Source organism: Sporosarcina sp. P12(2017) (assembly GCF_002743035.1).
Taxonomy (GTDB): Bacteria; Bacillota; Bacilli; order Bacillales_A; family Planococcaceae; genus Sporosarcina; species Sporosarcina ureae.
This window is the reverse complement of sequence record NZ_PDYL01000004.1, coordinates 1-57,671: the sequence shown is the minus strand read 5'-3', so window position 1 is coordinate 57,671 and position 57,671 is coordinate 1. Positions and strand designations below refer to the sequence as shown.

At 41.6% G+C, this 57,671-nt stretch carries 64 protein-coding genes, 5 tRNA genes and 1 rRNA gene (1 of these 70 running past the window's edge); 55 read left to right on the top strand and 15 right to left on the bottom strand.

Going from position 1 to position 57,671, the window contains the following annotated elements; genetic code table 11:
- The 4 genes in view from CSV80_RS04210 to CSV80_RS04195 are tightly spaced (at most 51 nt apart) and all read left to right on the top strand, a layout consistent with a single transcriptional unit that may run on beyond the window.
- Positions 1-462, top strand: partial view of a uracil-DNA glycosylase gene (locus tag CSV80_RS04210; RefSeq protein WP_099669889.1) — the 3' portion only. The gene continues 201 nt to the left of window position 1, outside the view; the window shows 462 of its 663 coding nt (coding positions 202-663); its start codon lies off the left edge, out of view; the stop codon is at positions 460-462.
- Between the two features lie 20 nt (positions 463-482).
- Positions 483-2,219, top strand: a complete 1,737-nt coding sequence (locus CSV80_RS04205; RefSeq protein ID WP_099669888.1) for an ABC transporter ATP-binding protein — start codon at positions 483-485, stop codon at positions 2,217-2,219.
- Between the two features lie 21 nt (positions 2,220-2,240).
- Complete coding sequence (locus CSV80_RS04200) at positions 2,241-2,837, top strand: DNA-3-methyladenine glycosylase (protein WP_099669887.1); 597 nt, start codon at positions 2,241-2,243, stop codon at positions 2,835-2,837.
- Positions 2,838-2,888: 51 nt separating this feature from the next.
- A complete protein-coding gene (locus CSV80_RS04195) occupies positions 2,889-3,938 on the top strand; it encodes a YkvI family membrane protein (RefSeq protein WP_099669886.1) in 1,050 nt (349 codons plus the stop codon).
- 44 nt (positions 3,939-3,982) lie between these two features.
- Here CSV80_RS04195 and hmpA read toward each other — a convergent pair whose 3' ends face one another.
- Entirely contained in the window at positions 3,983-5,194 is a 1,212-nt protein-coding gene (gene hmpA, locus CSV80_RS04190) for an NO-inducible flavohemoprotein (protein WP_483315622.1), read from the bottom strand.
- A gap of 190 nt (positions 5,195-5,384) precedes the next feature.
- Here hmpA and CSV80_RS04185 point away from each other — a divergent pair, with 190 nt between their 5' ends.
- Both CSV80_RS04185 and CSV80_RS04180 read left to right on the top strand, forming a co-directional pair.
- Positions 5,385-5,831, top strand: a complete 447-nt coding sequence (locus tag CSV80_RS04185) for an RrF2 family transcriptional regulator (protein ID WP_029054765.1) — start codon at positions 5,385-5,387, stop codon at positions 5,829-5,831.
- Positions 5,832-5,884: 53 nt separating this feature from the next.
- Entirely contained in the window at positions 5,885-6,811 is a 927-nt protein-coding gene (locus CSV80_RS04180) for a manganese-dependent inorganic pyrophosphatase (protein WP_099669884.1), read from the top strand.
- Positions 6,812-6,861: 50 nt separating this feature from the next.
- Here CSV80_RS04180 and CSV80_RS04175 read toward each other — a convergent pair whose 3' ends face one another.
- Positions 6,862-8,241 carry an FAD-dependent oxidoreductase gene (locus CSV80_RS04175; protein WP_099669883.1) on the bottom strand — a complete coding sequence of 460 codons (1,380 nt, stop codon included), beginning with the start codon at positions 8,239-8,241 and terminating at the stop codon, positions 6,862-6,864.
- Between the two features lie 99 nt (positions 8,242-8,340).
- Here CSV80_RS04175 and CSV80_RS04170 point away from each other — a divergent pair, with 99 nt between their 5' ends.
- A complete protein-coding gene (locus tag CSV80_RS04170; protein WP_099669882.1) occupies positions 8,341-9,051 on the top strand; it encodes a DsbA family oxidoreductase in 711 nt (236 codons plus the stop codon).
- A 162-nt stretch (positions 9,052-9,213) separates the two neighbouring features.
- On the opposite strand, the gene CSV80_RS04165 is transcribed toward CSV80_RS04170, so the two are convergent.
- Positions 9,214-9,723 carry a YceI family protein gene (locus CSV80_RS04165; RefSeq protein WP_099669881.1) on the bottom strand — a complete coding sequence of 170 codons (510 nt, stop codon included), beginning with the start codon at positions 9,721-9,723 and terminating at the stop codon, positions 9,214-9,216.
- A 166-nt stretch (positions 9,724-9,889) separates the two neighbouring features.
- Between CSV80_RS04165 and murB the strand changes: the two genes are divergently transcribed.
- Positions 9,890-10,810: a UDP-N-acetylmuramate dehydrogenase gene (murB, locus tag CSV80_RS04160; protein WP_099669880.1), complete on the top strand. Its 921-nt coding sequence runs from the start codon at positions 9,890-9,892 to the stop codon at positions 10,808-10,810.
- A gap of 245 nt (positions 10,811-11,055) precedes the next feature.
- On the opposite strand, the gene CSV80_RS04155 is transcribed toward murB, so the two are convergent.
- Complete coding sequence (locus tag CSV80_RS04155; RefSeq protein WP_099669879.1) at positions 11,056-11,730, bottom strand: adenine nucleotide alpha hydrolase family protein; 675 nt, start codon at positions 11,728-11,730, stop codon at positions 11,056-11,058.
- A gap of 295 nt (positions 11,731-12,025) precedes the next feature.
- On the opposite strand from CSV80_RS04155, the gene CSV80_RS04150 reads away from it, so the two are divergent.
- From CSV80_RS04150 to CSV80_RS04110, 9 genes are all read left to right on the top strand, one after another.
- Positions 12,026-14,440, top strand: coding sequence for a Na+/H+ antiporter subunit A (locus tag CSV80_RS04150; protein WP_199083926.1), 2,415 nt, complete (start codon positions 12,026-12,028; stop codon positions 14,438-14,440).
- A complete protein-coding gene (locus CSV80_RS04145) occupies positions 14,427-14,852 on the top strand; it encodes a Na(+)/H(+) antiporter subunit B (protein WP_029054757.1) in 426 nt (141 codons plus the stop codon). The genes CSV80_RS04150 and CSV80_RS04145 overlap by 14 nt, the downstream gene beginning before the upstream one ends.
- Positions 14,852-15,184 (top strand): Na(+)/H(+) antiporter subunit C, encoded by a 333-nt coding sequence (locus tag CSV80_RS04140; RefSeq protein WP_099669878.1) that lies wholly within the window; start codon positions 14,852-14,854, stop codon positions 15,182-15,184. The genes CSV80_RS04145 and CSV80_RS04140 overlap by 1 nt, the downstream gene beginning before the upstream one ends.
- Entirely contained in the window at positions 15,177-16,661 is a 1,485-nt protein-coding gene (locus CSV80_RS04135; protein WP_099669877.1) for a Na+/H+ antiporter subunit D, read from the top strand. Before CSV80_RS04140 ends, CSV80_RS04135 begins: the two co-directional genes overlap by 8 nt.
- 15 nt (positions 16,662-16,676) lie before the next feature.
- A complete protein-coding gene (locus CSV80_RS04130; protein WP_029054754.1) occupies positions 16,677-17,159 on the top strand; it encodes a Na+/H+ antiporter subunit E in 483 nt (160 codons plus the stop codon).
- Entirely contained in the window at positions 17,156-17,440 is a 285-nt protein-coding gene (locus tag CSV80_RS04125) for a Na(+)/H(+) antiporter subunit F1 (protein WP_085427379.1), read from the top strand. Before CSV80_RS04130 ends, CSV80_RS04125 begins: the two co-directional genes overlap by 4 nt.
- Complete coding sequence (mnhG, locus tag CSV80_RS04120; protein WP_099669876.1) at positions 17,418-17,786, top strand: monovalent cation/H(+) antiporter subunit G; 369 nt, start codon at positions 17,418-17,420, stop codon at positions 17,784-17,786. Before CSV80_RS04125 ends, mnhG begins: the two co-directional genes overlap by 23 nt.
- A gap of 97 nt (positions 17,787-17,883) precedes the next feature.
- Positions 17,884-18,246: an ArsR/SmtB family transcription factor gene (locus tag CSV80_RS04115; protein ID WP_029054751.1), complete on the top strand. Its 363-nt coding sequence runs from the start codon at positions 17,884-17,886 to the stop codon at positions 18,244-18,246.
- A gap of 48 nt (positions 18,247-18,294) precedes the next feature.
- Positions 18,295-19,392 (top strand): GNAT family N-acetyltransferase, encoded by a 1,098-nt coding sequence (locus tag CSV80_RS04110; protein ID WP_029054750.1) that lies wholly within the window; start codon positions 18,295-18,297, stop codon positions 19,390-19,392.
- Positions 19,393-19,423: 31 nt separating this feature from the next.
- Here the strand turns inward: CSV80_RS04110 and CSV80_RS17290 are convergent, their stop codons facing one another.
- Positions 19,424-19,579: a lmo0937 family membrane protein gene (locus CSV80_RS17290; protein ID WP_143560424.1), complete on the bottom strand. Its 156-nt coding sequence runs from the start codon at positions 19,577-19,579 to the stop codon at positions 19,424-19,426.
- A gap of 119 nt (positions 19,580-19,698) precedes the next feature.
- On the opposite strand from CSV80_RS17290, the gene mntR reads away from it, so the two are divergent.
- From mntR to CSV80_RS04085, 5 genes are all read left to right on the top strand, one after another.
- Complete coding sequence (gene mntR / locus CSV80_RS04105) at positions 19,699-20,106, top strand: transcriptional regulator MntR (RefSeq protein ID WP_029054749.1); 408 nt, start codon at positions 19,699-19,701, stop codon at positions 20,104-20,106.
- A 15-nt stretch (positions 20,107-20,121) separates the two neighbouring features.
- Entirely contained in the window at positions 20,122-20,976 is an 855-nt protein-coding gene (locus CSV80_RS04100; RefSeq protein ID WP_099669875.1) for a CvfB family protein, read from the top strand.
- Positions 20,977-21,039: 63 nt separating this feature from the next.
- Positions 21,040-21,927 carry a DUF1002 domain-containing protein gene (locus tag CSV80_RS04095; RefSeq protein ID WP_099669874.1) on the top strand — a complete coding sequence of 296 codons (888 nt, stop codon included), beginning with the start codon at positions 21,040-21,042 and terminating at the stop codon, positions 21,925-21,927.
- Between the two features lie 91 nt (positions 21,928-22,018).
- Positions 22,019-22,300, top strand: a complete 282-nt coding sequence (locus CSV80_RS04090) for a GNAT family N-acetyltransferase (RefSeq protein ID WP_099669993.1) — start codon at positions 22,019-22,021, stop codon at positions 22,298-22,300.
- A 114-nt stretch (positions 22,301-22,414) separates the two neighbouring features.
- Positions 22,415-22,888, top strand: a complete 474-nt coding sequence (locus tag CSV80_RS04085; protein WP_099669873.1) for a DUF4064 domain-containing protein — start codon at positions 22,415-22,417, stop codon at positions 22,886-22,888.
- 128 nt (positions 22,889-23,016) lie between these two features.
- On the opposite strand, the gene CSV80_RS04080 is transcribed toward CSV80_RS04085, so the two are convergent.
- Positions 23,017-23,514 (bottom strand): GNAT family N-acetyltransferase, encoded by a 498-nt coding sequence (locus tag CSV80_RS04080; RefSeq protein ID WP_051210596.1) that lies wholly within the window; start codon positions 23,512-23,514, stop codon positions 23,017-23,019.
- A gap of 268 nt (positions 23,515-23,782) precedes the next feature.
- On the opposite strand from CSV80_RS04080, the gene CSV80_RS04075 reads away from it, so the two are divergent.
- The 4 genes from CSV80_RS04075 to CSV80_RS04060 all read left to right on the top strand — a co-directional run bounded on the left by CSV80_RS04075 (position 23,783) and on the right by CSV80_RS04060 (position 26,279).
- Positions 23,783-24,175 carry a hypothetical protein gene (locus tag CSV80_RS04075; protein WP_233190851.1) on the top strand — a complete coding sequence of 131 codons (393 nt, stop codon included), beginning with the start codon at positions 23,783-23,785 and terminating at the stop codon, positions 24,173-24,175.
- 169 nt (positions 24,176-24,344) lie between these two features.
- Positions 24,345-25,127, top strand: coding sequence for a helix-turn-helix domain-containing protein (locus tag CSV80_RS04070; protein WP_158231858.1), 783 nt, complete (start codon positions 24,345-24,347; stop codon positions 25,125-25,127).
- A gap of 57 nt (positions 25,128-25,184) precedes the next feature.
- Positions 25,185-25,967, top strand: a complete 783-nt coding sequence (yidC, locus tag CSV80_RS04065) for a membrane protein insertase YidC (protein ID WP_099669870.1) — start codon at positions 25,185-25,187, stop codon at positions 25,965-25,967.
- A 63-nt stretch (positions 25,968-26,030) separates the two neighbouring features.
- A complete protein-coding gene (locus tag CSV80_RS04060; RefSeq protein ID WP_099669869.1) occupies positions 26,031-26,279 on the top strand; it encodes a hypothetical protein in 249 nt (82 codons plus the stop codon).
- A 23-nt stretch (positions 26,280-26,302) separates the two neighbouring features.
- Here the strand turns inward: CSV80_RS04060 and CSV80_RS04055 are convergent, their stop codons facing one another.
- Positions 26,303-27,478, bottom strand: coding sequence for an MFS transporter (locus tag CSV80_RS04055; protein ID WP_099669868.1), 1,176 nt, complete (start codon positions 27,476-27,478; stop codon positions 26,303-26,305).
- 172 nt (positions 27,479-27,650) lie between these two features.
- Between CSV80_RS04055 and CSV80_RS04050 the strand changes: the two genes are divergently transcribed.
- Entirely contained in the window at positions 27,651-28,601 is a 951-nt protein-coding gene (locus tag CSV80_RS04050) for a M15 family metallopeptidase (protein WP_099669867.1), read from the top strand.
- A gap of 42 nt (positions 28,602-28,643) precedes the next feature.
- On the opposite strand, the gene cls is transcribed toward CSV80_RS04050, so the two are convergent.
- The 5 genes from cls to CSV80_RS04025 form a co-directional block, all read right to left on the bottom strand.
- Positions 28,644-30,095 (bottom strand): cardiolipin synthase, encoded by a 1,452-nt coding sequence (cls, locus tag CSV80_RS04045; RefSeq protein ID WP_099669866.1) that lies wholly within the window; start codon positions 30,093-30,095, stop codon positions 28,644-28,646.
- A 100-nt stretch (positions 30,096-30,195) separates the two neighbouring features.
- Positions 30,196-31,371, bottom strand: coding sequence for an MFS transporter (locus CSV80_RS04040; protein ID WP_099669865.1), 1,176 nt, complete (start codon positions 31,369-31,371; stop codon positions 30,196-30,198).
- 535 nt (positions 31,372-31,906) lie between these two features.
- Positions 31,907-34,312, bottom strand: a complete 2,406-nt coding sequence (locus tag CSV80_RS04035; RefSeq protein WP_099669864.1) for a heavy metal translocating P-type ATPase — start codon at positions 34,310-34,312, stop codon at positions 31,907-31,909.
- A gap of 20 nt (positions 34,313-34,332) precedes the next feature.
- Positions 34,333-34,542 carry a copper chaperone CopZ gene (gene copZ, locus CSV80_RS04030; protein WP_099669863.1) on the bottom strand — a complete coding sequence of 70 codons (210 nt, stop codon included), beginning with the start codon at positions 34,540-34,542 and terminating at the stop codon, positions 34,333-34,335.
- Positions 34,543-34,554: 12 nt separating this feature from the next.
- A complete protein-coding gene (locus CSV80_RS04025; RefSeq protein WP_099669862.1) occupies positions 34,555-34,884 on the bottom strand; it encodes a metal-sensitive transcriptional regulator in 330 nt (109 codons plus the stop codon).
- Between the two features lie 232 nt (positions 34,885-35,116).
- On the opposite strand from CSV80_RS04025, the gene CSV80_RS17455 reads away from it, so the two are divergent.
- A complete protein-coding gene (locus CSV80_RS17455; RefSeq protein WP_155979540.1) occupies positions 35,117-35,266 on the top strand; it encodes an Lmo0850 family protein in 150 nt (49 codons plus the stop codon).
- A gap of 69 nt (positions 35,267-35,335) precedes the next feature.
- Here the strand turns inward: CSV80_RS17455 and CSV80_RS04020 are convergent, their stop codons facing one another.
- Both CSV80_RS04020 and CSV80_RS04015 read right to left on the bottom strand, forming a co-directional pair.
- Complete coding sequence (locus tag CSV80_RS04020; protein ID WP_099669861.1) at positions 35,336-35,680, bottom strand: zinc ribbon domain-containing protein YjdM; 345 nt, start codon at positions 35,678-35,680, stop codon at positions 35,336-35,338.
- Between the two features lie 74 nt (positions 35,681-35,754).
- Complete coding sequence (locus CSV80_RS04015; protein WP_099669860.1) at positions 35,755-36,939, bottom strand: FtsW/RodA/SpoVE family cell cycle protein; 1,185 nt, start codon at positions 36,937-36,939, stop codon at positions 35,755-35,757.
- Positions 36,940-37,156: 217 nt separating this feature from the next.
- Here CSV80_RS04015 and CSV80_RS04010 point away from each other — a divergent pair, with 217 nt between their 5' ends.
- From CSV80_RS04010 to CSV80_RS03985, 6 genes are all read left to right on the top strand, one after another.
- Positions 37,157-38,218 carry a D-alanine--D-alanine ligase gene (locus CSV80_RS04010; protein ID WP_099669859.1) on the top strand — a complete coding sequence of 354 codons (1,062 nt, stop codon included), beginning with the start codon at positions 37,157-37,159 and terminating at the stop codon, positions 38,216-38,218.
- Positions 38,219-38,232: 14 nt separating this feature from the next.
- Positions 38,233-39,603: a UDP-N-acetylmuramoyl-tripeptide--D-alanyl-D-alanine ligase gene (locus CSV80_RS04005; RefSeq protein WP_199083925.1), complete on the top strand. Its 1,371-nt coding sequence runs from the start codon at positions 38,233-38,235 to the stop codon at positions 39,601-39,603.
- Positions 39,600-40,292 carry an alpha/beta hydrolase gene (locus CSV80_RS04000; protein ID WP_099669857.1) on the top strand — a complete coding sequence of 231 codons (693 nt, stop codon included), beginning with the start codon at positions 39,600-39,602 and terminating at the stop codon, positions 40,290-40,292. Before CSV80_RS04005 ends, CSV80_RS04000 begins: the two co-directional genes overlap by 4 nt.
- Before the next feature lie 429 nt (positions 40,293-40,721).
- Complete coding sequence (gene cshA / locus CSV80_RS03995) at positions 40,722-42,242, top strand: degradosome RNA helicase CshA (protein ID WP_099669856.1); 1,521 nt, start codon at positions 40,722-40,724, stop codon at positions 42,240-42,242.
- A gap of 138 nt (positions 42,243-42,380) precedes the next feature.
- Positions 42,381-42,860, top strand: a complete 480-nt coding sequence (locus tag CSV80_RS03990) for a PH domain-containing protein (protein WP_029054729.1) — start codon at positions 42,381-42,383, stop codon at positions 42,858-42,860.
- On the top strand, positions 42,853-44,388 hold the full coding sequence (locus CSV80_RS03985; RefSeq protein WP_099669855.1) for a PH domain-containing protein: 1,536 nt from the start codon (positions 42,853-42,855) through the stop codon (positions 44,386-44,388). Before CSV80_RS03990 ends, CSV80_RS03985 begins: the two co-directional genes overlap by 8 nt.
- 229 nt (positions 44,389-44,617) lie before the next feature.
- Here CSV80_RS03985 and CSV80_RS03980 read toward each other — a convergent pair whose 3' ends face one another.
- Positions 44,618-45,223 carry a rhomboid family intramembrane serine protease gene (locus tag CSV80_RS03980; RefSeq protein WP_099669854.1) on the bottom strand — a complete coding sequence of 202 codons (606 nt, stop codon included), beginning with the start codon at positions 45,221-45,223 and terminating at the stop codon, positions 44,618-44,620.
- A 68-nt stretch (positions 45,224-45,291) separates the two neighbouring features.
- On the opposite strand from CSV80_RS03980, the gene acpS reads away from it, so the two are divergent.
- From acpS to CSV80_RS03875, 21 genes are all read left to right on the top strand, one after another.
- Positions 45,292-45,648 carry a holo-ACP synthase gene (gene acpS / locus CSV80_RS03975; protein ID WP_029054726.1) on the top strand — a complete coding sequence of 119 codons (357 nt, stop codon included), beginning with the start codon at positions 45,292-45,294 and terminating at the stop codon, positions 45,646-45,648.
- 95 nt (positions 45,649-45,743) lie between these two features.
- Complete coding sequence (locus CSV80_RS03970) at positions 45,744-46,778, top strand: LolA family protein (RefSeq protein ID WP_099669853.1); 1,035 nt, start codon at positions 45,744-45,746, stop codon at positions 46,776-46,778.
- A gap of 87 nt (positions 46,779-46,865) precedes the next feature.
- Positions 46,866-47,978, top strand: coding sequence for an alanine racemase (gene alr / locus CSV80_RS03965; protein WP_099669852.1), 1,113 nt, complete (start codon positions 46,866-46,868; stop codon positions 47,976-47,978).
- A 154-nt stretch (positions 47,979-48,132) separates the two neighbouring features.
- Complete coding sequence (locus CSV80_RS18100; RefSeq protein WP_029054723.1) at positions 48,133-48,438, top strand: hypothetical protein; 306 nt, start codon at positions 48,133-48,135, stop codon at positions 48,436-48,438.
- A gap of 4 nt (positions 48,439-48,442) precedes the next feature.
- Complete coding sequence (locus CSV80_RS03955; RefSeq protein ID WP_029054722.1) at positions 48,443-48,793, top strand: type II toxin-antitoxin system PemK/MazF family toxin; 351 nt, start codon at positions 48,443-48,445, stop codon at positions 48,791-48,793.
- Positions 48,794-48,978: 185 nt separating this feature from the next.
- Positions 48,979-49,806, top strand: a complete 828-nt coding sequence (locus CSV80_RS03950; RefSeq protein ID WP_099669851.1) for an RsbT co-antagonist protein RsbRA — start codon at positions 48,979-48,981, stop codon at positions 49,804-49,806.
- 1 nt (position 49,807) lies between these two features.
- Positions 49,808-50,170 carry an STAS domain-containing protein gene (locus CSV80_RS03945; protein ID WP_083034138.1) on the top strand — a complete coding sequence of 121 codons (363 nt, stop codon included), beginning with the start codon at positions 49,808-49,810 and terminating at the stop codon, positions 50,168-50,170.
- A gap of 2 nt (positions 50,171-50,172) precedes the next feature.
- Positions 50,173-50,574, top strand: coding sequence for an anti-sigma regulatory factor (locus tag CSV80_RS03940; RefSeq protein WP_099669850.1), 402 nt, complete (start codon positions 50,173-50,175; stop codon positions 50,572-50,574).
- Between the two features lie 13 nt (positions 50,575-50,587).
- A complete protein-coding gene (locus CSV80_RS03935) occupies positions 50,588-51,592 on the top strand; it encodes a PP2C family protein-serine/threonine phosphatase (protein WP_199083924.1) in 1,005 nt (334 codons plus the stop codon).
- 102 nt (positions 51,593-51,694) lie between these two features.
- Positions 51,695-52,036: an STAS domain-containing protein gene (locus CSV80_RS03930; protein WP_029054717.1), complete on the top strand. Its 342-nt coding sequence runs from the start codon at positions 51,695-51,697 to the stop codon at positions 52,034-52,036.
- Positions 52,023-52,496 carry an anti-sigma B factor RsbW gene (rsbW, locus tag CSV80_RS03925; protein WP_029054716.1) on the top strand — a complete coding sequence of 158 codons (474 nt, stop codon included), beginning with the start codon at positions 52,023-52,025 and terminating at the stop codon, positions 52,494-52,496. Before CSV80_RS03930 ends, rsbW begins: the two co-directional genes overlap by 14 nt.
- Entirely contained in the window at positions 52,471-53,256 is a 786-nt protein-coding gene (sigB, locus tag CSV80_RS03920; RefSeq protein ID WP_029054715.1) for an RNA polymerase sigma factor SigB, read from the top strand. The genes rsbW and sigB overlap by 26 nt, the downstream gene beginning before the upstream one ends.
- A complete protein-coding gene (locus tag CSV80_RS03915; protein WP_099669849.1) occupies positions 53,256-53,852 on the top strand; it encodes a PP2C family serine/threonine-protein phosphatase in 597 nt (198 codons plus the stop codon). The genes sigB and CSV80_RS03915 overlap by 1 nt, the downstream gene beginning before the upstream one ends.
- Positions 53,853-53,964: 112 nt before the next feature.
- Positions 53,965-56,106: a Tex family protein gene (locus CSV80_RS03910; RefSeq protein ID WP_099669991.1), complete on the top strand. Its 2,142-nt coding sequence runs from the start codon at positions 53,965-53,967 to the stop codon at positions 56,104-56,106.
- Between the two features lie 14 nt (positions 56,107-56,120).
- Positions 56,121-56,573, top strand: coding sequence for a SprT family protein (locus CSV80_RS03905; RefSeq protein ID WP_099669848.1), 453 nt, complete (start codon positions 56,121-56,123; stop codon positions 56,571-56,573).
- Between the two features lie 257 nt (positions 56,574-56,830).
- Positions 56,831-56,902: transfer RNA gene (locus tag CSV80_RS03900), tRNA-Glu, on the top strand.
- Between the two features lie 52 nt (positions 56,903-56,954).
- A tRNA-Gln gene (locus CSV80_RS03895) sits at positions 56,955-57,029 on the top strand.
- Positions 57,030-57,101: 72 nt separating this feature from the next.
- Positions 57,102-57,177, top strand: a tRNA-Lys gene (locus tag CSV80_RS03890).
- Positions 57,178-57,255: 78 nt separating this feature from the next.
- Positions 57,256-57,342 (top strand) — tRNA-Leu (locus CSV80_RS03885).
- 38 nt (positions 57,343-57,380) lie between these two features.
- Positions 57,381-57,454: transfer RNA gene (locus tag CSV80_RS03880), tRNA-Gly, on the top strand.
- Between the two features lie 140 nt (positions 57,455-57,594).
- A 16S ribosomal RNA gene (locus CSV80_RS03875) occupies positions 57,595-57,671 on the top strand; the annotation flags it as partial.

Genomic DNA, 57,671 nt, shown 5'->3' with positions numbered 1-57,671 from the left:
ATCGGGCTAACACGTGAAGATGTCTATATGACGAGTTCGTTCCGCAGTAGACCATACAAATGGGGGACGAAGAAAGAACGGGATGGTAGTTTGACGGAGCGTAAGTATAATCGTCCACCCACACAAAAAGAACAATTGGCCCATGCGCCCATCCTCGATTTTGAAGTAGACAATCTTCAACCGAAGCTCATCGTAACACTGGGCAATATCGGCTTGCAGCGATTGCTAGGAAAACATGCGAAGGTTACAGCTCTTCATGGACAAATATTGACGCAACCTGTGCAATATTTAGCGGAATTAGAAGATAAACAATATAGTTTAACGGAAGAATCATACACTATAATACCGACATTCCATCCAGCTTCAGTGTTTTATCGTCCATCCCTTAGACCTGATTTGGAGGCCGATTGGCATCGCATTGGTGAATATCTTCAAAGGCAAATGCAACATCCGTTTGAATGAGATAGAAAAGAGGAAACACCATGAATGATCAAGTAAAACCTAAAGGATCCGTAAAAAACTTTATGAGTCTGGTCAAGACATTGCGCTGGCCAGTTGCTGTAACAATCTTTGCACTGGTGCTATCTTTCGTTGAAACAGCCGCAGGACTAGCTGTGCCGTTGATTACCAAAGATTTAGTGGACTCCTTCACAAGTGAATTATTGAACTGGAAAACGGGCGTTTTTCTGCTCGTTTTATTCGTAGTGCAAGCAATTGCTGGAGGTTTCTCCTATTACATGTTGGCCTTTATTGGTGAGACGGTAGTGGCGGATTTACGTAATCAATTATGGCGAAAAGTATTGCGTTTACCTGTGCCATATTTTGATCGAAATGAAACGGGCGAAACGATGAGTCGCATTACACAAGATACGACTGTATTAAAATCACTTGTTTCAGAGCAGCTAGTATCGTTCATCTCGGGTATGATCTCAATTATTGGAGCGGTCATTATTCTATTGGTGCTCGATTGGAAAATGACGATTATTATGTTGATTAGTGTGCCTGTTAGTATGGCGATCTTGTATCCGCTTGGACGTTTAATGCACAAGGTAGCGAAAGCGACACAGGCTGAAATGGCAAATTTTTCGGGACATCTCGGCCGTGTACTTGGAGATATCCGGTTAGTGAAAGCATATCGCGCAGAATCTACTGAAGGGGAGAAAGGCAAAGTAGCCATTCAATCGCTATTTCGATATGGCCTGAAAGAAGCAAAAATACAGGCTGTTATTTCACCTATCATGATGTTGACAATGATGGGTATCTTAGTTGTGATTCTCGGATATGGAGGAGCACAAGTTGCAAAAGGCGCATTATCAGCAGGAACGTTAGTTGCAATTATTTTCTTGCTATTTCAGATCATCGTACCGTTCGCGCAAATGGCTCAATTTTTCACTTCATTCCAAAAAGCAGTAGGGGCGACAGAAAGAATTCAAGGCATTCTGCGGATGGATTCAGAGTCCGCAGACGGTGAACGTACATCGAAAACAGAAGGCGCCATCGTATTTTCAAATGTTCATTTTTCATATGAAGAGGGGAAGAATGTAGTGAACGGAATTTCATTCACTGCAGAGCGAGGAACTGTAACGGCATTCGTCGGACCAAGCGGTGGAGGAAAGACCACAATCTTTTCATTGATGGAGAGATTTTATCAACCGACTTCTGGAGAAATACGGCTTGGAGCAGATCCGATTCAGATGATTCCGTTATCGGATTGGCGCCGGCGTATAGGCTACGTCTCGCAGGAAAGCCCATTATTGAGTGGAACAATCTTAGATAACATTGCGTACGGTCTTGAAAAGAGACCACCTCTTGAACAAGTTATTGAAGCGGCAAAAGCGGCCAATGCGTATACATTCATAAAAGATATGCCGGATCAATTCGATACGATGGTGGGAGAGCGCGGTATGAAGTTGTCAGGTGGTCAGCGTCAACGTATTGCAATCGCGCGTGCATTATTGCATAACCCAGAGATTTTATTATTGGATGAAGCGACGTCAAATTTAGATAGCGGATCGGAAAAGCATGTCCAGGAAGCATTACGCCACTTGATGCAAGGTAGAACTACGCTTATTATTGCACACCGATTGGCAACTGTACTGCATGCAGATCAAATACTCTTTTTGGAGAATGGTCAGATTACCGGTAGAGGAAATCACACCGAACTATTGAAAACACATAAACTCTATCGCGAGTTTGCAGAAGGTCAAGGATTGGCATGAGAACGGAAAGGAGAAGATTGTATGTATGAACCGATTGATTCATCTTTCTTCAATGTACCTGTACTAGAGCTTGCCCGTAATTTGGTCGGTCAATATATTGTCCATGAGGATCCCGAAGGACTATCAGTGGTTAGAATTGTGGAAACTGAAGCGTATCATGGAGCTGAGGACCGTGCTGCGCATAGTTATGGTAATCGTAGGACGAAGCGTACGGAAATTATGTTCGGTAAGCCGGGTTCCGTCTATACATATCAAATGCACACGCACACACTAATGAATGTGGTCTGTGCACAAGAGGGGACACCGCATGCTGTATTACTGCGGGCAGGTGAACCAATAGAAGGAGTACGTCATATGCAACAACGTCGTGGCATACACATTAAGAAAGAGACCGATCTTACAAATGGACCCGGGAAGCTCTCCAAAGCTCTTGGCGTGACGATGTCATACTACGGCCATCATTGGACACAGAAGCCTCTCTATATAGCAGAAGGCTTTCCTCAGGCTGAAATAGAAACGGGTCCTCGGGTCGGGATTGGCAACACTGGGGAAGCTGTGCATTATCCTTGGCGTTTCTATGAAAAAGACAACCCATTCGTCTCTAAATATAGAAAATAGATGAATGAACATCTCGAATTTGCTTGGTTACAGAGAAGAATAGGGGAAATTATGAAGAAAATATTGAAAATGGGCAGTGCATTTATTGGAATTATCGTAGGGGCAGGATTTGCTTCCGGTAATGAAATTATGACGTATTTTACGAGTTTCGGTTACTTAGGCATGATTGGCGCAGTGATTTGTACGGCGCTGTTCGCTTACTTAGGAATGACATTAACGCGTCTTGGAAGTCGAATGCAAACACCTTCACACAAAGACGTGATCTACAAAATTAGTGGGCGCTATTTAGGTGTAATAGTGGATGGTATTATCATCTTTACACTATTTGGCGTGGGTGTGGTGATGCTGGCGGGTGCCGGTGCTAACTTACATCAGCAATTTGGCTTACCGACATTTGTAGGCAGTTTGCTTATGATGATTTTAGTGTTCTTGACGATATTACTAAACGTAGATAAAGTAGTTGCTGTAATAGGGAGTGTAACACCCTTTTTAATTATTACAGTAGTTGTCGTATCTGTTTACAGTATCGTCACGATGGATACAACATTTGCGGTTCTAGACCCTGTCGCACAAGCATTGCCTACGACATTGCCTAACTGGTTCATATCTGCCATTAACTATGTGTCATTTAATATTGCGGTAGGTGCTTCGATGGCAATTGTTATAGGGGGTGCGGAAAAAGATGAAAAGATTGCAGCACGAGGTGGATTCGTAGGTGGTCTTGGATTAGGCATTTTAATACTGTTAAGTCACTTGGCGATTTTTTCACAGGTGGAAAACGTAGCAGGAGCAGATTTGCCGATGCTTGCGATTATCAATAATATTTCACCGATCTTTGCAATCTTCATGGCAGTTATTTTATACGGTATGATCTTCAATACAGCGGTCAGTATGTTCTATGCGTTTGGTGCTCGATTCATCCAAAGTGGAACGATGAAATTTAAGTTATTCATAGCATTTTCATTAGTAATTGGCTATGCATTGAGCTTTTTTGGATTCACGAAATTGGTCAATACACTATATCCGGTCGTCGGTTATTTAGGTCTATTTTTAGTAGCTGCACTCATTATGTCTTCAATCCGTATGCCGAATAAAGTATAAAAATACCCCCGCGAATTATTCACATTCGTGGGGGTTGTTTATGGTTAAATAGATTGTAATTGAAGTGCTACAGCTGGGCCGAAGAATTCGAAGTGAATTTTATCTTCTGAAATACCCATTGCGTAAAGTTGTTGAAGAACGAACTCCATGAAACCAGTTGGTCCACATACATAGACATCACTGTCTGCAATAACGTTTTCTTCTAAGAACTCACGTGTGAACATGCCGTCTCCCTCTTCTGAATATAGAGCTTTGTACGTAGAGTTTGGCAGTTTTGCATTTATATGCTCTAATTTATTCGCAAATGCTTGTTGACTACGTGTACGTGCAGAGTGCAAGAATGCTACTTCACGTTCTGGAGACAAGTCTGCAATAGTTGAATACATAGCTTTCATTGGTGTAATACCAACCCCACCGCTGATTAAAGTAACAGGTGCTGTGCCAGTAGGATCTAAGTAGAAGTCGCCTGCTGGTGCACTTACTTCGATGATGTCGCCTACACTTGCATTTTCATGCAAGTAGCAAGAAACTACGCCGTTTGGTGTTAATGTATCTTCACGTTTAACTGAGATACGGAAAGTCTCGTCATTTGATTTTTGAGACAAGCTGTACTGACGGTTGACAATATTTTTTGCGCCTGGGATTTCCAAACGAATCGTAATGTATTGTCCCGGTAAATAGTATGGCAATTTTTTGCCATCAACAGGTTTTAAGTAGAATGAAGTAATGACATCACTTTCTTCTACTTTGTCGACGATCTCGAAGTCTTTGAATAAGTGCCATCCGCCATCGGCTTTTTCTGTATTCTCATACATATCTTTTTCTACACCGATGAATGCGCCAGCGATTACACCGTAAGCGGCTTCCCATGCATCCATAATTTCAGGAGTCGCTGCATCACCAAGTACTTCTTTAATAGCTTTTAACAGATACTCTCCGACAATTGGATAATGTTCCGGCAAGATTCCAAGAGATACGTGCTTGTGCGCGATTTGTACAACAACCGGTAGAATGGCTTCTAGGTTATCAATATGTTGCGCTGCAGCGTAGACTGTGTTTGCAAGAGCTGTCTGCTGACGGCCTTGCGACTGATTAGCGTGGTTGAATATATCTAGTAATTCCGGATGAGCCACGAACATATTTTTGTAAAACGCTGTAGTAATAGCTGTTCCGTGTTCCTCTAGTACTGGTACTGTGGATTTGATAACGTCGATAGTTTTTTGATCTAACATTGTGAATACACAACCTCTCCGTATTTGATATCTCTATCATAAATCATTTGGAATCTAAAAGATATATTTAAAATACATGTTTAAAAATAAAATGTGAATGTTGTCACATTCTATTCAAAAAGTAGCTAAGCTTATAAGTGTAACGCTCAGTGTCAATTAATGATTTTTCGATTGAAAATGCTATAATAAGGTGAGAGTAGAAAGTGGTGATATTATGCGTTTAACGATGTATACAGATTATTCGCTGCGTGTTCTGATTTTTTTAGCTTCCAAGCAATCGGATGAACTATCTACAGTTCAAGAAATCTCGGATGCTTATCAAATCTCGAAAAATCACCTCACCAAAATAGTCCATGAGTTAGGAAAGCTGGAACTGATTGTAACCACTCGCGGTCGTGGTGGTGGAATCCGTCTCAGTGTAGATCCACATAGCATAAATGTAGGCGAACTAGTTCGAAAAACAGAAGACGATTTTCACTTAGTCGAATGTTTTGATCCGAGTAAAAATATGTGTGTGTTGTCTCAAGCCTGCCAGCTAAGAGGTGTATTATACGAAGCGCTTCAAGCTTACTTTGAAGTGCTAGACCGTTACACGATTGCAGATTTCCTTCACAATAAGGAAGAAATACAATCTTTACTATTTCCCACTAGTCAATCTTGAATAGTGTGGTAGAATATAGTGAGTAAACATAGTGAAATAGGAGGAATTAAAAAATGTCAAAAGTGTTAGTCATTGGGCATAAAAACCCGGATACAGATTCCATTGCATCTGCGATTACGTATGCTTATCTTAAACAACAAATCGGAGTGGACGCAGAAGCCGTTCGTCTAGGTAATATTACAAAAGAAACAGCGTATGCGCTTGAAACTTTCGGTTTTGAAGCACCACGCTTAATTGAAAAAGCGGCACCTGAAACATCTCAAGTCATCTTAGTCGATCATAATGAGAAACAACAAAGTGTGGATGACTTGGATGATGTACACGTGTTGGAAGTGATTGATCATCACCGTATCGCGAACTTCCAGACAAACGATCCATTGTATTATCGTGCGGAGCCAGTAGGCTGTACGGCAACGATTTTGAACAAATTATTCAAAGAGCATGGCGTTGAAATTCCAAAGAACATTGCGGGCTTAATGCTTTCTGCGATCGTATCAGATTCATTATTATTCAAATCACCAACATTTACAGTTCAAGACCAGGCAGCAGCTGAAGAACTGGCTGCAATTGCAGAAGTAGATGCTGCTGTTTACGGTTTGAACATGTTGAAAGCTGGAGCGGACTTAAGCTCGGTATCTGTAAAGGATTTAGCTAATCTGGATTCGAAGGAATTTATTTTCGGCGATGTGAAAATGGTAATTGCACAAGTAAATGCAGTAGACTTGCAAGATATCCTTGGCCGACAAGATGAACTGGAAGCGGAATTAAATAATGTAATCAAGCAAAAAGAGCTAGACTTATTCCTGTTTGTTGTGACGGATATCATCAATAGCGATTCCGTAATCATTGCACTCGGAAAAGAAGCTGAACGTGCAGGATCTGCATTTAATGTAGCGTTCAATAATAATTCGGCTTTGTTAAAAGGTATCGTTTCACGTAAGAAGCAAATTGTACCTGTATTGACTGAAGCACTTTCATAAACACCAGACTGTCACGGAAATCGGTTGCCCGATCTTCTGTGACAGTTTTTTTATCCTAAATCTAGGGGTTGTGTGGCAGGACCTTCCAACACGGTTCCATCTGCACGAAAACGGGATCCGTGACATGGACAGTCCCACGTTTGGTCTCCTTTATTCCAGCGGGTACGGCACCCCATATGCGTACAGATAGGCGAGTCGGTCCGGGCGATATGTCCTCCGGCAAATTCCTTTACGGTACGTCCAGCTAATAGTAGAGCACGGCTGGATAAAGAGCCGAAATCTGTTCTGCTAGGAGAAAATAATTCGCTTGCGGCATTCGATCGACCGACAATCGCATCCGAGATGATTCCTGCGCAAGCTAAGGAATTAGATAGTCCCCATTTCCGATAGCCTGTACTAATATAGACGTCTGGCGACGAGTTTGAAATAGCTCCTGCAAAAGGCACCAAATCAGGTGTGGACGGATCCTGAGCCGACCATTTGTAGACAACATCGGGATGCCCCAATGTCGTTTTAATATCCTCTGTCAAGCTGTCGTAATGTAGTTGTGTTTCTTTTTCCGAGCCGGCAGGATGAGATTGAGCGCATAGTAATAAGTAAGACTGGTCATCGATTGTCGCTGTCCGTATCGAGCGCTTCGGCTCATCTACCGAGATAAATTGATGATCAAATGGAGTCTCCGTTTTTGCCGCAGCAATATAGGAGCGCTCGACGTCCAGTTTAAGAATTTGCATGCCTTCTAGGGCCTCAATTGGATAATGTGAGCAGATAACTAGTTGTCGATAACTGACTACTTTAGATGAAGAGAGTTTGACAAAATGACGATCAGTATCCAATGCCGCTACTTGTGCATGTTCAAAGATGCGTGCACCTTCTTTCACAGCGAGCTGTGCTAATCGTTGTCCAAAACGCACTGGATGAATTTGTGCTTCGTCTTCAATCAGTAAAGTATGGGCTGTTTCAAAAGGTAAGTAGGATGCACTGCCCGCAAGTATAAAAGGAATTCCAATCGCTTCATATGCCTTTTTCTCTGCCAGTAATCGTTCTGTACCTTCTGCCGTTTGGGAATATAGCGCGGAGTGTGCGGTTTGCAGCTGGTCTGCCTCCGCAATGGATCGCGCAAATTCAACAGCTTGTTCATTTACATCGAAATATTGTTTTGCGCTCTCCACACCAAACTGTTCAATCATGTCCGCATATACCAAGTCATGTTGGGCAGTTAATTTACCTGTAGAATTTCCGGTTGCTCCATGCAATAAACTATTTTTCTCAAGCAACACAACGCTCTTTCCTTGCTTAGCCAAAAAATAAGCATTTGCTATCCCACTCAGTCCGCCTCCTATGATTAATACATCGCAAGTTACATCATCATCTACTGTTGGATAGGTAGACTTCGGATAAGCGGTGGCAAGCCATAGAGATTCATTCATTCCGACACCTCATTCTGTAAAATTATATAATCCAAGCATTAACATTGTTGCCAACTTTACTTGAATCTAAAATAGAGAATAGAAAGGTGGGGCAAAAAAATGAAAATTGAAGTATGGTCAGATTATGTTTGTCCGTTTTGCTATATTGGAAAAAGACGTTTAGAGCATGCCTTGAAACAATTAGGGCTTGAAGAAAAGCCGGAGGTTATATTCAAGGCGTATCAGCTAGATCCGAATACACCAGTAGCTTCAGACCAATCGGTAGTGGAAAGGTTAGCAGGAAAGTACAATGTCAGCAAAACAGAAGCGAAAAACATGCTGAATAATATAGAAGAGCAAGCAAAATCGGTTGATCTTCACTATCAAGTGGATAAAATGAGAACTTCTAATACGCTGGATGCACATCGTCTAGCGAAATTCGCAGAGAAGCACGGGGTGGAAAAGGAAGTAACAGAGCGTCTCTTGCATGGCTACTTCGTGGAGGGAGAGCGCATTGATACGGAAGAAGTACTCGTAGCGATCGCGACAGAAGCTGGATTAGATGCAAACAAAACTAGAGAGATGCTTCATAGTAATAATCTCGAGGATGAAGTAAAAAATGATATCAAAGAAGCGCAGGAAATTGGTGTCCAAGGCGTGCCATTCTTCGTAATTAATCGTAAATATGCTATAAGTGGAGCGCAGCCTACAGAAGCATTTGTTGAAGCGCTTGAAAAAATAGCTGAAGAAGAGGGTATGGCCAAACCTAAGTTACAAGTACTTGGTACAAATGATGGTGGGCAGTGTGATGATGAGACTTGTGATATCTAAATAATAAAAAAATAAGCTGTTTTATAGGACTGAAGAGCACTCTATAGAATTACGAGGCGTTTCGTCTTCAGTCTTTTTTATTTTATTTTGAAACAGTACGTTAGTGAATTGTTAATAGGACACTTTCGTTACGAATGTCAATTCACGATGCTCCCGTTATTTTTAACCTTTGCAAATTACAACCGACATCTTAATATCTATCACCTCTCCAACCATCACACCGCCAGCTTCGATTGCCCGATTCCACATTAATCCGAAATCTTTTCGTTTGATCTCGCCCTCAACAAAATATGTAGCTCCGAATACAGTCACTTCTTGAGGCGTGATGCAAAATATTGCTCTTTTGGTCGTATGTTTAACAGTCAAGTCTCCGGACATTTGATATCTACCGTCTGTATCGTTATAAATTGCACGAGAAGAGAATGTCATTTCAGGGAAAGTTTCAGCATCAAAAAAGTCCACCGAGCATAGATGTAGATCACGGTCTCTATTCTTTGTCTGGATTGAAGCGACGATTACTTGAAAACTAATCTTGGTTTTCGTCAGATCGGCTATGTTTCCTTGTAGTTCTCCTGAAAATTTTTCAAACGTTCCGGTGACAGTTGATACCATCATATGTGGAACGGAAAAGCCGACAGTGGACGCACTCGGATCTACCTTCCATGTATTCACTTTCACTCCTCCTAATGGGAATTTAGTTAGCTAAACTGTAATTGAAAAAACGTTGAAAGTCAAAATGAAAAACCTTGTCAAAAGAACGGATTGCAAGCATACTAATAGATGGATAAGATTGTTTCCGTAAAACTGGGGACACGTATACTGAAAGGACTTGATGTAGATGTCAAAACATCGATGGTTTGAAGATCTTCAAAAGAATATACAAAGCGGTTGGTTATTACTTGATGAGCCACTAAACAAATATACGAAAACACGTCTGGGTGGTAAAGCGGATGTTGTCGCGGCGCCTGGCACAATAGAAGAAGTGCAAGCGGTTGTTAGCTATGCTTTTACTAATGAAATTCCGATTTTATTACTGGGGAACGGTTCGAATATGGTCGTTCGTGACGGTGGTGTTCGTGGAATTGTAATGTATATGGCAAACCTCAACAATATTAAGATTGATGGTAATAGAATGATAGCGGAAGCTGGAGCGAATATTATCGACGCTTCCAAAGAAGCAGCAATAGCTTGTTTAACTGGTCTGGAGTTTGCTTGTGGAATACCGGGTTCAATTGGCGGTGCAATGGCAATGAACGCTGGAGCGTACGGTGGAGAAATTAAAGATATTATTCATCATGCGACTGTAATGGATGCTACTGGAAAAATTTTCGTGCTTTCAAAAGATGAGTTAGAACTAGGATATCGTAAAAGCATTATTACTACAGAAGGCTACTATGTCCTATCTGCAGAATTCTGGCTCACTCAAGGTGAACAGTGTGATATCGATGCGGCAGTTGCCGACTTAACGTTCCAACGTGAATCCAAACAGCCACTTGAATATCCATCGGCAGGTAGTGTGTTCAAACGTCCACCTGGCTATTTCGCTGGAAAATTAATCCAAGATAGCGGCTTGCAGGGTAAAGGGTTTGGTGGAGCAGAAGTGTCTACTAAACACGCGGGGTTCATCGTCAATAAAAATAATGCCACGGCGGCAGATTATATTCAGACGATTGAGATGGTCAAAGCGGAAGTGAAGAAGAATTTCGGTATTGATCTGGAGATGGAAGTGAAGATTGTAGGGGAAGAACTTTCTGAATAACAGAGGCGATAGGAGTTGTCTGCGAAGTCATTATTTTAATGACCTCTCGGGATAACTCTTTTTTTGATATGAAAAGTTGGATATAGAGGCTGGCAGGGTGTTGTGGATGAGGATTGGCGCTACGGAGGGGACGCTTTCATTCCCCTCGTACTTACCACTTAACTCCCACTGTATAAATTCTTGGATCTTGAACTTGCATCCATACAAAAAGAGAGATGCCCCATTCCGGGACATCTCTCGTAGTGTTAATTTTGTATCTTGCATTGAATCTTGCTTGAGTCGAGCACTTGGTCGTCTTCTATTTGCACTTGGCATATCTTACTATTCTGCATGAACTTAAAAACCCCGTTGTTGAAGTCAGTCCCAATTTCTTTAAAGAAGATTCCTTCATATTGGGCGTGCTTCGAAAGCGTGAAGTTGATACGGAAGGTATCTCCATCTGGAATTAAATACGCGCGTACGCCTTTTTCAAACGATCCTTCTGTCTCACTCTTTATCGCCCGATCAACTGACACGACATGGAAATCAACAAATGGAATTTCTCTCAACAAGACGTTCATGAAAGAGCCTTTTGTTATTTCCTCCCAGCGACTTTGCGCGGTTTGTCCGATGATGATTTGTGTAATGCCGTATTGGTGAGCCACTTCTTTAATCACTTTTGCGGTTGGGCGCTTTTCATCGTCGCGAATAATGAACGCTTCCACGTCTAATTCTTCCGCAAGCTCTTTCCAACGATCAATATACTCAGACTTATCCACGTCGAAATCATCGAGTGGCGCAGGATCAACGGTCAAGATATAGAGCGGACAATCCATGATGGTTGCAATTTTATATCCTCTATTAATGAGACGTTCACCATTTGGACCGTAATACACACAAACGAGAATTCCCTCGTCCATACGGCTTTTCATTTTGCCCATAATGACTCATCACCTCTTCGAATTCTATGAACTATTACTAACTGGTTCAAACTTCAGGGGAATGCTTTCCGCTGCAATTCCGCCAGAGAACCTCATCCTATATAGGATTACGAACTTGGCCTTACAGTATGCTGACCGCGCTTTTTATGCGGTTTTTGATAAAGTAGTGTATACTTTCGAGTAGAGATTGTACTCTACGCTTAGAGTCCCATTATGCATAACGTACTGTATACAGTCAAGAGGCTCTACGCATTCTATTGACACTTATAATCAATTGATTCTGGGAGGTGTTAGATTGATAACCGTCTTACTAGCAATATTCATTCCTTTTATAGCCGCGTGTTTAGTTCCGTTCATACACAAAATTTTGACTGGAAGACGGATTGGCTGGTTTGTGATTACCATTCCACTGTTCTTGTTTATCTTACTGATTCGTCTTGTTCCTTCGCTTTCGAATGGGGCGTCTTATTTATATACGTTTCCTTGGATACCTTCTGCAGATGTCTATTTTTCCACACATTTAGATGGATTGAGTATGATTTTTGCGTTGCTGATCACGGGAATCGGTAGTTTAGTTGTATTGTATTCAATCTACTACCTTTCTGAACGGGAAGCGATTGGTCGATTTTATACATATTTACTATTGTTCATGGGGGCTATGCTTGGTGTTGTATTATCCGATAACCTAATCGTCCTGTATGTATTCTGGGAATTGACGAGTATTTCTTCCTTCTTACTAATTGCTTTCTGGTATCACCGAAAACAGTCAAGATACGGAGCGAAGAAATCGATGTTGATTACCGTCACAGGCGGTATTTTCATGTTAGTTGGATTTTTAATGCTTTATACAATAACAGGAACGTTCAATTTACAGGAACTAATTTCTATGCGGGAAGTGATTGCAGCGGATTCACTGTTCATACCTGCCATGTTGCTTGTTTTGATTGGCGCGTTCACTAAGTCTGCACAGTTTCCATTCCATATTTGGCTACCTGACGCAATGGAAGCACCTACGCCTGTTAGTGCCTACTTACACTCCGCCACGATGGTTAAAGCGGGTATTTATTTAGTTGCGCGGTTTACCCCAGTCTTCGCAGGTGATATCACATGGTTTTATGTCGTATCTTGTGTAGGGTTACTGACGATGTTGTGGGGATCGGTTAACGCGGTGAAGCAAACGGATTTGAAAGCGTTGCTCGCGTTCTCTACAGTGAGTCAACTGGGAATGATCATGAGCCTGCTTGGTATCGGCTCATTAGCATTTGCTTCTTCTGAAAGTACACAGATTGCGTTATTTACCGCCGCTACATTCGCTGCATTATTTCATTTGATTAACCATTCTACCTTTAAAGGATCTTTATTTATGGTCGTCGGTATTTTAGATCACGAGCTAGGAACACGTAATATTAAACGACTTGGTGGCTTGGCAACGATCATGCCTATCACATTTACCATTGCACTGATTGGCAGTTTTTCCATGGCAGGACTGCCGCCATTCAACGGCTTCTTAAGTAAAGAATTATTTTTTGAAGCAATGCTATCATTAAAAGAAGCCAATCTTTTATCAATGGATTCGTTGGTCTTATTGTTCCCAATTATCGCGTGGATCGGCAGTATATTCACATTCATTTATTGTATGATCATCGTGTTTCAGACGTTTTTCGGTAAAGTACACGCACCGGCTCCTGGACAACGACCTGCTCATGAAGCGCCGATTCAAATGTTAATCTCACCTATGGTACTTGGTAGTCTAGTTGTACTTATTTTCATCTTCCCGAATCTGCTCGGTACGTATATTTTAGGGCCAGCAATGAATGCGGTATATCCGCTATTTGAGGGGATGCCTGGACTAGTACCGGAAATACACGTGTGGCATGGTTGGGAGATGCCAATCTTCATGACCATCGGTGTAATTATCATGGGAATCTTATTATATGGTTTATTGCGTTACTGGAAATGGATTTACAGTGTAGGCTTTTTACAATGGACGCTTGATCGCTTATATAATGCATTGTTACAGCGAATAGAACGTGTAGCTTCTGTTGTGACGAAAACATATATGACCGGATCGGTACGAGATTATGTTGCGTATATCATGTTGTTTTTCATTGCGCTTGTCGGAATAGGCTTGCTAGGTTTCCAGCAGTTCATTTTCGACTTCTCAGATGATGCCGTAATTGAGATCAATGAAAGTATTATTATATTCGTGATGATGTGTTCCAGTGTAGCGATCTTATTTGCTAAATCTAGGATTACTGCCATTATTCTTAATGGAGTACTGGGCTATTCAATCGCCATTCTATTTGTCGTATTCCGTGCGCCGGATCTGGCGTTGACGCAAATAATTGTCGAGACGGTTACAACGGTGCTGTTTTTACTGTGCTTCTACTATTTACCGGAGTGGAAAAACGAGTATAAGTCCGTTTCTATGCGAATACGCAATGGACTGATCGCGGTTGCATCCGGGGTGGCTGTTACCGTTATCGCTTTGCTCGTGCAAGGCCATTCCATGTATCCGTCTATTTCTATCTATTATGAGACAGCGTCACGGCTGGCAGGCGGTTTGAATGTAGTAAATACAATACTCGGTGACTTCCGTGCATTCGATACGATGCTTGAAGTATTGGTATTGTTCATCGCAGGTCTTGGCGTCTATTCATTAGTCAAGCTGCGTCGCAAGAAGGGAGTGGATCACTCTGAAGAAAAATGATGTGATCTTACAGACGGTGACGAAGATTGTGTTTTTCATCATCTTGACGTTTGGTGTGGAGCTGTTTATATCGGGACATAATAATCCGGGGGGCGGCTTCATTGGCGGACTTGTACTCTCTTCTGCGTTTGTATTATTGTATTTAGTTTATGACATAGAAACGGTTCACCGGGGAACGCCGTTTGATTTTAAGCGCGTGGCGGCACTTGGCGTGTTGCTTGCGGTAGGTACCGGAATGTTGTCAATATTGTTTGGTGAGTCCTTTCTTTCACAGACGACTTGGCTTGTAGATTTACCGGTTTTTGGTGAAACAGAACTTGGAACGATGACGATTTTCGAAGCAGGAGTCGCACTGACTGTCCTCGGTGTTGTCGTGACGATTATTTTGGGAATCAGTGAGGATGTGGAATAATGGAGACATTAATTACCCTTCTGGTTGGTGTGCTAGTGGCAGTAGGCGTTTATTTACTCTTATCAAAAGAGATGTTGCGAATTATTTTAGGGACAGCAATCCTGTCGCATGCCATTCATTTATTATTATTGACGATGGGCGGATTGAAAAAAGGCGATGTGCCTTTGCTTACGGAGACAGCTGCGGAATATACAGACGCCCTCCCGCAAGCACTTATTCTGACGGCGATTGTCATCAGCTTCGCGGTGACGGCATTTTTAATCGTATTATCTTACCGTGTGTACCAAGAGTCTAGCCGTGGACCTAGATTGCGAGGGCGACAAGATGAATAATATATTGGTATTGCCTATGATCCTGCCTGTTTTGGTAGGTGTGATTTTAGTATTCTTACGTCCATATATTCGCGTGCAGCGTGTGCTTAGTGTACTGACGACGATGGCTTCTGCTGCTGTAGCTGCTTATTGTCTCCATCACATTCATCTAAATGGCATCATGCGCTTAGACTTTGGAGATTGGTTACCACCGCACGGTATTTTGTTTGTGGGCGATTCATTCGCGATGTTACTAGTACTGGTTGCATGCGCCGTTTCCAGTATTATTTTGCTATATGCATTCGCTACGACAGGGATTGAGACAGAGACGATGTTCTTCTATCCATTCTTCCTGTTTTTAGTAGCAGGAGTCAATGGTTCATTTCTGACTGGCGATTTATTTAACCTATTTGTTTGTTTTGAAGTCATGTTACTAGCTTCCTATGTGCTGCTGACTCTTGGAGGACGCAAAACACAGTTAAAGGAAGGTATTACGTATGTATTAATTAATGTATTAGCATCTTGGTTCTTTTTATTGGGCATCGCGTATATATACGGTGTACTGGGTACGTTAAACATGGCACATATCGCTGTACGTGTAGCAGAAACGGGACAAGGACCGCTACTGACGTTGATCGCAATTATTTTCTTGATTGTCTTTAGTTTGAAAGCGGGCTTACTACTTTATTTCTGGTTGCCAGGTTCTTATTCAGCACCACCTACTGCGGTCGCTGCATTGTTTGGCGCATTACTGACGAAAGTCGGTATTTATGCGCTGTATCGCATGTTTACATTAATATTTATACATGATCCAGTTATTTATAAAATCATTGGCGTGCTAGCCATTGTCACAATGGTTGCGGGTTGTCTCGGAGCTATAGCCTATTCAGATATACGTCAGATTGTCTCGTATAATGTCATCATTTCCGTTGGCTTTGTGTTGACAGGTCTGGCAATTGCTACGAATATTGCTTTCCAAGGTGCGAGCTATTATTTGATTCACGACATGATTAGTAAGGCATTGCTGTTTCTATTGGCAGGGACTGTCGTATATTTGACGGGACGTTCGAAGTTCAATGAGATCAGCGGCCTGATCCGAAACTATCCGCTAGTCGGTTGGTTATTTTTCTTGACGATGCTTGCAATTGCCGGAATTCCGCCATTCAGCGGATTTATTGGAAAAGTATATATAGGGTTAGGTGCAATTGAGACGGGATCTTACGTGTTGCTCGCTGTGTCGTTTTTATCAAGTATTGGCGTATTATATTCACTTCTTCGTGTTTTCCTCAATAGTTTTTGGGGAGAAACGATAATTAGTGAAGATGATCAGGAGCCATTTCAAAAGAAAATCGGATTTCCACTCGTATTGCTTGCGGTACTCATAGTTGGATTAGGTATAGGTGCAGAACTGCTGTCACCTTATATTCAGGATGCAGCAGATACATTAGCAGATCCCAAACAGTATATACGCGCTGTGATAGGCGACGATTTAGAATAGGGAGGGAGAGACGACATGCCATTACAGCTTCTGCTGAATTTATTCATCGCCTTTTTATGGATGACACTGATTGATGAAGATGAACTATTATTCACAACATTTTTCATGGGATTTTTAGTCGGACTCGGCATTATATTTGTCATGAGCCGTTTTTTCGATACGCATTTCTATTTACGCAGAGTATATGCTTCCTGCAAGCTCTTGTTAATCTTTATCAGGGAACTGACGCAGTCGAGCATTGTGGTCATCTCCCAAATCGTGCGGCCTACACTGCGTATCAAGCCGGGAATCTTTAAATACGAGACTATCTTGACGAGTGATGTGGAAGTGACCATGCTGTCTATGCTACTTACCTTAACACCAGGATCGGTCGTGATGGAAGTATCCGCTGAGGGCAATGAGCTATATATTCACGCAATGGACGTCGAAGAATCGCGCGACGGATTGATTAAGCAATTGAAGAATTTTGAGAAAGCGATCATGGAGGTGACACGATGATAGCAGGTATGCTGACAATATCGGTCATACTATTCGCATTGACTATTTTGGTGGCCGTCATCCGAATTATCCTAGGTCCTTCGCTTCCAGATCGTGTCGTGGCACTCGATGTAATCGGAGTAAATTTAATCGCTACAATTGCCGTCGTGTCGGTGATTTTAAATACAAAAGCATTTTTGGAAGCGATCTTGATTCTTGGTATTCTTTCTTTTATTGGGACGATCGCATTTTCCAAATTTATCGAGAGGGGGAAAATAGTTGAACGTAAGCGAGATTGGTGAATTTGTAGGAGCTTTATTAATTTTGACAGGTGCTATTGCAAGTATCTTGAGTGTCTTTGGATTAATCCGCTTACCGGATGTCTACACTCGGTCACACGCTGCGACGAAAAGTTCGACACTAGCAGTATTATTGACACTATCCGGCGCGTTCCTCTATTTTCTATTCACCGAAAACTTTATCAGTGTACGGTTGCTTCTCGGTATTGGCTTTGTTTTTTTGACAGCACCAGTTGCTGGCCATGTGATTATCCGTGCTGCTTATCGATCGAAAGTGAAGCTAGCCGATATTTCTACGGAAGATGAATTATATGAAAAAATTCACGGGAAACCTACAGATAAAATGTAGCAATGGTTGATTCAAATGAACATTAGAGTCAATTGATTTTTCAACTTCTTATCTATATAATTACCGTAATCTATAGTCGAATGAATGGGGTGAGAAAGTGGTAAATCAAGATGCTTGTGAAGTAACAATAGTGCACGAAGATGTAGTTCGTAAAATTCGGAAAGAGCTTCCTGATGTAACGGAGATGGTACAAATATTCAAAGCATTGGCTGATGAAACACGTTTACGAATTGCTTATTCACTAACATTGGAATCGGAAATGTGCGTCTGTGATGTAGCGGCAGTGATTCAATCTTCATCCGCTACCGCTTCCCATCATCTACGTTACTTGCGGGATCATTCATTAGCTAAATCAGAAAGACGTGGCAAAATGGTATACTACTCTTTAGCAGACGAACATGTTGCGGACTTAGTGAAAATTGCATACGAACATGCAATTGAAGCACAGCAAAAGATGTAATATCACGTGAGGCGCTTGCATACAGGCAGACATGATGGAGGAGTTTTAATGCGCTTACAAGAATGGACGATAGAAGAACAAGATTTGCTTATTCAGTTTATGACGACAAACTCATGGCCTTATCACGATAGTAGTCAGCCAGGTCGCGAATTGCTTGAAAAGTCGATTGAAGAAGGCGGTTATGCATCGGATGATGTAAAGACGTTCTGGATCGAGAATAGTGAAAACGAAAAAGTGGGAATCGTAAAAGTCTATGATTTACAAGAAGATGTCCCATTATTTGACTTGCGGATTGCCGATGATTTCAGGGGTTATGGTTATGGTTCGCGGGCGCTAAAAAAACTTACGCAATACGTGTTTGAATTACCGGAGCATAAAATTCGTATAGAAGGACATACGCGTCACGACAATGCAGCCATGCGTAAAGCTTTCGAGCGAGCTGGTTTTGTAAAGGAAGCGCATTTGCGCCAAGCGTGGTTCCTTCCAAAAGAAAATACGTATTATGATGCGGTAACATATGGAATGACGAGAGAAGATTATGAGGCGGGTACGACAACGCCTGTGCACTGGGAAGATCGGGAACGTTATGTAAAGAGCATACCTGGTTTCAAAGAGCAGCTACAATCTGAACGGCTACATATTCGAGCGCCTGAATTAAATGACTCGATGGATGTTTGGGGTGCGGTATCACATTCAATGCCTACGTTGCGAAAGTGGACTGGATGGGCGCAGAAGGAAATAACAATCGAATCAACAGAAGAATATGTTCGTCAATCAGTTTCGGAATTCATCGGCAGAAAATCTTTGAACTTTCATCTGTTTTTAAAAGAAACAGGTGAATTTATTGGTTGCGCTGGTTTCCATCGTATCGATTGGAACATTCGTAAATTTGAAGTAGAGTATTGGCTGGACACGAAGTTTGAAGGCGAAGGCTATATGACAGAAGCGATCAAAGAGCTTGTGAAGTTTGCATTTACAGATCTATCGGCTACGCGGGTAGAATTTCTTTGTGACGAGAATCACAGTAAAGGTCGTGCAGTTGCAAAACGAACAAGTTTTGAACTGGAAGGGATTTTACGTAAAAATGCTCCTTCTGCGAATGGGCAAGACTTACGCAACACATGTGTGTATGCGATCGTTACCTAATTACAAAAGGAGCAATATAAACTAGTTTTCACTATATCGAACGTCTACCAGTTATTAATTGAATGACAAAGATAATGCCGGCAATTACTAAAAGTGTGTGGATTAAGCCACCGCCAATATTTGCTACTAAACCAATTACCCATAATGCTATTAGAACTACAATAACAAGCCATAATATACGACCCATAGCGAATCAACTCCTTTTCATTATTATCTGCTATGTAAGTAATTTACCCATGCTTTCAAATCTTAAACTTTAAAGATAGTAATTCGTAGATGTTGACTGTCAAATGAGGAGGCGATAGTTTGGCTACACCGAGTATGGAAGATTATATTGAACAAATTTATTTACAATTAGAAGCGAGAGGTGAAGCGCGTGTGTCCGACGTGGCAGAGGCACTTTCTGTGCTTCCTTCATCTGTAACTAAAATGGCTCAGCGTCTGGATCGTGAAGGCTATGTGCACTATGAGCGATACCGGGGGTTGGCATTAACAGACCGTGGTTTGCGTTTTGGTAAAAAACTTGTGCATCGCCATGAATTACTAGAGCAATTTCTGCGTATCATTGGTGTGGAAGAAGAAAATATCTACGGAGACGTAGAAGGGATTGAACATCACCTAAGTTGGAATGCGATGGATCGTATTACTGATCTAGTGGAGACGCTTGAGTCTGATCCTGAATTCGTAAAAAAATTAAAAAGTAAAGCACTCTAGAAAGGATTATCTTATATGACATTATTACAACCAGGTACACTCGCAACACTTGAAATTCTTCGCAAAGAAGGGTCACGCTTTGTATTGGACGCTGCCGGAGAAGAAATCTATATGAATGAATCTGAAGCACCGGATGCACAAGAACAATCGACAATCGAAGTTTTTCTTTACATCAATAGAAGGGGTGAGCTGACAGGCACTGCACAAATACCGTCAGTAACCGTTCATTCATTCGGCTGGGCAAAAGTGATACGTTTGGAAAGAAGTGAAGGGGCCTATGTAGATATCGGCGCATCCTTTGAAGTGCTGATCAATCGGGCGGACTTCCCACAAATTAAAGAATTATGGCCGCAACCAGGCGATGAGCTGTATATGACGCTTCGTTCAGATCCAGGCGGCAACTTGTTCGGACGTCTAGTGATTGAAGAAAGAATCCAGGAGCACTATACAATGGCGGAAACAGATATGTACAATCAGAATGTCAAAGCAAGAGCGTATCGCCTGCTACCCATCGGTACATTTTTATTGACTGAAGACATCCAACGTATTTTCGTCCACGAAACAGAGCGTAAAGCAGAGCCAAGATTGGGTGAAGAAGTAGATGTTCGTATCATTGAAGTCCATGATGACGGCACGATGAACGGCTCGTTATTGCCAAGAAAGCAAGATCGTTTACAGTCAGATGGCGAACAGATTTTAGCCTATTTAGAACAGTCAGGCGGTAAAATGCCGTTTACTGATAAATCCACTCCTGAAGAAATTGATGAAATGTTCCAGATGAGTAAGGGCGCTTTCAAACGGGCACTTGGCACGTTGATGAGAGAACGGAGAATTACACAACAAGACGGTTGGACAACTCTTATATTATAATAAACGCAACTTTTCTATGAACCTCAACGTATCTATACATATAGAACAAGGAGGAGTGACTGTATGAAAAAAGGATTAGCCTCTCTATTGGCTTTTATGATGATGGTTGCAATTATAGCGCCATCTGCAGTATCAGCAGATGAAGTCATCAATGAAAAGCTTGGAGTTCCGATTGTAGTATATGGTTCAAATTTATCGGATAGTGAAAAAGCGAGTGTGAAAGAAAGTCTAAAAGTAGCTGAGGAAGCTGAAGTGGAAGAGCTATCAGTAGACGGCAATGATTTAATCAAATATATCCCTGGCGGCGACCGAAATGCCCGAATGTATTCTTCGGCTAAAATCACTAGACAAGAAGAAGGTGAAGGTCTTGTCATCAATATTGTGACACCGGATCATATCACACAAGTTACGGCGGACATGTATGCAACTGCTATGATGACAGCAGGTATTGAAGACGCCGTCGTTGAAGTGGCGGCACCCAAGAAAGTAACAGGTCACTCAGCTCTCGTTGGAATCTACAAAGCGTATGAAGTGTCGGGAGAGGTTCTCGATACCGAGCGTACGGATGTAGCAAATGATGAATTGAGTCTGGCAACGAGGCTTTCAGAAAAAGCAGGCGTTGATCAAGACGAAGTAGCTAAATTGCTGACAGAAATCAAAAAACAGATCTCTGAACAAAAGCCTGCGACAAAGGAAGACGTAGAACAGATCGTCCATGATCAATTGCAAAAATTCAATATAGAGTTAAATGAAGCAGATCGTCAATTGTTAATTGACCTAATGGATCGGATCTCGAAACTGGATATTGATTTCACGAAGCTTAATGAACAACTGTCCGACATGGCATCGAAAATTAAAGAAAAATTAGGCGATATAGATCCAAGTTTCTGGGAAAAGGTAAAAGAGTTTTTCAGAAATATGGCAGATTCACTTAAATCTTTGTTTAGTTAAGTAGTCATTGTGGTACGTTATAGTTTAGAAGTATAACTATAAAGGAGAGATATGCATGGGTGAAAACAAAGACACAGAACAGCGCGAAGGAATGGATTTTGAGCTTGTTGATCTAGGTGGAACGAAGTATGCGTATCAGTATAAAGTGGCGGGAGATGTAAAGGCAGAAATCGAGTGGACTGAAGAAAATGGGGTCATGACGATGACACATACCTATACAGACGATTCGTTGCGTGGCCAAGGAGTCGCAAAAAAGCTACTTGACCAAGCAGCTGAAAATGCACGTGAAAAAGGATTAAAGATGAAAGCGGTCTGTTCATATGTAGTGAATGCGTTCGACCGAAGTGATGATTATAACGATGTAAAAGCATAAGTCGTATGATGGAACGGGTACGTTCTAGATGTTCCACATCACTTTTTGAAACTTTTCTCAACTCCTTGCGTATAGGTAATAGAGAAATAAACTAGCAGAAGAGGATGACGTGGAATGATTAATCGTACAGCAGAGCGTGTGCTTGGAATCATATCAGCCATTTTATTGGCGCTTGGTGTGATCGGTTCCGCCCTCGTAGCATTCATTTGGAATATGGCAAGTACGGATCCAACGTTCATGGATGAATTCCGTGAAGGCATTGTAAGTGAGGGTGTATTAAACACAGAAGAAATAGACATGTTCATGTCGTTCATGGGCTCTTTTTCGACTATCATTTGGATCTTGGTTGCTGTAGCTTTCATAGGCTTGGTATTGAATATTATTGGTCTAGTAAAAGTTTGGAACAATAAGAGTCCAAAAACTGCCGGTATATTATTCATCATTGCCGGCCTGCTAGGTGGAATCCTATCCTTGGCATCCATCTTACTCTACATTGCAGCCATCCTTTGCTTCACAAAGAAGCCGCCAATGGCTCCAGGACCTTCACCTGATGAGTACATTTCAACGCAGTCCAATTGGATGAGCTAAATAGCTGTAAACACGCAAAGACCCTTTTCCTAAAGAAAAGGGTCTTTGCTAGTAGATCGGTATTCACACTATATTACACAAAATAATCTACTTGATTAACGGTGTAAGTACAATTCTGGCTTTTTATTTCATGTATGTGCATGCTGTGTAATAGGCAATGTATAATGAAGAGTATTTACGGAAATGCCTTCGAACAACTCGGAGAACGATTCTACAAAACTAAATCCTTGTTTTGCATAGAAGTCTTGGAGCGTCATATCATTCTGGTCTACATAAACATCCACGTTTACGGCATCCTGCAACGTAGCCAATGCTGCTTTCAATAACGCATCTTCGTATCCGCAGTTCAGATGTGTTGGGAGCATATGAAGTGCCGTTACTTCACTTTCGCCATCCACATCAATCGGTGTATAGCTTAAATATCCTACAGGATTTTCTTGCTCATCTAACGCAAGTAAAACCATTGTTTTTTCCAGTTGTTTCTTCAACATTAAATCAGAATAGGTTCGCTCGATAAATGTCTCGATCACGTCTGCGGGTATATGTTTTGAAAATGTATGCTGCCAAGCAGTAAGGGCAATCTCTTGAACATCTTGAATATCTTCTACTGTCATTTTACGAATCATAGTGATCTCACCTCTAGTTCTCTTTCTACATAGTATAACAAAATACACTTTGCAAAACTACTATGCGCCGAAAACGAAAATTACTACGTAGGCGATTGAAAAGTAGTAAAGTATGCATTAAGCATAAACAGTAAATAAAATAGTACATTTAAATTAACAATTACTAAGTAACTAACTGAACTGAAAACGTTTGAAAGTAAGACTACGGGGTATATTAAGCAGTAGATAGAAAAACGCTACAATTACATTACGACGGAGGATGGTAAATATGGCTAAAAAATCAAATGGTTTATTATTTGCGACACTTGCTGCAGGAGCTTACGCTTTCTTTAGCAAAAAAGAAAATCGAGATAAGGCAATGGAAACAGTAGGTGTGTTGAAGGAAAAGGTAGACACATTTGTTAATAACAATAAATTAGTTGACCAAGCGACTGAAAAAGTAGGACATTCAGATCCGACAGATTTACGAGATAACAACATGGTATCCGAGGGAGCACAGACAAGTGTTCATTATTATAACCAAGCAGTACAGGATCCAGATAAAAAGGCTGTTGAAAAAGATGGCCTTTATAAGAAAAATGAAGACAAGAGCGATAATAAGCCACTATATAACAAGGACGAAACAACTAAGGAAGCGGAAAAAGACAATAAATCTAACTAAATCTAAACACAATAAAATACTAAAAGCGCCTCTTTTTAAGGGGCGCTTTAATATATATATAGCGTTAAATACATAAGGGGTAGATAATCCTGGGGAATAAGGTAAAATAATGTACATATAGTAATGCGTCTTGCGTAGTCATATATATAGAATGAGTGGAGGGATACTCATGACTGGCAAGATAACAGAAGCCTCTAGTTTGGACTTGATCAGTGTTATTGACAAAGAGGGAAATACAGAGCGAGCGAAGTTGTTTTTTTACCTGGAGCAACAATTTCTCCTACAGATCTTTAATTTGGAGCTAGGTAGCGCACGCTCTACGCTTAAGGAAATTCAGGGAGTTTTGTATGAGTATAAACCTAGATACTCATTCGAAGTCATAAAATACTATTTCATTACCCTCTCTTCCATCATGACAAGACGATTACAGAAAGCATCTATTTGTACTGAAGAAAATGCCTTGAGATTTAATGTAGCTTGTATAGAAATGATCCATACCAATTTACATACAGAAAACGTAAAGGAAATCGGAGATGAATTAGTCGAGTTCTACTACTATATCCTCAAGGGAAAAGTAAAACCTTCCCTTTCACATGAAACGGTCAATGAAGTGATTCAGTACATAAATGAAAACGTTGAAAAGCCATTAATCGTTGAAGAAATTGCCAAACAGTTCAATGTTAGTACTAGCCACCTTTCTCGCATATTCCGAGAACATACATCTGTTACGTTGGTGGAATATATTACCATTCGGAAAATAGAAGAAATACAATTTTATTTACGTTTTTCTAATTTAAAAATTGCAGAAATTGCAGAGAGATTTCATTTCTGTAACCAAAGTTACTTTACACGTGTGTTTAAAAAGTATACGGGCTTAACACCTCGACGCTTTCAGAAGGATTTGGACGGAAATTACTTTCGTTTTACTATAAAAAAAGGTGATTCGCTGTAAATTTATCGCTGTTTGCTGTATACTTTTCTTTAGTTTGAGATAGCGTAGGTGAAACCATTGAAGAAAAGAATAGGGCTCGTGAGTTTATTGGCAATTACTGCTGTGTTTTTGAGCGGTTGTTCCGGTGTGGAAAACAAAACAGGTATTTTCTACAGTACCTTTGTAAAACCGATGGATTGGCTACTTCATTATCTAGGAGAAGCTTTTAATGGTAATTATGGTTTTGCGATCGTACTGATAACTGTAGCGATTCGTATAGTTTTGATGCCGTTGATGTTAAAAAACTATAAATCTCAACAAGAGATGAAGGTAAAGATGGATGGATTGCGACCAGAAATGGAAGATATCCAAAAGCGTATGAAAGCATCGAAGGAATCTCAGGATAAAGAAGAGCAAATGAAGTTGCAGCAGGAAATGATGGGACTGTATTCTAAACATGGTGTCAATCCATTAAATATGGGTTGTTTACCGCTTGTAATTCAAATGCCAATCATTATGGGCTTGTACTTTGCTATCCTTTATGCACCACCTGAAGTGAAAGATCATGAATTCTTATGGTTTAAACTCGGTGAACCGGATATTATTATGATGTTAGTAGCCGGAGCTGTATACTTTGTCCAAGCGCGCGTGTCATTGTGGACAATGCCTGAACAGCAACAGAAACAGATGAAGTTATTCATTTACATGTCACCTATTATGATTATGTTCATTTCGTATACTGTAATGGCTGCTTTGCCACTGTATTGGGCAGTGGGAGGATTACTGTTAATCTTCCAAACGTATCTTGGACGTAAATTTTACTTTAAACATGTTGAACCACCAGTCGCGGAAGAAAAGTAAGGTACTGAGAAAGCTGGTGCATACCAGCTTTTTTTGTTGCCAACAATGGAGAGGAAGAGTCACATGAAATTGAAATGGATCATGGGCTTGGCAATTACAGCTTCTGCAGCAGCAGCGTTGTATTTTATCATCAAGTTAAATTTAGAATTCGCCATTCTGTTCATGCTGATCATGTTTACCTTTACTAATGCCGCACGAACTATTATGTATAGAAATCAAGGTCTGATGCGTGAAGCGAAATGGATGCTTTGGATGGCATTATTTTTCGGGGTAGGTTCACTTGGAGCATTAGCGTACATCTTACTGTTTTAACAAAAAGAAAGGCCGCTCTGGAATTAGCGGCCTTTCTTTTTTTCGATTTCGTGAGAAATAAGCTGCTTTGTCCAAAAAAGTAAAATTAGTGCACCAGTGGAACAAACCGCCATACTTAAAAATGCCAAGCGCGGGGACTGGTCGTATAAATATCCAGCAGGGAATGTCAGAAGTGCAGTGCTCAAACTCAACGCTACTGCTGCATAGACACCTTGCGCAGAAGAAATGAGATGATGTGGTACACTTTTTGATATGTATTGAATGAATGCAAAATGTGCCATGCCGAAAGATAGGGAGTGGAGAATCTGTGTTACGATAAATACACTAGTTATAGGGAAGAGGAAGATGGAAATCCAACGAATGGTAGAACCGGTTGCCGCTACTATGAATAGAGTCGACGTTTTGGCTCCTGAAAGCAACCGGTCTGCCTGCGTGAAAAATATGATTTCAAACAGTACAGCGATATTAAGGATCACCCCGACATAAAAACCGTTGATTTCCATCTCATCCAAAAAAATAAAACCATAGTTATAATAAGAAGCATGCGAGCCTTGAAGTAATATCGCAATACATAGCACGATGACAAAAGGTTTATTCGCAAACAAAGCCCGCAATTGACCCTTTTGGGCAACCGAACCTGTAACGGGGTGCTGTTGTAACACGGCTGGAGCAGATTGGAAGAAAAATATCAATCCCACACCGAGACCGATAATCATTATATACAAAATCGCTTGTTCATTCCAGATTGCCGTTACCGTACCGATCAATAGTAAGGCGACAGTGTAGCCGATTGAACCGAATGAGCGACTCTTACCATAATGGATTCGCTCATGTTGCATCAATAATGAAGCGCCACTCTCAGCGCTTGGGAGAATGATAGGATATATGGCACTGAATAAAACCGTCAATACAAATAGGATCCCAAAGGAACTTTCCGGAATATAAGCAAGCGCGAGAATGAAGGATAAAAAAGTAGTCCAACGTATAACGCGCAGAAGTGATATTTTTCGTGTAGCGTACGGAAATAGAAAAAACGTTGAAAAAGACCTAGCGATCATACCAACACCCATTATGATGCTAGCCTGTGTCACGGATAGACCTTTTGATGAAGTCAACCAACCTGTCCAATAAGGTAAGAAGATGCCCCATGTAAAGAAAAATACGAAAAAGCTCATCGAGAGCCAACGTTGATTATTCAAATGCAAGACCTCACAATAATGACTGAATCTTAAGTTACGTAAATACTAGCATAAACAGACGTAAAAGAAAAATGGTGATACACTAGAATACGTAGTTTAAAACAGAACGTAAAATGTATATAAAAGAGAGTAGCAATATAATAAGCGAGTCAGAAAGAAAGCAGGGTATAGCATGAGAAATAAAAAGGATGAATCGTTTGCCAGAAAGCGCAGACGGAATAATAAATGGATAGATGGAGTTATTGTTCTACTCTTTATTATCCTTGTGGGCAGTGTGATATGGATCGGAACGAACGGGTGGAGTATGCAAAAGGCCGTTGACACTATTCGAAATGAAGCAGACCCGACTGCTGACTTTGAAGAAATAGAAAAGCCTTCGGATTCAGATAGTGCGGATACAACAGAACGTAGTGAAGAAAACACATCCTCATCTGACGTTTCAAGTGAAGAGCGACTTCGAGAGGTAGAAAAACCATTAATTGAAGACGAACAGGAGGAAGAGACAGTACAAGAAGAAAAGTCTCAAGGGAAAGCAGTGCCGCCAAATTCAGTGAAACCTTCTAATCCTACTAGCTATATAAAAGGACAAAAATTACCTGAAGAACCGAAGCTTATTCAAGGTATATTGCTAGTCAATAAACAATACCCTTTGCCGGAGGACTATGCACCTGGAGAAAGCGAAGAAGCGAGAGAAGCGTTCAATGAATTAGCAGCATCGGCCGTTACATCGGGCATTAATTTGCAAGCATTCAGTACGTATCGTTCGTACGACTATCAAGTCACCTTATATAACCGATACGTGGAAAGAGACGGGCAAGAAGCGGCTGATCGTTATAGTGCGCGTCCTGGTTACTCAGAGCATCAAACTGGTCTTGCATTTGATATCGGCGAAGTTAATCATGAAAAACATTGGGCGTCGAATTCATTCGGTGATACTGAAGCAGCTAAGTGGCTTGCTGCCAATGCCCATCAATACGGATTTATCCTTCGTTACCCTGAAGGAAAAGAAGATAAGACTGGGTATATGCATGAATCTTGGCATTATCGTTATGTAGGAAAAGATAAGGCAGAACACATATTTAAACAAAATATTACTTTAGAAGAGTATTTAGGTGTACGATAAAAACGGTCGACAGAAGATAAATCTTCTGCCGGCCGTTTTGGTCTATAAGATGGGTGAAAGTAAGCGAGAGATGGATTCCTTTACTTTAATCAATCGTTCACGTTCCAAATAAGCATCCAGTGTTAGCTCGGTTGAGCTTTGGATATCTTGCTCAAAAATTTCTGCCAACTCATGTGATTTTTCTCGATCATAGATAAAAGCATTCACTTCGAAATTCAAGCGGAAACTACGAACGTCTATATTCGCTGTTCCAACAGATGATACTTGATCATCCACTACAATTTGCTTGGCATGGATGAAACCATTTTCATAAATGTATACTCTTGCACCAGCTTTTAATAGAATGCCGACGTTCGAATAGGTTGCCCAGTAAACGAACATATGATCCGGTTTATTGGGAATCATTATTCGTACGTCTACGCCTGATAGACATGCGATCCGAAGCGCGTCCAACATACTTGTATCTGGAATAAAATAAGGCGTCTGAATATAGATGTAGTCTTTTGCCAGAAATATCATTTTCAAATAGCCATCTTTAATATCTTCCCACTCGGAATCAGGTCCGCTAGATACAATTTGCAAGCCGACATCTCCTTTGCGAGGAATGGCTGGGAAGAATCGTTCATTGTATTGAATATTCGTTTTAGGTGATGCTTGATTCCAATCGAGTATAAAACGAGTCTGTAATGGATGAACCGCACTTCCTTCGATTCGGAGATGGGTGTCGCGCCAGTATCCGAACTTTTTGCTGAGCCCCAAATATTCATCCCCGACGTTAAATCCTCCGATGTAACCAATTCGCCCGTCGATAATGACGATTTTCCGATGGTTTCGGTAATTTAAGCGAGGATTGATTAATGGTAGCAAGGCGGGGAAGAAGGCAGCTACTTCACCACCGCTCTCCATCAATTTATGAAAGTTTTTCACATGCAAACCACGTGAACCAATATCGTCAAACAGCATCCGTACTTTCACACCTGATTTTGCTTTATTGATTAGAATCTCTTCAATCTGCTTTCCTATACCGTCTAGTCGGAATATATAATACTGAATATGGATATGATCACGAGCGTGTTCCAAGTCTTCAAGCAATGCGTCAAATTTATCGCGTCCGTCCGTGTAAACTTGCACATCATTATCTTGTGTTAGTACGGAATGATTATTGCGTAAATGCAAATAAATCATATCATCATATTCTTCTGTGTCATTTTTTAGAAACTCAAACGTCTCGTTTTCTATGGCCTCGAGCTGATAATTAATCAGTTTCTCAATACCGATCTTATTTCTACCTTCCCAGCGGAATAAGTGTTTTTGACGTAATTGCCGACCGAGTAATAGATAGATAATGAAACCTAAAATAGGAATAAAAAACAGCACAAGCAACCATGCCCAAGTACTTGTAGGATCCCGACGCTCTAAAAATATCAAAGCAATCGCGAGAAATATGTTAATAATCAACGTGCTTGTGATAATCAAACTAATTACTTGCGTCATATGCTTCCTCCCGTAGGATATATACTATTCCTTTACTATAGCGGAGTTGCTAATAATAACCTATATATATAAAGGAAGGTGAAGTATTTTTTGCTTTATTTCAAGCAATTGCATCTGGTATGTTTTGCAGAGAGCGAGAGGATTTCCGGAAAATAAATACCAGCCCTATGGATAGTAACGCTATGATAGCGGAAACAAAGTACATATTACCTGCTTGCATTGTGAATACCCATGTAAATAACAAGGGACCAATAATACGCCCCATATTATCCATCGAGTATGAGAGACCTGCTGCGGTGCCATACATACCACCTGATTCTTTAGTTGTGAGAGATACGAGTACGGTCCGGACGAGTGCGTTACCAGCAGTGAATACGCTCATCGCAAAACCTGCCCATAGTAAGCTTGTGGAAAATGGAATGAGTATGAGGCCAATTGCCGTAACGACCTGCGCAACGATAATCCACGAAGTTTCGGTACCGTTTTTCACCCGTCGTACTACACCGCCTTGAATTGCTGCATCTACGAGACCGCTAGCCATAAACAAATACCCAAGTTGCAATGGTGTAATTTGAATTTTATCGATTTGGAAGAGTTGGAATGTCGCTTCTACACCGGCAAGTAAAAATGTGATTATGAATGAAGTGATAAATAAATAACGAATACGATACGTCCACAATGTAGAGGCGCCTTTCGGAATAATCGCCCGTTTATTTCCTTCACTATGACGATTAGGCTCTTTCAAAATAATCATAGCGTATACTGTTAATAATACTGTTAAAGTCCCAGAAGCGATGAATGGTAATTGTAAATGAACACCACCCAGAATGCCGCCAATGGCTGGGCCGAAAATGAAGCCAAGACCAATTGACATACCGAGCAGACCCATATACTTATTTCGATTTTCCTCTGTCGTGATATCAGCAACAAAACCAGTTACGGCCGTATACAGCGCACCTGAGAAGATACCACCTACTACGCGTGAAACATAGAGCAATACAATGTGGTGCATGAATGCCGCGAATAAAAAGAAGCTGACGCTGAAGCCAAGCAGCCCGATCATAATTAACTTCTTTCTGCCAGTGCGGTCAGATAGCGCGCCCCATAATGGTGCAGTGAAAAACGAAGACAAGGCATAAATCGTTAGCAAGCCACCGACATGTACTTCCGAAAAACCTTCGGCGAGGATAACCTCAGGTAAAATGGGAATGATGATGCCGAAGCCAAGGTAAACGAAGAACTGAACGGACATTAGTAATAAGATCGTTTTCTTCATATGTAACCTGCTTTCTGAATGAATAGTTTCTTTCTCATCGTACGATGAATAAGGTCAGCATTCAAGTCTTAGCGGAGAATAGGGAGCTAGTATCGACGAGGGGATTGCACCTCCAGCAGAGAACACTTTCCGATAGGCGTGGCTTACCAAATGTAGTTTAGGAAAGCAAAGCGCAAGCTCCTAACGCTTCGACTTTACTCGCAAAAGCTCTCCTTAGCTACGGCTCTCGTTGGTCCATCGGAAGTCGCCGCTATCTTCCACTTCAATCCTAACTTTAAAGTGCAACGACGCAGATTACTCACTAACAATTGTGTGTCATTACAGTTGTCTTTGAACTTAGTTAAGGTCAAGTGCGTTTCAACCTCATGAGCAAATTCAGAACAAATTCCACCCCTAACTTTAATGAACGACAATAAGAAATCCCCACCCCGACACCACTGCCAGCTTTCCTATATATTATAGGGCAAGAACTCCAGCAAGGAAAAAACTGCCCCAAGAAGTCATGTATGACTCCCAGGACAGCTCAATACTTTTCTTAATGCAACTTCACACGCTGCAAACGTAAAGCGTTCAACACAACAGACACCGAACTAAACGCCATCGCAGCGCCTGCTAGCCATGGGGCCAACAAACCGACTGCCGCAATCGGAATACCAATTGAGTTATACGCCAACGCCCAGAACAAGTTCTGCTTTATATTCCGGACCGTCAACTTACTCATTTTCACAGTATCAACTACACGCAACAAATCACCATGCATGAGCGTCACGTCAGCCGCTTCCATCGCGACCGCTGTTCCAGTCCCCATTGCCATACCAATATCGGCTACCGCAAGAGCGGGGGCATCGTTAATACCGTCACCGACCATAGCTACCCGCTTACCCTCAGCTTGTAAGGAGCGGATGACCTCCGCTTTACGGTCTGGCAATACGCCTGCAATGACATGATCGATGCCTGCGGTATGTGCAATTGCTTGCGCTGTCATATGCTGATCTCCTGTTAACATGATGACATTAAGATCCATCGCACGAAGCTCGGCAATTGCTTGCTTCGACGTATCTTTAATTGTATCTGCTACCGCAATAATTGCTTCGTGTACGCCATCCACCGCCATGAACATAACGGTCTTGCCGTCGCCTTCCATTTGTTCTACAGAAGCAATCGTAGAATCAAATTCCACATTATGGTGAGAAAGTAGATTTCTTGTTCCTAGCAAAATGTTTTGTCCGTCAATTACTGTTTGAATTCCGTAACCAGGAATCGCTTCGAATGACTCCACAGTAGGCAATGTAGAAAACTGTTGTAATCCGTGAGCCGTAATGGCTTTTGCAACGGGATGCTCGGAGTCACTTTCAGCCGCAGCAGCAAGGGAGAGCAAAGACATACGCTGTTTTTCATTGCGAACGTGGAAATCTGTTAATTCTGGATGACCTTTTGTAATTGTTCCTGTCTTATCAAAAACAATGGTATCAATGGAACGGGTTTGTTCCATTGCTTCAGCAGTTTTAAATAACACGCCTTCTTCCGCTGCCCTTCCTGAACCTGCCATAATAGAAGTAGGGGTAGCAAGACCGAGTGCACAAGGACATGCGATGACTAAAACTGCAATCATGCTCGTTAGAGAAGCTTCGAAATTACCAGGTGTGACTACGAAATACCATATGAGGAACGTAATGACCGCAATCCCGACGACGATAGGTACGAACACTCCGGATATCCGGTCAGCTAGTCTCTGAATTGGAGCCTTTGAACCTTGTGCTTCTTCTACGACGCGAATAATAGTGGAAAGCATTGTGTCTTTGCCGACATTCGATGCTTTTATCCGTAATGAACCATTAGCGTTCACGGTAGCTGCAAACACTTCATTGCCTGGTTGTTTATCTACAGGTAAACTTTCGCCCGTTAGCATCGATTCATCTACCGCGGAAGATCCGGATATTACCAGTCCGTCTACGGGAATAGAAGCTCCTGGTCGAATGACTAGAATGTCTCCGTGCGTTACTTCATGGATAGATATTTCTACAGTTTCTCCGTTGCGCTCTAAGATAGCCACTTGCGGTTGCAACTTCATAAGATTTTTGATTGCATCTGAAGACCGACCTTTTGCTCGTGCCTCAAATAATTTACCTAATAAAATCAATGTAATCAACACTGCGCTTGTTTCGAAATATAAGCCGTGATCCAATGCATAACCCGTCAATACAAGGTAAACGGAATAGAAATATGCGGCAGATGTACCCAGTACAACAAGTACATCCATATTGGCACTGCCGTTACGTAGTGCGGCATACGCACCTTTATAAAACGTAGCGCCAATCCAAAATTGTACAGGTGTTGCTAATATCCACTGGAAATATGGATTCATAAAAATTTCAGGCACATACATCCAAGAGGTGAAGGAAAAATGTGCAAACATGGTCCATAAGAGCGGCAGTGAAAGAATAGATGAAATAATCAGCTTGCGCGTCTTGTCATCAATATCTTTCTGGCGATGATCCGTTTGACCTTCCGATTCTTCTGTACGAGATTCTGCTTCATAACCAATATTTTTGATCTTTTGTAAAATATCTGTCAATTTCAAAACTGCAGGATCGTAGCTTACGTGAGCTGTTTCAAGTGCTAAGTTGACGGTGGCGGATTGAATGCCAGGCATACGGGACAACACTTTCTCGATCCGTGCGGAACAAGCGGCGCATGTCATACCGCTAACGTTGAGGTTCACATCTTCCATCAACACATCATAACCTAGCTTGCGAATTCGTTCTTCCACTTCAGTTAATCCGATTTGGCTAGAATCAAATGTAACGGCCGCTTTTTCCGTAGCAAAATTGACGTTAGCTGCCGATACACCATTCATACGTTGCAACCCTTTTTCGATGCGGTTAGCACAAGCAGCACACGTCATGCCTGTAATAGCAATATCTCTTTTTTGCTCATTCATGATGCAGGTCACCTCTCTTGTTACGCTTCGACGTCATATCCTTGATCTTCAATAGCTTCTGTCATATGTCCAACGGTAACAACAGATTCGTCAAACTCTACGGCTACGCTATTCGCTTTCAAATCAACTAAAGCACGCTCTACTCCCGATAATTCTGTTAATGTTCCCTCTACTGTTTGTACACAGTGATTGCATGTCATACCTTTTACGTTCAATGTAGTTGTAGTCATTTACAATTCCTCCTATTTTCTAATTAATTTAGCTATTGTTTTAGCTAGTTCGTCTAACACTTCATCGTCACCTTCAGCTAACCTATTTTTCACACAGCCTTTTAAGTGTCCATCTAATAAAACATTCGCCACACTATTTAATGCAGATTGTGTAGCGGAAAGCTGAGTGATAATATCATCGCAATAAACATCGCGCTCTACCATACCTTTTATACCTCGTATCTGACCTTCGATACGGTTCAGACGATGAGTCAAGTTCGTCTTAATTTCTTCCGGATGATGACTCTTACGGCAAGAAGTTTCCACTTCATTTAGAGAAATATCTTCAGGTAGTAACGTCATTCATGATTCTCCACCTTTCGTATATATCCACTTTAATATACGTATAGGGGGTATGTCAAAACATTCGTTTTTACATATTGAGGATAAAAACTTGTGTAAAAGATGAAAATTTTACATAAATGAAAGATTTAAAAGGCAATTAAAGTGGTATAATAAAGACCATAAGAAACTTTTAAAAATCTAGAACTTCACGAGCGATCAAACGTCTATATAACTAACTAGGAAGGTTGAGGTGGAAGAAGTGGCTAAAGAGATGGATTTCAAGAAAATTATTTCCAATTTGGCAAAGCTTGGTGTTTCCGCAAAACTCACAAAATCCAGAAGTGATATGTTGCAAGCATTGGCGCCTGCCGTACAAGCACCACCCGTTCAAGCTAATTAAATAAGAAAGTATACGAAAAGCTCACCCCCGAATATATTCGAGGGTGAGCTTTTCGCGTTAGTTTATGCTTTAAATTTTCTTAACAAACTCCGATTTTAGTTGCATAGCGCCAAATCCATCAATCTTACAATCGATATTATGGTCACCGTCGACTAAGCGAATGCTTTTCACTTTCGTCCCCATTTTCAATGCGTTAGAACTTCCTTTTACTTTCAAATCTTTAATGACGGTTACAGAATCCCCATCCTGCAATACATTGCCATTTGCGTCCTTGATCTCCGGCATACCTGTTTGATCAGATTCTTCGATTGATCCAGGTGTCCACTCGTATGCACATTCCGGACATACGAGAAGGTTCCCATCTTCATATGTATATTCGGATTGGCATTTCGGACAATTTGGTAAAGTTGACATAAAAAAACCTCCCTTTCCTATACATCTTACACAATTTGTGATGGCTCGGAAAGGGAGTCGGTATGCGTTTACAGTTAGTCATTGTTATCCGCATCGAATAAATACGTTCGCTGGTGGAACTTCATACTGAAAATTAAGCCGATCGCCAGCATATTACTGAATAACGAACTTCCCCCGTAGCTAATAAATGGAAGAGGGATACCGGTAATAGGCAACAGTTGGATATTCATGCCTATATTTTCGAATACATGGAACGCAATCATCGCAATGACGCCGGTACAAATATACACACTGAATGGATCGTGCAAAGAAAGAGCAACTTTCGTCAAATGATAAATTAAAATGAAATACAGTGTGATCACTAAACAAGCACCGATAAAACCATACTCTTCTCCTATGACACTGAAGATAAAATCCGTGTGATTCTCTGGGATGTATACAACGCGTTCCAGAAAACCTTTACCCGTCAGTTGTCCTGAGCCTATTGCAGTCATCGCGGTAATCAAGTTATACCCTTCATCTGTCGGGTAAGAGTAGGGATCGAGCCAAGAATAGACACGTTTAAACTGATAAGGTGAAAAACCGAATTTGTCGAGCAGATCTTGTGCGTACAGTGACATCCACAGAATGCCTCCTGCGGCTGCCGCTCCAAATGAAAAGACGGGCACGAGTATTTTCCATGATATGCCTGAAACGATGACGATGGCAGCAGTAATAGAAATGAAGACGAGTGAAGTTCCGAGATCGGGTTGCTTCATGATGAGAAACAACGGAACGACAAGCATCAGCGCAATTTTACCGAGCAACAGTAAATCTGTCGTATATGTCCTGTTTAACGAGCGTTCGTTATGCGTGCTGACCAACTTGGCAAGTCCGATAATAAAGAATGTCTTAATGAACTCGGCAGGTTGGATTGTCCCAATGACAGGTAAATGCAACCAACGTTTGGCGCTGTAGCGCATTTCTGCAATTTGCCCCGGACCACCGGGTGCTAACATAAGAAAGACCAACAAGAAAATACCAAAGCCATAAAAATACCAAGCGAACTTTTTATACTGATCGGGTTCAAAATACATGACCATCGCTACGATGAAAGAACCGAGTATATACCATCTCACTTGTTTTAAAACGAAGTTCTGTGTATATTGCTCAGAGGTTTGAGCAGATCCAATGACGAAAAAACTGACAATCGCGAAAAGCAAAATGATAAAGGCAAGTGTCCAGTCAAATCGTTCACCTAGCCTGTTTGTTTGTTTCAATTATGAACTCACCTTTTCTTAAGCTAGTATTCTCTTACTATAATCACCTATTATATCGCAAAACTTTTTAAGAAGTACACCCATTACTAGACGAGTTGTGAAATGATTGGTTTCTACGAGAAGTAAAAAGAATGAAGAACGTGGGTTTTTCATTCATGAATTGGCTCCGTTCATGGTAAACTGTATGAATGAAAACTACGGAATGTGAGGAGATTACATGAAAAAACGGTTAGGTTTAGTATACGGCGGGAAATCCGCAGAGCATGAAGTGTCGCTTTCTACAGCGCGTGCAGTAACAGAGGCGCTAGATTTAGATAAATATGAAGTATTGCCAATCTATATTACTATGCAAGGTGAATGGTTGAAAGGTGATCCGTTAACTGGGCCTGTTTCTACTATTGAGGCATTACGTCTGAAAAGTGAACAACCAAAGCCTGATCATATTGAAAGTTTTTTACAAGGGGATATGCCCGACGTCATTTTGCCGCTACTTCATGGAACGAACGGAGAAGACGGAACAGTACAAGGGTTGTTTGAAGTGTTAAATATTCCATACGCAGGTAACGGAGTCCTTGCTTCTTCAGCAGGCATGGATAAAGTCGTGATGAAACAACTATTTGCTCAAGCAGGGTTGACGCAAGTTGCATATGTCCACTTTATTCGCAGTACGTGGAAAAATCACGCAGAGCAATTATTAGATCAGGCGGAACAAGAGCTTTCTTATCCGATGTTCGTCAAACCAGCTAACCTTGGATCAAGTGTCGGAATTAGTAAAGCGGATGATCGTGAATCGCTCGAAAAAGCGGTTGAACTGGCATTGAAATTTGATCGTAAAATTATTGTTGAACAAGGCATTGTGGCGCGTGAAATTGAAATGGCGGTTCTCGGTAACGACCACCCTAAGGTATCGGTAGCAGGGGAAATTCGTCCGGTTGCAGATTTTTATGATTATGAAGCAAAATATAAAGATCAAAGCACGGAGTTATCTATTCCGGCTGAAATGCCGGATGCCGTTGCAGAGCATATGAAAGACATGGCAATCCGTGCATTTAAAGTTCTAGACTGTTCAGGACTCGTCCGAGCAGACTTTTTCGTCACAGCAGACGATGAAGTATGGATCAATGAAGTGAATACATTACCTGGCTTCACGCCATCTAGTATGTTCCCGTTACTGTGGCAGAAGTCTGGGCTGACTTATCCTGAATTAATTGATCAGCTAATTGAACTGGCAGTAGAACGGCATACGGAAAAACAGCAACTACAATATACGATGGACTGAGTGGAGGAAGTAACGTGAAACGAAATCTAGTAACGATCCAGCAATGGCTTCAAGCAGAAGGACAGCATATCGCGAACCAACAAGTGACAGGTGTCTGCATCGATTCACGGAATGTGCAAGCGGGTGACTTGTTTATCCCATTTAGAGGAGAACAAGTAAATGGCCATCAATACGTCAGAGGGGCAATTGAACAAGGTGCAATTGCGGCACTTTGGCTGAAAGATGAACCGAATCCGCCAGCCGATATCCCGTTGCTGTTCGTCGAGGATTCAGAGCTTGCATTGCAGCAAATGGCCCGTAGCTACCGAAGTGAATTGACGTGTACTGTCATTGGAGTCACAGGGTCGAATGGTAAAACATCGACAAAAGACCTGATTGCGGGCGTCCTGTCGCCTTATCGCAAAGTAAAAAAAACAGAAGGTAACTTCAATAATGAACTCGGCTTGCCGCTGACTTTACTGTCTGTTGAAGACGACACAGAAGTTGCAATCCTTGAAATGGGGATGAGCGGCTTTGGAGAAATCTCGTTCTTGTCAACGCTTGCTAAACCACAGTTTGCTGTCATAACCAATATCGGTGAGGCACATATGCAAGACCTCGGTTCTCGTGAAGGCATTGCAAAGGCGAAGTTTGAAATCATCGATGGTCTGGTAAATGAGGGTATGTTGCTGTACGACGGCGACGAGCCGTTATTACAAGAATTAGTCAATCGACAAACCGATTTACGTAGCATGTCATTCGGCTACGATCAAGCAGATCTGACTGCGCAGCAAATTACATCTACCGATAAAGGTAGCTCGTTTACTGTATTTGGTAAACTCGAAGCTCACTTCACGATTCCTGTTTACGGTTCTCATCAGGTGAAGAATGCATTGGCCGCGATTGCGATCGCAACAGAGTTGGGTCTGACGGAACAGCAAATCGAAGAATCATTAAGTGAAACAACCTTAACGAATATGCGTATGCAACCTGTTGCGGGAAAAAACGGTTCATTGATTATTAATGATGCATACAATGCAGCGCCTACTTCCATGCGTGCAGCATTCCGTTTTATCGAGGGTACATCCGTTAAAGAAAACAAATGGCTTGTTCTAGGTGATATGCTCGAGCTTGGCACTAATGAACAGCGCTATCACGAAGAGTTGGCGGACGAACTGAAAAAAATGGACCTAAAAGGTATCGCGTTGTTTGGGCCCCGTATGAAGTGGTTGTCGGATCAGTTGAAAAATCATCCTATAGATATCATGTGGACAGCGAATGATGCCGAGTTGCTTGCAGATGCGTTGCGCCCAAAACTAACGGATCAGACAGTGGTGCTTTTCAAAGGGTCTAGGGGGATGAAGCTAGAACGGATTGTAGAGTTGCTCGCTGAGGAAGAATTGTGACGACAGGCGTCCTCATCATTCACGGATTCACGGGCGGTCCTTTTGAAGTCGCTCCGTTTAAACGATTTCTAGAAAATCATACCCATTGGAAAGTAGTAGTGCCTGTGTTACCGGGGCATGAAATGGATCCAGGCGTACTAAGAGGCTCAGCCAAGTCATGGATGATGGTCGCTGAATTAGAGTTAAGAAGACTACAAAAAGAAGTAGATGACGTCATAGTTGTCGGCTTCTCCATGGGCGGCTTGATCGCCATGTATTTGGCCATGCGCTATCCGATAAAAAAGCTTATCTTATTAAGTGCTGCGGCGAAATATATTAATCCACGTATTTTATTGGAAGACGCGAGGATCATGATGAGGTCCCTAAAGCGTAAAGCTTATCCTCCCAACTCGTTCTATCATCTGTATAACTATAAGCTGACACATACACCAGTTCGTATGGCCCTAGAGTTTTTACGTGTCGTTCGCTTAGTGCGACCGTATCACCATCAAGTCAAAACGCCTGTTTGTATCGTGCAGGGGAAGCAAGATGGCATCGTTCCTGCATTCACAGCAGACTTATTGTACGAACAACTAGGGTCAAAAGAAAAACATCTGATATATTCTGAACATGGCAAACATCATATTTGTTATAGCGAAGATCGCCACGTATGGTTCGCAAAAGTACTGAAGTTCATGGATGAAGACTGATTAATGGAACTTAAGCGGATTCGTTGCAGTCTTGTGTAAGCCATGGTAGAATGATAAAAGGAATTGGATACATTTACACGGCACTCTTCCGTTTTATTTTACGGAGAGTACTTTTTTTTGAATAAAACGGTGATTAGTAGGCAAACTAGCAATGACTTGCTGTTTTCACCGCTCGGCAAGGACCGAGCTTTCCTTGTATGTCACAGATTTTACATTGTGCTGTATAAAAATCTGGACGCAATTACGATAAGTGTAATTGATATGACTTCTCTCGACCACAAGAATCCTTCTAGAAGATTCTTTTTATAAACCAGAGATGGATATATCGGAAACGCTCCCAATTTTCAAAGTACATGGCTCGAATTTGCCGCGCTTTCATTTGCAGATGTAACCAATTGTCAAATGGAGAAATAAAGGAGATTGAATATTTTGACGAAGTTTTCAGAATTGAATATTAATGAAACGACACAAAAGGCTTTGCTACGCATGGGGTTTGAAGAGGCAACTCCAATCCAAGAGGGAACAATTACTTTTGGTATGGAAGGCCGCGACGTAATCGGGCAAGCACAAACAGGTACTGGTAAAACGGCAGCATTCGGTATTCCAATCATTGAAAAATTGGATCCAAAGAGCACTGCAGTTCAAGCGTTGGTCATCGCACCAACTCGTGAATTGGCAATCCAAGTATCAGAAGAAATTTATAAAGTAGGCTACGGTAGCCGCGCGAAAGTTCTTTCCGTTTATGGCGGTCAAGAAATCGGACGTCAAATCCGTGCACTTCGTAATAATCCAAATATTGTTGTCGGTACACCGGGACGTATTTTGGACCATATCAACCGTAAAACATTGAAGCTTGATCACGTTCAAACACTTGTTTTGGACGAAGCGGATGAAATGTTGAACATGGGATTCATTGAAGATATCAATACAATTCTTGCAAGCGTACCGGCTGAGCGTCAGACGTTGCTATTCTCAGCAACTATGCCAGCTCCAATCCGTAAAATTGCAGAAACTTTCATGAAAAACCCAGAAGTAGTTAAAATTAAATCCAAAGAAATGACTGTTGAGAACATTGAACAGTTCTTCGTAAAGTCTCATGAACGTGAGAAATTTGATGTGTTATCAAGATTGTTGAACGTTCAACAGCCTGAATTGGCTATCGTATTCGGACGCACAAAGCGCCGGGTAGATGAGTTGGCTCATGCACTAAGTATTCGCGGCTATATTGCTGAAGGAATCCACGGTGACTTGACACAAGCAAAACGTATGTCAGTTTTGCGTCAGTTTAAAGACAATAAAATCGATGTACTTGTAGCAACAGACGTAGCTGCACGTGGATTGGATATCTCAGGCGTAACACATGTTTACAACTTTGACATTCCACAAGATCCAGAGAGCTATGTTCACCGTATCGGCCGTACTGGCCGTGCTGGTAAAAGTGGAGTGGCTGTTACATTCGTAACGCCACGTGAAATGGGTTACCTTCGCATCGTTGAGGAAACGACTAAGAAGCGTATGACTCCCCTACGTCCACCAACTTCTGATGAAGCATTGCTTGAACAGAAGAAAAATGCAGTGGATTCACTAGTAGAAGTAATTGACCAAAAAAATTCAGAGGACTATGCTGGATTAGCAGCGCAATTGCTTGAGAAACATGATGCGAAAGAAATTGTGGCGGCAGCTCTTAAATCATTGACTAAAAACATTGATGAAACACCTGTAAGCATTACAGAAGAGCGCCCATTACCTTCACGCAGACCTTCTTCATCCCGTTCAGGTGGAGGTTATAAAGGTGGCAACCGTAGCGGCGGACGTTCTCAAGGCGGACGCAGCAGAAACTTCAGCGGTGGCGGCTCTGGCGGCGGTTCAAGACGTAGCAGCGGACCTCGCGATGGTGCAAGAAGAGATGGCGGTTCAAGACGTAACAGCAGTAACCGTTCAGAACGATAAGAATAGAAAATATAAAATCCGGGTCTGCATTATAGCAGCCCGGATTTTTTTGTCGTGAATATGATATGATCGACTAGAGTGAAATGTTTTCATGATAGTTTGATAAGTATAAGTAGAAATCTGAAAAGAGGTGGATCTGTGAGGCAACAACCTTCAAATCAAATTTCCAGAAAAGGGTTAACTGTTTGGAGATTATATGGAACGATTCAAAGTGTGATCATTCTGGCAGTAGCAGTCGGATTAGGTTTTTTATCGTACTTTTTTGACTGGCCAATTTGGATTATGATCGTCGTTACAGTAGTTGTACTATTACATGCATTTTTATCGATTTACTTATTCCCGAAAATTCGTTGGCAACGCTGGCGTTATGAAGTACGTGAAGCGGAAATTGAGCTTCAACACGGATTATTCATCGTCAATCGCACACTCATTCCGATGGTCCGCGTTCAGCACGTGGATACAGCAGAAGGACCAATTTTACGTAAGTACGGTCTAGCTTCCATCACGATCTCTACTGCAGCGACTAATCATTCCATTCCTGCGCTCGTGACGGAAGAAGCAGATGAACTACGCAACCGTATATCTACGTTTGCAAGGGTGGCGAAAGACGATGTCTGAACCACGTTATAAACTTCATTGGATATCTGCTGTCGTTGAGACTGCGAACACGCTGAAAGAATTGATTGGTCCATTCGTGATTTTGGTTTTCGTGAATGGTTTCAAAGGAGAAAGTACAGCTCCATGGTATATCCAGTATTGGTCGTTGATTTTATTCGGCGTGCTGATCGTATTCACGTTAGTTTCGGGTATTGTAAAATGGCGCCGTTTTGATTACTGGTTTGAGGATCAAGAATTGCGCATCGTATCGGGTTTGTTTGTGCGGAAAAAGCGTTACATTCCATTCGATCGTATTCAAAGTCTGGATTACACAGAAGGTATTTTTCACCGACCGTTCCAGTTGGTGAAAGTCAAAATAGAAACAGCAGGCTCATCTTCAGGTAAAGATGCCGAGGCCGAATTAACTGCCATCACGAAAGAAGCGGCGCAACAGATTGAAAAAGAAATCAAGCAGGCGAAAAAAGTAAAAGTACTAGGTCCGGAGCCGGTAATATTTGATCAAACAGAGTGGCAATTGATTAGAGACCCGGAGGAAGAAGTGCGGGTAGCGAAACAACCAGCGCCAGTAATTTTCTCCATGACGACAGGTGACTTGCTTATGCTTGCGACAACTTCAGGTGGGATCGGGGTTATTTTATCGGGTGCAATCGTATTTTTATCGCAAATCGAAGAACTCATTCCGTACGATTGGTTGTTCGGAGAGTTGAAATCGTTCATCCGTATCGGTGTCTTCGTCATTGCGATTTTAGTAGCACTCGGTTTTCTTATCGTTTGGATACTATCCGTTGCGATGACATTTCTTGCAAATTATGATTTCAAGGTCATGCGTGAGAAAGATGATTTAGTCATCACGCGAGGGTTGCTCGAGAAAAAAAGAGTTACTGTGCCGTTGAAACGAGTACAAAATATCACGATCACTGAAAACCCTCTCCGTCAACTATTCGGCTATGGAGCGGTCATCATCAACAGTGCTGGGGGAGTGGGAGAAGGTTCTCGAATCAAACTTTTCCCGCTAGCGAAACGAAACCGCATCATTGAACCGTTACAGGAGCTATTTCCTAATATAAATTTCAGTGAACCGACAGAAAGAATTGGTGGTAGAGGAAAACGTTTTTACTATCGTTTTAAGTTACTTGTGACACTAATACCGATAGCGATTGTCTCGTACAACTTTTTCCCATTCGGCTTGCTGATGTTGTTACTGCTGCCGTTGGTAGGTTTGCACGGTATTTGGCAATACAAGACAGCGGCTTACGTCATCTTGCCGAAACAGTTAACGATGCGTTTTCGCACAATCAGCCGGCAGACGGTGTTTACGGAGAAGAATCGGATCCAGTCAATGGAGTTGGATCAGAATTATTTCCATCGCAGAAAAAAAGTTGCGACAATCACGGTCAATGTCAAATCTGGCATGACACTTGACGCCCCAGCCATTCGCCACATGCCTCAGGAAGACGCAGAAAAGTTCCTGTCTTGGTATGAGTACCACTTAGAAAGCGCAGAATCACAAACAGAGCCAGACAACTAAACCTGTCTGGCTTTTGATGCTTAATGAAAGTAAAAAAACTGACGGGGATAGGGGGATTTGCGCTTCGGAGGGGGACGTTTCCTGAGGAGACCCCGCTCCTACGATTCAATCCCAGCAGTATAAGTGGAAGATACTCCTTGTTGCGCTTTGAGACTCTGGACAGGTGCTTTAATTTCTGGAAAGTACACAGAAAACGGCCAAGCGAACCCTCGCCTGGCCTTGCGTGATACTATTTCTTTCGCCAACTGACGATGTTCTTCGGGTTGAAGAAGCTCAGTCCAATTAGGAATCCTGTGAGTAATCCTGCTATGTGCGCAGTCACGTTGATATTCGTTCCTACAAACGTCATCACAACACTAATGACGATAATCGGCAAAATTACTTGTCTCAACTGCGGAAACGCATGCTTCGTGTAATACACAAGTGCACCAAACGCACCGAACACACCGAAAATCGCACCACTTGCACCGACGTGCGTATAAGCAACAGGCTGCACGAAGTATGTTGCGATATCGCCGAATAAGCCGGCTAACATATACACTGTAATAAACCGTGCTTTCCCCGCGATTTTCTCAAGCTCTGGTCCGAAAACGAAAAGCGAGAACATGTTAAATAGTAAGTGCATAAAACCGCCATGCAAAAACATCGGGGTTATTAGGCGCCAATACTCTCCATTCGCAATGAGGAAGTTATCTCCCAGGCCGAATAAAAAGAGTTGATTACCAATACCGGGAATCAATGTGTAGATAAATATCCCGATATTTAAGGCAAGCAAAAATGTCACGACAGGATAGGCGCGAACATATTGTGGAAAATTTTCCGTTCGTATAAACATGGTTTCACCTCAATCTTCTGTACTGATTATACATATTTTTTAACTTGAAGGGAAAGGAGTTGTTCATTTTGATTCAAGGAATTGGATTAGACATCGTGGAATTGGACCGTGTAGCCCGTTTGGATGGCCGCAACACTAAATTCAGAGAACGGATATTGTCCGAAAGAGAACTACATGTATATGAAACACTAAGTGGCCGCCGTAAAATCGAATACTTGGCAGGCCGGTTTGCCGCCAAAGAGGCATTCTCTAAAGCGCGAGGTACTGGAATAGGAGCAGATTGCAGTTTTCTGGACATCGAAGTCATTTCAGAAGCAAGTGGTCGTCCTGTACTGTACTTTCATAGTCAGCTGGTTCAGGGGTTCGTTAGCATTACACATACCCAAACTGTAGCTGCTGCACAAGTGGTCTTAATGGAACTCTGAAAGCATCTAATTAGAATTTAAAACAAGCTCGCATAATCGATTCATCCCTCTCATAAGATAAGCTACCCGAATTGATTGGAGAAAGGATGAAAAGAATGCGGAAAAAAATTATCTTGTTAACAGTCATCGCAGTTATGTTAGTACTAGGAGGATGCGGTAAACCCTCCAAAGAAGATGTCATGAAGAAACTTAGTAATAAGTGGAACGAAACAAAAGGCTACGAGTTAAATGCTTCGATGGAAATCAAAACAGGTTCAGAGCCTCGGGTGTACAATGTGGAAGTATGGCATACTAAGCCGGAGTTTTACAAAGTAAATGTGACACAATCGGGGAATGAAGAGTCACAAATGATCGTTCGTAACGAAGAAGGCGTATTCGTCATTACACCGTCACTCGGCAAAACCTACAAATTCCAAAGTGACTGGCCGGCACAAAACAGTCAGGGGTATCTGATCGGAACGCTTGCTGAAGATATTAAGGCAGACAAGGCGGCAGTCATGGAAGAAAAGGAAAAAGAGTATATCTTTGAAACGGCGACACGCAATAATCATAAGTCACTTTTACCAACTCAGAAAATTCATATCGATAAAAAGACATTGTTACCAAATAAGGTGACGATCCATGATGAAGCAGGTGAAGAAAAGATCTCCATTAAGTTCGATAAAATTGCATTGGGTGTAGAGCATAAAGTTGCTGAATATAAGGTGGAAATGGATAAACCGAAAGCAGACGGCGATAAAGCGGATTCTGATGAAGAAGCAACAGAAGGTGATGGGGAAGAACAGGCTAAGGTAAATCAACAAACGTACTATCCGGTTGCTAATTTACAAGGTACTACATTGTCAGAAGAAAAGAGTGTGGAAATTGAGAATGGCCAGCGTGTTATTATGACATTCAGTGGGGATAAGGAGTATGTTGTGATTCAAGAACCAGCTGAAAAGCCATTGAATGAAATGCCTGTATCCATAGAAGGTGATCCGGTTGATCTAGGATTCGCAGTAGCGGCATTGACAGAACAATCCATTCACTGGGAAGCGAATGGCATGGCGTTCTTTGTTGCATCCGACATGTTAAGCAAGGAAGAACTGATCACTGTAGCGAATTCAATGACAGCAACTGAATCGAAGTAATCAACGACTGAATCAATTGACTAGACTGTGCCTTTGGATAGATAATTATTGCATGCTACAGTCTATCCTATAACGAGGTGGAAGGAAATGTTCAACGAAACACAATATCGGCCAACACGAGCGGTTATTAACACAGCGGCTATTAAACACAATGCAGAACATTTGATTTCGTATTTGCCCAAAGAAACCAAATTGATCGCGGTCGTTAAATCAGATGGGTACGGTCACGGAGTCGCGCAGGCCGCTTCCGCTGCATTACAAGCGGGAGCGGAAATGTTCGCTGTTGCTACTCCCGATGAAGCTATGACACTCAGGAAAACACAGCCGACAGCGGATATACTCGTGCTGGGACTTTCACCGGTATCATTTGCGGCAATAGCAGCACAACATCGCATTATACTAACGGTCACGAGTGAGAATTGGGTAAAACAAGTGATTGCTCAACAACCATTTGATAATAAATGCAGGATTCATGTAAAAATCGACAGCGGAATGGGTAGAATCGGAGTACGGACTGAAGAAGAGCTTGCTCAATTGGTGAAGTGTATTCAACAGTCCGATCTATCTATTGATGGTGTATTCACACATTTCGCGCGTGCAGATGAAGAAGATCGAGAACCAACACGGCGACAGTTTGAGCGATTCATGCGCCTAGTAAATTGTTTGCCTGAAAAACCGCGTCTTATTCATGCGTCCAATAGCGCAGGGGCATTGTTGTTTCCTGAATATGCACTAGATGCTGTCCGTTTTGGCATAAGTTTATACGGCATTCCACCGTCTGATACTGTGGCAAAGCAGCTACCATTTAAACTTAAGCGAGCATTAGCGCTTGAATCTGAATTAACTTACGTGAAACAGATGACTGCTGGTGAGGCGATTAGCTATGGTGGTACGTATGAGGCTGTTGAAGGAGAATGGATCGGTACATTACCAGTCGGCTATGCGGATGGATTAAAGCGTTCGCTTACAGGTCAGGAAGTACTAATTGACGGCAAGAGGGTACCAATTGTTGGCACCATTTGCATGGACCAATGCATGATCCGATTACCTCGTGAATATCCTGAAGGTGAAAAGGTGGTACTGATCGGTAAACAAGGTAAAGAAGAAATAGCAATAGAAGAATGGTCTGAATGCTTAAACACGATACCCTATGAAATAGCTGTAACATTTTCTACACGGATACCGAGAGTCTATACGTAAAAAGTCGAAACTATCTATTGGAATATATGACGCAACGATCATTCAATTCGACATTCTACTGACGAAACTAGTATTTCTTGTCAAAACACTTCAAACCTTGTCTTTTCATATTCCAATATAAGTGGTAAGATAGAATTGATATAGAAATAGAGGGATGGGTTTGTCGGAGGTGCTCGATTTGCGTACGGATAAAAACGATAAAAGAATACTTAGTATAGCCTCAACCAGATTGCAACAGCAAAATGAAGACGCAATCTTTCAATGGGAGCAAGTGCAAGAAGATTTCGTTTATACGACAGATGTGAAACATATCGAACATGGTGAAGCTTCCTTATTACGTGAAGCCATGATAAGAGGTTATGTGGAAATGTCGCAAATCAACCTCAACATAGCGGCAGAATGTTTATATGCGGAATTTGAAGCTCAGCATACCGTAGAACGTTGCGTCAGCGGAGGATGAAAAGTTGGCAATTAAACGCGGAGACGTCTTTTTTGCAGATTTGTCACCTGTAGTCGGTTCTGAACAGGGTGGGACTAGACCGGTACTGATCATCCAAAATGATATTGGCAACCGATTCAGTCCCACAGTGATTGTAGCAGCCATTACTGCACAAATTCAAAAAGCAAAATTGCCGACACATGTCGAAATTACTGCGGCCCGGCATGGATTCGAGCGGGATTCAGTCATCCTGCTCGAGCAAGTCCGCACAATCGACAAGTCAAGGCTTACAGACAAAATAACTCACTTAGACGATGCGTTAATGAAACAAGTCGACGAAGCGTTACAAGTAAGCTTCGGACTTATTAAATTTTAGCATACATATTCTAACAAATTTCATTGCAGATGGCGCCAGTAACTAATGGCTGCTTGAAACACTATAGCCAACTGGTTATAGTGTTTTTTTATAGTAAATTCGAAAAAAACGATAAAATACATGTAGTTTGCTACGAAATTCGATACAATAGAGATAATTGAAGATGTAGGGAGGAACAAATAACGATGAACGAAGTCATGAGAAAAGGTATAGTTGAAAATATAGACACAATTACGACGCGTTGGGTAGAAGAGATGAAAGAGAACGCAGATGAACGTTTTCTGGAATTAATGCCAGCGCCTGTAGTAGCAACAACTAGTAGAGAGTTTACAGAACTGATGACATCCAATCTAACGTACCGCGATACAGTGGACAAGGAACGTTTGGATGAGTTCACGGAGAAAATCATTCATTTTGGATGGTCCATTAAATTCATCAATCGGGCAATTGATACGTTTTCTTCTGTCGTATATAATCTATTCTTTGAAACGAGGATTTTACAAGAGTCTAACTTACGCGAAGGGATTAACATCTTCACGAACTGGATCAATCCGTTAAGAGAAAGCATTATTGAAGAATATTCCACAAAGTGGGAACGTACGGATATCTTGCAGAAGATTGCATTGCAAGAACTATCGGCTTCATTAATTCCTGTTTTCGACAAGATATCTGTCATGCCGTTAGTCGGTACAATCGATACGGAACGTGCGAAATTGATCATGGAGAATTTATTGGAGGGCGTTGTCAAGCAGCGCGCTGAAGTTGTATTACTTGATATTACAGGCGTTCCAGTAGTAGACACGATGGTTGCACACCATATTATCCAGGCGGCAGATGCTGTTCGTTTAGTGGGTGCAAAATGTATGCTAGTCGGTATTCGTCCGGAAATTGCGCAAACTATTGTAACGCTTGGCATTAATCTTACAGATTTCTCGACGACTAGCACGTTACGCAGAGGTATGCAAAAGGCGCTGGAAATGACAGGTCGAACAATTGTGGAGGAGGAAATGTAGTATGAAGATGCGAATCCCAATTCTAAAGCTAAAAGACACATTGATTGTATCTATTCAAGTAGAGCTTGATGATCAGACAGCATTACAATTCCAAGAAGATTTATTGAATCAACTGCATAAAACGTCTGCACGAGGCGTTGTGATTGATTTGACGCCAATCGACTTTATTGATTCATTCATCGCTAAAGTACTTGGGGATGTTATTCATATGACAAGTCTAATGGGTGCGAAAGTTGTTATCACAGGTATTCAACCATCTGTAGCTATCACGCTAATTGAATTAGGCATCCGTTTAGAGAACGTGACAACTGCATTAGATCTAGAGAATGGGCTAGAGAAATTGACTAGAGAATTGGAGGCCTGACCATGGAACACAGGTCTTCTATAGAGATCAAGACAGAATGGGATATTGTTGCTGCTAGACAATTAGGACGTAATGAGGCGAAAATTACGGGTTTTGGGACAGTCGACCAAGCTAGAATTACGACTGCTATTAGTGAATTAGCAAGAAACATATATCTTTACGCGGGAAAAGGTAGAATCGAAATTGTGCCTATTACAGTAGGTGTACGGGTGGGATTACTAATTACCGCTACCGATGAAGGACCAGGAATTTCTGATTTACAAAAAGTTATGACAGATGGATACACGACGTCGGGAGGGCTAGGTGCAGGAATGCCAGGAGTCAAACGATTGATGGATGATTTTCGTGTAGAAACAGAAGTGGGAGTAGGTACCACTATTACAGCGACTAAATGGTTGCACTAGGAGTTGAAGGGTATTGCCACAAGAGGCGGGTAGGCAGTATAAGCAAATGCTGGAGAATTATCTGCACTCCAAAGGAGAAGAAGATCTCTATTTGGGACAGCAATTCAGCCGCAGCTTCATAGAAAAGAATATTGCACCGGAAGATGTCATCAGTATTCACAAAACGTCAATTGAAGAATTGATTAAAGATATGCCGGCCGATGTCAGCGTATCTTTCGATTTTCTAATTGAAATGATGATTCATTATGGACTAGCATTAAAGGAACACCAGAGCTTAATCCGTAAACAAGAAGTTATTCAGACAGAGATGGATATTGCGGTTAGAGTACAAAGTACTTTATTGCAAACAACAACTCCTATGTTGGAGGGGCTGGATATAGGTTGGATCTCCAAGCCATCGAAGCAAATGAACGGTGATTATGTATACTTTCTAAAAGAAACTGAAAAAGAAGTTTGCTTGGCGGTTGCCGATATTATCGGCAAAGGCATGTCTGCAGCTATGCATATGTCCATGGTGAAGTTTGGCATGGATAGCTTGCGGTATGAGAAAAGAAGTCCTTTTGAAGTATTGAGCTTTATCAATAAAATGGTGGAGCAAAGCATTGCTGATTCTATGTTCATTTCCATGTTTTATGGAAAATACGATACAGAAAACTCGGTATTCCGTTATTCTTCAGCTGGACATGAGCCTGCTCTCTTTTATCGTGCTTCTGAAGATTCGTACAGTTTGCTAGAAAGTAAAGGTCTGTTACTTGGCGTTCAAGCAGAAGCGGTGTATGAAGAACGTACTGTGCGTCTCGAAAAAAATGACTTTATTGCGATTATGACGGATGGTGTAACGGAAACTAGAACAGATAAAGGCTTCATTGAAATGGATGTTATAGAGAACCTATTGCATGAAGTACGTTCGGAAAGTGCACAAGCAATGGTCGACTATTTATTTAATGAGCTATCTAAGATGCAGAATTATGAACTGCATGATGACTTCACCCTTGTGATTTTGAAAAAAACAAATTGAAGGTTTAAGAAGTCTGAGAATGGGTATAAAACAATGAGTGTGTAGTGGATATGACTATGCTATACATTCATAGAAAATAGAGAAAGCGATCGGGGTGGCGAAATGAATTTACAAGTTGAGCAAGTTGATAAAGATCTCGTACATAATTTTAAAGTTATCGGAGAAATCGATATATATACAGCGCCAAAATTGAAAGAACATTTGGCTACTTTAGAGTTAGTAGAAGGAATCGAAGTGGAATTAGACTTATCTGAAGTAAATTATATGGACAGTACAGGCTTAGGCATATTTGTCGGATTCTATAAAGAAGTAAAAGCGCATAACGGGAAATTAGTTATTAAAGGACTAAACCAACGCCTTTACCGATTGTTTGAAATTACGGGCCTCAGTGACATTATGGAGATTGAACAATCTAAAGGTGGCGAAGATAATGCAAGCGTTTGATTACATTGAAATAAAGGTTCCAGCAAAAGCCCAGTATGTAGGCGTAGCTCGTTTAGCTATATCCGGTCTTGCAAGTCGTATTGGATTCACATATGACGAAATTGAAGATTTGAAGATCGCGGCAAGTGAAGCAGTGACGAATGCTGTGCAACACGCGTATAATGATGAAAAAACAGGTGAAGTGATTTTGGGGTGTGCCCTTTATAAAGATCGCCTGGAAATTGTTGTGACAGATCATGGTCAAAGCTTCGACTTTGAAGAAACAAAGAAAAAAGTCGGCCCATATCAAGATTGGAATGAGGATTCACCTCTTAGAGAAGGTGGCTTAGGGCTTTATTTGATGGAAACATTAATGGATGAAGTCAAAGTTGACCATGGGGAGGGTGTCATTGTTTTCATGACCAAATATTTGGGCAGAGAGCGGGGAGAGGACCATGTCAAATCAACAGTCTTCTCGTGACAGTGAGACAAAAGAGCAAGTCATTAAATGGATACATGAATATCAAGAGAATAATGACGACCATGCGCAAACACAACTAGTCCTGCATTATGAGCGACTAGTACACTCCATCGCGCGCAAATATTCTCGTGGACAATCTCATCATGAAGATATTGTGCAGGCGGGAATGCTCGGACTATTAGGAGCGATTCGGAGATATGACCCTGAGCAAGGACGGAACTTTGAAGCGTTTGCCGTACCGACAATCATCGGGGAAATTAAGCGATTCCTTCGTGATAAAACCTGGGCAGTTCACGTACCGAGACGAATCAAAGAGTTAGGGCCGAAGATAAAAGCGGCTGTTGAAACGTTAACGACTGAATTTCAGCGTTCGCCAATGGTCTATGAAATAGCAGAATATCTTGGCACCGACGAAGAATTAGTACTTGAAGCGATGGAAATGGGCAGAAGTTACCAAGCGCTGTCGATTGACCATACTTTAGACGCGGATTCAGAAGGTGGAACCATTACATTGCTTGATATCATTGGTGAAACTGATGGCGGTTTTGAAAAGACAGATCAGCGCATGCTTGTTTTGAATGCACTGAACGTTTTAAGTGAACGCGAACGTCAAATTATCCAGTATACATATATCGATCAGATGAGCCAGAAAGAAGCTGGAGAATTACTGGATATTTCCCAAATGCATGTTTCAAGACTGCAACGCAAAGCAATCAAGAAGTTACAAGAAGTAATCCTAACAAGTGGTGGTGCAAATTAGTGGAGACTTTTGAGAATGACTATGTAGAGGCATATATATACCAACAGTCCAAAAAAGGTAATAAAGATTCTGGGGATGCATACTACATTCATTCAGAAGAAGATTATTTCATTTGTGCTATTGCAGACGGCTTAGGCAGTGGAACAGAAGCAAAAGAATCGGCTGAAATAATTCCACAAGTCTTAAAGATGTATCATCATGAATCACCTGACGATTTGTTACTGCGTTGCAATAAACAGATGTTGCATAAACGCGGTGCGGCAGTAGGGATTGTAAAAGTGTATTTTAAACAGCAAACTATAGAATATAGTTGTGTCGGTAACATCCGGATCTATATACTGCAATCAAATGGTCAGATGATTTATCCTTTACCAGTAATGGGTTATCTGTCCGGACGACCACAATCGCCTCGAACACAAAGGTACCCTTATAATAAGAATGACCGGTTCTTTCTTCATTCTGATGGTGTGAATTTGCGAAGTCCTAAAAAGTACTTACAAGAAAGCTCTACTCCGTATCAATTGTATAAAAAGGTTGAACGGACGATTGAGGATGATGATGATGCAACATTTATCGCAGCTAGCCTGCTTCATTAGGTTGAAGCGGCTTTTTTTGTGCTTGAAAATAAATGGTTGCAGAAGGAAAGCGTATTGGAAACATGCTATTATATGGAAAGGAGAAAGGGTGATTGAATTGTCAAAAGATCTTATGGAAGCAACAGCAAGTCGTGCAGGAATCAGTAAGCCCCAAACGGCAAGTGTCATCGCGCTATTGGAAGAAGGCAACACTGTACCTTTTATTGCGCGTTACCGGAAGGAAGCAACAGGTTCGCTCGACGAAGTACAAATCAAGGATATTGAAGATGCCTATCACTATATAAAGTCGCTTGAACAGCGAAAAGAAGAAGTTCTGCGCTTAATCGATGAACAAGGAAAGCTGGATGATACGTTAAAGGCAGAGATCGAACGTGCAACCGTATTGCAGCGAATTGAGGACTTGTATCGCCCTTATAAACAGAAACGACGTACGAAGGCAATGATTGCGATTGAAAATGGCTTGGAACCTCTCGCTGACCAATTAATGCAACAGACATCCGAGAACATTCAATCTGCAGCACAAGCCTATATCAATCTTGAAAAAGAAATCCTTACAATAGAGGATGCGTTAGAAGGGGCTAAGTTCATCATTGCGGAGAGAGTATCAGAAGACGCAACAATACGGGAGAAGATTCGTAAAATCACATGGGCATCTGGGAAATTAACAGCCACTATTAAAAAAGGTGCGGAAGATGAACGAAAAGTTTTTGAAAACTACTATGAATATGAAGAGCCACTCAGTAAAATCGTGCCTCACCGCGTGTTAGCTATTAATCGGGGAGAAAAAGAAGATGTGTTGCGTGTGGGGGTAGGTTTCCCAGCAGATCGCATCATTGGTGATCTCGAGCGTGTGTATCTAAAGCGACACCCTACTTCATCTGCAACGTATATAAGAGAAGCGTTAGAGGATTCTTTTAAACGATTAATTGCTCCTTCAATAGAAAGGGAAGTACGAACGACTTTAACCGAAAAAGCAGAAACGCAGGCAATTCACGTGTTTTCGGAAAACCTTCGTAGCCTTCTATTACAACCGCCATTAAAAGGTAGAACAGTACTTGGTGTAGACCCGGCATTTAGAACAGGATGTAAACTTGCGGTAGTGGATGAAACAGGAAAGTTACATGATATCTCTGTCATCTATCCCCATCCACCAAAGCCACAAAAAGAAGCATCAAAAAAAATAATACGCGATTTATTAAAGAAATATCCGATATCCATTATTGCGATTGGCAACGGAACTGCATCCCGTGAGACAGAGAAGTTTATAGTTGATCTAATAAAAGAAGTAGCCGAGCCGGTTTCCTACGTAATTGTCAATGAAGCAGGCGCGAGTGTGTACTCAGCATCTGCAAAAGCCCGAGAAGAGTTCCCGGACCTGCAGGTAGAGCAAAGAAGTGCGGTATCCATCGCACGAAGACTGCAGGATCCGTTGTCTGAACTTGTGAAAATCGATCCCGAATCTATTGGTGTGGGACAATACCAGCACGACGTAGCGAAAAAGAATCTGAACGAATCACTTTCGTTTGTCGTGGAAACAGCGGTGAACCGAGTGGGGGTTAATGTCAATACCGCTTCATCTTCGCTGTTACAGTATGTTTCAGGTCTGTCAAAAGCCGTTGCGGAGAACATTGTTAAAGCAAGAGATGAAGCAGGTAAGTTCGCAAAACGCACAGAGCTGAAAAAGGTACCGAGACTCGGTGCGAAAACTTACGAACAGGCAATTGGCTTCTTACGTATACCAGAATCAAAAGAGCGCTTCGACTCTACAGGCATTCACCCAGAGAGTTATAAAGTGGCAGAAGCAGTATTGAAAGAGTTGCAACTCGACAAATCACAGCTTGGAACAGAAAAAGCAACAGCTGCTCTCGAACACGTCGATATCCCTCAACTTGCTGCGCAGCTAGACGTAGGTGAAATAACATTGCAAGATATTATACAAACTTTACAGCGTCCGAATCGCGACCCGCGAGATGATTATCCACAACCTTTATTGAAAGCGGATGTACTTGATATCAAAGATGTATATGAAGGAATGGAAATGCAAGGAACAGTGCGCAACGTAGTGGATTTCGGTGCATTTGTAGACATTGGCGTTTCAGAAGATGGGCTAGTACACATCTCCAAAATGAAAAATGGTTATGTGAAGCATCCATTAGACGTAGTTGCATCCGGTGATATTGTTACAGTATGGATTGATTCCGTCGATCGCCAAAAAGGGCGTATCGCATTATCTATGCTTCCTCTTAAGAAATAAAGGAGAGAATCAGCATGTCAGAAGAACAATTACAACAGCTGGTTGAGCAGATCTCATTGGAAATCTTCCATAAGCCGTTTGTCCATCAAGCAATTTTTAATAGTAGGCTGCGGACGACGGGTGGTCGCTATAAGTTAAGTAATCATTTTATAGAGATCAACCCATTGGTTATTAAGCTCCATGATGAAGAAGAATTGATCGGGATCATTAAACATGAACTTTGCCATTATCACCTTCATATAGAAGGGAAGGGGTATAAACATGGAGATTCAGATTTTAAACAGCTATTAAAAGAGACGAATTCACCCCGTCATTGCAAACCGCTTACGGAACGTAGAGCGAAAAGTACAATCATCCATCTATATCGTTGTATGGCTTGCGGGCTGGATTATCCTAGGCGCAGAAGAATGGATTGCACGAAGTATCGCTGTGGAAAATGTGCAGGGGAGATCTCGAAAGTGAAGTAAAGCGTGAAAGGCATTCAATCATAACGATTGGATGCCTTTTATACAATTTGATAAAAAGAAGTGAAAGACAGCTTTGTGGCATATAAAAATCATAAACGGAAAGGTTGTCATATCAACGTTTTAAGGCATATTGAAAAGTTATTTAAAAAAGATTGTCCAAAAAGGTTGACGAACGGCAACACCCTGTCTATAATAGTAAAAGTCGACTAAGACAAGCGCAACAAACCATTCGCTTGCTGAACCGACATTACCATTAAGGCCCCTTGGTCAAGCGGTTAAGACACCGCCCTTTCACGGCGGTATCACGGGTTCGAATCCCGTAGGGGTCACTTTTAATAAAATGAACAAATCCCTGAAGATTTGATAGCGAGTTATCATTGATGGGGTATAGCCAAGCGGTAAGGCAACGGACTTTGACTCCGTCACTCGTTGGTTCGAATCCAGCTACCCCAGCCATTTCTATTGCGTGTCACATGCTTTAGAGAGATCAAAGGTATTTGGGACAAATTGTTCCTTTCATTTTAACATGAGCCGTTAGCTCAGTTGGTAGAGCATCTGACTTTTAATCAGAGGGTCACAGGTTCGAATCCTGTACGGCTCACCATTCATTTTAAAAAGAATTCAAGAAAGTTCTTGACTTATTAAACTGAAGGTGTATACTAGTAATTGTCGCTGAAACAAAGCGGTAGTGGCGGAATGGCAGACGCGCTAGGTTGAGGGCCTAGTGGGGGTTAACCCCGTGGAGGTTCAAATCCTCTTTACCGCACCAAACATTCTCAACCGTTACAATTTAATTACAACTTATACGCGGGTATAGTTTAGTGGTAAAACCTCAGCCTTCCAAGCTGATGATGGGAGTTCGATTCTCCCTACCCGCTCCATTATTTTAAAGAATATATGAACCTTGAAAACTGAACAGCAAAACGTTAACGAAATACAGTTTATGCATCTATCGATGACATAAATAAAATGAGTATCTTAATTGATGCCAGCAAATGAAACTCGAGCTAATCGAATTTCTCTTATGGAGAGTTTGATCCTGGCTCAGGACGAACGCTGGCGGCATGCCTAATACATGCAAGTCGAGCGAACTGTTGG

What these genes read in the sequence shown, in the direction of transcription:
- CSV80_RS18100 (WP_029054723.1), top strand. Translation starts at nt 48,133, where the DNA reads ATGGGTTTGTCGGAGGTGCTCGATTTGCGTACGGATAAAAACGATAAA.
- CSV80_RS04025 (WP_099669862.1), bottom strand. Translation starts at nt 34,884, where the DNA reads ATGACGTTACTACCTGAAGATATTTCTCTAAATGAAGTGGAAACTTCT.
- CSV80_RS03945 (WP_083034138.1), top strand. Translation starts at nt 49,808, where the DNA reads ATGAAGATGCGAATCCCAATTCTAAAGCTAAAAGACACATTGATTGTA.
- CSV80_RS04095 (WP_099669874.1), top strand. Translation starts at nt 21,040, where the DNA reads ATGAAAAAAGGATTAGCCTCTCTATTGGCTTTTATGATGATGGTTGCA.
- CSV80_RS04175 (WP_099669883.1), bottom strand. Translation starts at nt 8,241, where the DNA reads ATGAATGAATCTCTATGGCTTGCCACCGCTTATCCGAAGTCTACCTAT.
- CSV80_RS04070 (WP_158231858.1), top strand. Translation starts at nt 24,345, where the DNA reads ATGACTGGCAAGATAACAGAAGCCTCTAGTTTGGACTTGATCAGTGTT.
- CSV80_RS04200 (WP_099669887.1), top strand. Translation starts at nt 2,241, where the DNA reads ATGTATGAACCGATTGATTCATCTTTCTTCAATGTACCTGTACTAGAG.
- CSV80_RS03940 (WP_099669850.1), top strand. Translation starts at nt 50,173, where the DNA reads ATGGAACACAGGTCTTCTATAGAGATCAAGACAGAATGGGATATTGTT.
- CSV80_RS04020 (WP_099669861.1), bottom strand. Translation starts at nt 35,680, where the DNA reads ATGTCAACTTTACCAAATTGTCCGAAATGCCAATCCGAATATACATAT.
- CSV80_RS03930 (WP_029054717.1), top strand. Translation starts at nt 51,695, where the DNA reads ATGAATTTACAAGTTGAGCAAGTTGATAAAGATCTCGTACATAATTTT.
- CSV80_RS04085 (WP_099669873.1), top strand. Translation starts at nt 22,415, where the DNA reads ATGATTAATCGTACAGCAGAGCGTGTGCTTGGAATCATATCAGCCATT.
- CSV80_RS03950 (WP_099669851.1), top strand. Translation starts at nt 48,979, where the DNA reads ATGAACGAAGTCATGAGAAAAGGTATAGTTGAAAATATAGACACAATT.
- CSV80_RS04060 (WP_099669869.1), top strand. Translation starts at nt 26,031, where the DNA reads ATGAAATTGAAATGGATCATGGGCTTGGCAATTACAGCTTCTGCAGCA.
- CSV80_RS04035 (WP_099669864.1), bottom strand. Translation starts at nt 34,312, where the DNA reads ATGAATGAGCAAAAAAGAGATATTGCTATTACAGGCATGACGTGTGCT.
- CSV80_RS04130 (WP_029054754.1), top strand. Translation starts at nt 16,677, where the DNA reads ATGCCATTACAGCTTCTGCTGAATTTATTCATCGCCTTTTTATGGATG.
- CSV80_RS04195 (WP_099669886.1), top strand. Translation starts at nt 2,889, where the DNA reads ATGAAGAAAATATTGAAAATGGGCAGTGCATTTATTGGAATTATCGTA.
- CSV80_RS04080 (WP_051210596.1), bottom strand. Translation starts at nt 23,514, where the DNA reads ATGATTCGTAAAATGACAGTAGAAGATATTCAAGATGTTCAAGAGATT.
- CSV80_RS04180 (WP_099669884.1), top strand. Translation starts at nt 5,885, where the DNA reads ATGTCAAAAGTGTTAGTCATTGGGCATAAAAACCCGGATACAGATTCC.
- CSV80_RS04090 (WP_099669993.1), top strand. Translation starts at nt 22,019, where the DNA reads ATGGATTTTGAGCTTGTTGATCTAGGTGGAACGAAGTATGCGTATCAG.
- CSV80_RS17290 (WP_143560424.1), bottom strand. Translation starts at nt 19,579, where the DNA reads ATGGGTCGTATATTATGGCTTGTTATTGTAGTTCTAATAGCATTATGG.
- CSV80_RS04135 (WP_099669877.1), top strand. Translation starts at nt 15,177, where the DNA reads ATGAATAATATATTGGTATTGCCTATGATCCTGCCTGTTTTGGTAGGT.
- CSV80_RS03905 (WP_099669848.1), top strand. Translation starts at nt 56,121, where the DNA reads ATGTCAGAAGAACAATTACAACAGCTGGTTGAGCAGATCTCATTGGAA.
- murB (WP_099669880.1), top strand. Translation starts at nt 9,890, where the DNA reads ATGTCAAAACATCGATGGTTTGAAGATCTTCAAAAGAATATACAAAGC.
- cls (WP_099669866.1), bottom strand. Translation starts at nt 30,095, where the DNA reads ATGACGCAAGTAATTAGTTTGATTATCACAAGCACGTTGATTATTAAC.
- CSV80_RS04170 (WP_099669882.1), top strand. Translation starts at nt 8,341, where the DNA reads ATGAAAATTGAAGTATGGTCAGATTATGTTTGTCCGTTTTGCTATATT.
- CSV80_RS04125 (WP_085427379.1), top strand. Translation starts at nt 17,156, where the DNA reads ATGATAGCAGGTATGCTGACAATATCGGTCATACTATTCGCATTGACT.
- CSV80_RS04205 (WP_099669888.1), top strand. Translation starts at nt 483, where the DNA reads ATGAATGATCAAGTAAAACCTAAAGGATCCGTAAAAAACTTTATGAGT.
- alr (WP_099669852.1), top strand. Translation starts at nt 46,866, where the DNA reads ATGTTCAACGAAACACAATATCGGCCAACACGAGCGGTTATTAACACA.
- CSV80_RS03970 (WP_099669853.1), top strand. Translation starts at nt 45,744, where the DNA reads ATGCGGAAAAAAATTATCTTGTTAACAGTCATCGCAGTTATGTTAGTA.
- sigB (WP_029054715.1), top strand. Translation starts at nt 52,471, where the DNA reads ATGTCAAATCAACAGTCTTCTCGTGACAGTGAGACAAAAGAGCAAGTC.
- copZ (WP_099669863.1), bottom strand. Translation starts at nt 34,542, where the DNA reads ATGACTACAACTACATTGAACGTAAAAGGTATGACATGCAATCACTGT.
- CSV80_RS04075 (WP_233190851.1), top strand. Translation starts at nt 23,783, where the DNA reads ATGGCTAAAAAATCAAATGGTTTATTATTTGCGACACTTGCTGCAGGA.
- CSV80_RS03910 (WP_099669991.1), top strand. Translation starts at nt 53,965, where the DNA reads ATGGAAGCAACAGCAAGTCGTGCAGGAATCAGTAAGCCCCAAACGGCA.
- CSV80_RS04050 (WP_099669867.1), top strand. Translation starts at nt 27,651, where the DNA reads ATGAGAAATAAAAAGGATGAATCGTTTGCCAGAAAGCGCAGACGGAAT.
- CSV80_RS04155 (WP_099669879.1), bottom strand. Translation starts at nt 11,730, where the DNA reads ATGGGCAAAATGAAAAGCCGTATGGACGAGGGAATTCTCGTTTGTGTG.
- CSV80_RS03980 (WP_099669854.1), bottom strand. Translation starts at nt 45,223, where the DNA reads ATGTTTATACGAACGGAAAATTTTCCACAATATGTTCGCGCCTATCCT.
- CSV80_RS04100 (WP_099669875.1), top strand. Translation starts at nt 20,122, where the DNA reads ATGACATTATTACAACCAGGTACACTCGCAACACTTGAAATTCTTCGC.
- CSV80_RS04040 (WP_099669865.1), bottom strand. Translation starts at nt 31,371, where the DNA reads ATGAAGAAAACGATCTTATTACTAATGTCCGTTCAGTTCTTCGTTTAC.
- CSV80_RS04185 (WP_029054765.1), top strand. Translation starts at nt 5,385, where the DNA reads ATGCGTTTAACGATGTATACAGATTATTCGCTGCGTGTTCTGATTTTT.
- rsbW (WP_029054716.1), top strand. Translation starts at nt 52,023, where the DNA reads ATGCAAGCGTTTGATTACATTGAAATAAAGGTTCCAGCAAAAGCCCAG.
- CSV80_RS04110 (WP_029054750.1), top strand. Translation starts at nt 18,295, where the DNA reads ATGCGCTTACAAGAATGGACGATAGAAGAACAAGATTTGCTTATTCAG.
- CSV80_RS04140 (WP_099669878.1), top strand. Translation starts at nt 14,852, where the DNA reads ATGGAGACATTAATTACCCTTCTGGTTGGTGTGCTAGTGGCAGTAGGC.
- CSV80_RS04010 (WP_099669859.1), top strand. Translation starts at nt 37,157, where the DNA reads ATGAAAAAACGGTTAGGTTTAGTATACGGCGGGAAATCCGCAGAGCAT.
- CSV80_RS03985 (WP_099669855.1), top strand. Translation starts at nt 42,853, where the DNA reads ATGTCTGAACCACGTTATAAACTTCATTGGATATCTGCTGTCGTTGAG.